Annotated in this window: 52 protein-coding genes and 1 pseudogene (2 of these 53 running past the window's edge); 23 read left to right on the top strand and 30 right to left on the bottom strand. The window is 63.9% G+C overall.

Translation table 11 applies throughout. The annotated features are described in order from the left end of the window. The 3 genes in view from AC0L2F_RS23945 to AC0L2F_RS23935 are tightly spaced (at most 46 nt apart) and all read right to left on the bottom strand, a layout consistent with a single transcriptional unit that may run on beyond the window. Positions 1-271: the 5' end (the start) of a Bug family tripartite tricarboxylate transporter substrate binding protein gene (locus tag AC0L2F_RS23945; RefSeq protein ID WP_473250074.1), read on the bottom strand. It extends 722 nt beyond the left edge of the window; 271 of the gene's 993 nt are visible here — the first part of the coding sequence; it begins with the start codon at positions 269-271; the stop codon falls past the left edge of the window. A 46-nt stretch (positions 272-317) separates the two neighbouring features. Beyond that, entirely contained in the window at positions 318-1,577 is a 1,260-nt protein-coding gene (locus tag AC0L2F_RS23940; RefSeq protein WP_473250073.1) for a CaiB/BaiF CoA transferase family protein, read from the bottom strand. A gap of 9 nt (positions 1,578-1,586) precedes the next feature. Then, entirely contained in the window at positions 1,587-2,381 is a 795-nt protein-coding gene (locus AC0L2F_RS23935; RefSeq protein WP_473250072.1) for an enoyl-CoA hydratase/isomerase family protein, read from the bottom strand. Between the two features lie 117 nt (positions 2,382-2,498). Here AC0L2F_RS23935 and AC0L2F_RS23930 point away from each other — a divergent pair, with 117 nt between their 5' ends. The 3 genes and pseudogenes from AC0L2F_RS23930 (at position 2,499) to AC0L2F_RS23920 (ending at position 5,319) form a co-directional block, all read left to right on the top strand. Further along, positions 2,499-3,164 carry a GntR family transcriptional regulator gene (locus AC0L2F_RS23930; protein WP_088931066.1) on the top strand — a complete coding sequence of 222 codons (666 nt, stop codon included), beginning with the start codon at positions 2,499-2,501 and terminating at the stop codon, positions 3,162-3,164. A 42-nt stretch (positions 3,165-3,206) separates the two neighbouring features. Next, a pseudogene (locus AC0L2F_RS23925) lies at positions 3,207-3,305 on the top strand (MBL fold metallo-hydrolase); the annotation flags it as partial. Positions 3,306-3,498: 193 nt separating this feature from the next. Continuing rightward, entirely contained in the window at positions 3,499-5,319 is a 1,821-nt protein-coding gene (locus AC0L2F_RS23920) for a peroxidase family protein (protein WP_473250071.1), read from the top strand. 60 nt (positions 5,320-5,379) lie between these two features. On the opposite strand, the gene AC0L2F_RS23915 is transcribed toward AC0L2F_RS23920, so the two are convergent. The 5 genes from AC0L2F_RS23915 to AC0L2F_RS23895 form a co-directional block, all read right to left on the bottom strand. Beyond that, positions 5,380-6,099, bottom strand: a complete 720-nt coding sequence (locus AC0L2F_RS23915) for a haloacid dehalogenase type II (RefSeq protein WP_007609886.1) — start codon at positions 6,097-6,099, stop codon at positions 5,380-5,382. 125 nt (positions 6,100-6,224) lie between these two features. Further along, positions 6,225-7,226, bottom strand: a complete 1,002-nt coding sequence (gene glpX, locus AC0L2F_RS23910) for a class II fructose-bisphosphatase (RefSeq protein ID WP_473250070.1) — start codon at positions 7,224-7,226, stop codon at positions 6,225-6,227. Between the two features lie 96 nt (positions 7,227-7,322). Next, the gene (locus tag AC0L2F_RS23905) at positions 7,323-8,639 is read right to left on the bottom strand and encodes a homoserine dehydrogenase (protein ID WP_473250069.1); all 1,317 of its coding nucleotides are present in this window, start codon (positions 8,637-8,639) and stop codon (positions 7,323-7,325) included. Positions 8,640-8,668: 29 nt separating this feature from the next. Beyond that, positions 8,669-9,889: an LL-diaminopimelate aminotransferase gene (locus tag AC0L2F_RS23900; RefSeq protein ID WP_007591524.1), complete on the bottom strand. Its 1,221-nt coding sequence runs from the start codon at positions 9,887-9,889 to the stop codon at positions 8,669-8,671. Positions 9,890-10,103: 214 nt separating this feature from the next. After that, the gene (locus tag AC0L2F_RS23895; protein ID WP_473250068.1) at positions 10,104-10,379 is read right to left on the bottom strand and encodes a hypothetical protein; all 276 of its coding nucleotides are present in this window, start codon (positions 10,377-10,379) and stop codon (positions 10,104-10,106) included. 255 nt (positions 10,380-10,634) lie between these two features. Between AC0L2F_RS23895 and AC0L2F_RS23890 the strand changes: the two genes are divergently transcribed. The 3 genes from AC0L2F_RS23890 (at position 10,635) to AC0L2F_RS23880 (ending at position 13,857) form a co-directional block, all read left to right on the top strand. After that, positions 10,635-12,443 (top strand): PHA/PHB synthase family protein, encoded by a 1,809-nt coding sequence (locus tag AC0L2F_RS23890; RefSeq protein WP_473250067.1) that lies wholly within the window; start codon positions 10,635-10,637, stop codon positions 12,441-12,443. Positions 12,444-12,508: 65 nt separating this feature from the next. Further along, positions 12,509-12,907 carry an MAPEG family protein gene (locus AC0L2F_RS23885; RefSeq protein WP_007609879.1) on the top strand — a complete coding sequence of 133 codons (399 nt, stop codon included), beginning with the start codon at positions 12,509-12,511 and terminating at the stop codon, positions 12,905-12,907. 182 nt (positions 12,908-13,089) lie between these two features. After that, the gene (locus AC0L2F_RS23880; RefSeq protein ID WP_473250066.1) at positions 13,090-13,857 is read left to right on the top strand and encodes an outer membrane protein; all 768 of its coding nucleotides are present in this window, start codon (positions 13,090-13,092) and stop codon (positions 13,855-13,857) included. Between the two features lie 184 nt (positions 13,858-14,041). On the opposite strand, the gene AC0L2F_RS23875 is transcribed toward AC0L2F_RS23880, so the two are convergent. The 5 genes from AC0L2F_RS23875 to AC0L2F_RS23855 all read right to left on the bottom strand — a co-directional run bounded on the left by AC0L2F_RS23875 (position 14,042) and on the right by AC0L2F_RS23855 (position 18,207). Continuing rightward, complete coding sequence (locus AC0L2F_RS23875; protein ID WP_473250065.1) at positions 14,042-14,629, bottom strand: class I SAM-dependent methyltransferase; 588 nt, start codon at positions 14,627-14,629, stop codon at positions 14,042-14,044. 14 nt (positions 14,630-14,643) lie between these two features. Continuing rightward, positions 14,644-15,690: an N-acetyl-gamma-glutamyl-phosphate reductase gene (argC, locus tag AC0L2F_RS23870; RefSeq protein WP_473250064.1), complete on the bottom strand. Its 1,047-nt coding sequence runs from the start codon at positions 15,688-15,690 to the stop codon at positions 14,644-14,646. Between the two features lie 99 nt (positions 15,691-15,789). After that, the gene (gene argC, locus AC0L2F_RS23865; protein ID WP_473250063.1) at positions 15,790-16,788 is read right to left on the bottom strand and encodes an N-acetyl-gamma-glutamyl-phosphate reductase; all 999 of its coding nucleotides are present in this window, start codon (positions 16,786-16,788) and stop codon (positions 15,790-15,792) included. Then, on the bottom strand, positions 16,785-17,453 hold the full coding sequence (locus AC0L2F_RS23860; RefSeq protein WP_473250062.1) for an FMN-binding negative transcriptional regulator: 669 nt from the start codon (positions 17,451-17,453) through the stop codon (positions 16,785-16,787). The genes argC (AC0L2F_RS23865) and AC0L2F_RS23860 overlap by 4 nt, the downstream gene beginning before the upstream one ends. 223 nt (positions 17,454-17,676) lie before the next feature. Then, on the bottom strand, positions 17,677-18,207 hold the full coding sequence (locus AC0L2F_RS23855) for a DedA family protein (RefSeq protein ID WP_007609868.1): 531 nt from the start codon (positions 18,205-18,207) through the stop codon (positions 17,677-17,679). Positions 18,208-18,481: 274 nt separating this feature from the next. On the opposite strand from AC0L2F_RS23855, the gene parE reads away from it, so the two are divergent. From parE to AC0L2F_RS23835, 4 genes are all read left to right on the top strand, one after another. Continuing rightward, the gene (parE, locus tag AC0L2F_RS23850; RefSeq protein ID WP_473250061.1) at positions 18,482-20,524 is read left to right on the top strand and encodes a DNA topoisomerase IV subunit B; all 2,043 of its coding nucleotides are present in this window, start codon (positions 18,482-18,484) and stop codon (positions 20,522-20,524) included. A 479-nt stretch (positions 20,525-21,003) separates the two neighbouring features. Further along, entirely contained in the window at positions 21,004-21,789 is a 786-nt protein-coding gene (locus AC0L2F_RS23845) for an outer membrane protein (protein ID WP_473250060.1), read from the top strand. 230 nt (positions 21,790-22,019) lie between these two features. Next, a complete protein-coding gene (locus tag AC0L2F_RS23840) occupies positions 22,020-22,205 on the top strand; it encodes a hypothetical protein (RefSeq protein WP_007609848.1) in 186 nt (61 codons plus the stop codon). Positions 22,206-22,226: 21 nt separating this feature from the next. Then, positions 22,227-22,997, top strand: coding sequence for an SDR family NAD(P)-dependent oxidoreductase (locus AC0L2F_RS23835; protein WP_473250059.1), 771 nt, complete (start codon positions 22,227-22,229; stop codon positions 22,995-22,997). 109 nt (positions 22,998-23,106) lie between these two features. Here AC0L2F_RS23835 and AC0L2F_RS23830 read toward each other — a convergent pair whose 3' ends face one another. Together AC0L2F_RS23830 and AC0L2F_RS23825 are read right to left on the bottom strand one after the other, a co-directional pair. Further along, complete coding sequence (locus AC0L2F_RS23830; protein ID WP_473250058.1) at positions 23,107-23,877, bottom strand: outer membrane protein; 771 nt, start codon at positions 23,875-23,877, stop codon at positions 23,107-23,109. Between the two features lie 179 nt (positions 23,878-24,056). Then, entirely contained in the window at positions 24,057-25,313 is a 1,257-nt protein-coding gene (locus AC0L2F_RS23825; protein ID WP_473250057.1) for an FAD-dependent oxidoreductase, read from the bottom strand. 118 nt (positions 25,314-25,431) lie between these two features. Between AC0L2F_RS23825 and AC0L2F_RS23820 the strand changes: the two genes are divergently transcribed. Beyond that, positions 25,432-25,566 carry a hypothetical protein gene (locus AC0L2F_RS23820; RefSeq protein WP_007591544.1) on the top strand — a complete coding sequence of 45 codons (135 nt, stop codon included), beginning with the start codon at positions 25,432-25,434 and terminating at the stop codon, positions 25,564-25,566. 142 nt (positions 25,567-25,708) lie between these two features. Here the strand turns inward: AC0L2F_RS23820 and AC0L2F_RS23815 are convergent, their stop codons facing one another. Next, positions 25,709-27,223, bottom strand: a complete 1,515-nt coding sequence (locus tag AC0L2F_RS23815) for a caspase family protein (protein ID WP_473250056.1) — start codon at positions 27,221-27,223, stop codon at positions 25,709-25,711. A gap of 209 nt (positions 27,224-27,432) precedes the next feature. On the opposite strand from AC0L2F_RS23815, the gene AC0L2F_RS23810 reads away from it, so the two are divergent. The 4 genes from AC0L2F_RS23810 (at position 27,433) to fabA (ending at position 32,130) form a co-directional block, all read left to right on the top strand. Continuing rightward, entirely contained in the window at positions 27,433-28,398 is a 966-nt protein-coding gene (locus tag AC0L2F_RS23810) for a helix-turn-helix transcriptional regulator (RefSeq protein WP_473250105.1), read from the top strand. 298 nt (positions 28,399-28,696) lie between these two features. After that, the gene (locus AC0L2F_RS23805) at positions 28,697-30,265 is read left to right on the top strand and encodes a DEAD/DEAH box helicase (protein ID WP_473250055.1); all 1,569 of its coding nucleotides are present in this window, start codon (positions 28,697-28,699) and stop codon (positions 30,263-30,265) included. A gap of 165 nt (positions 30,266-30,430) precedes the next feature. Next, a complete protein-coding gene (locus tag AC0L2F_RS23800; protein ID WP_473250054.1) occupies positions 30,431-31,498 on the top strand; it encodes a GGDEF domain-containing protein in 1,068 nt (355 codons plus the stop codon). A gap of 101 nt (positions 31,499-31,599) precedes the next feature. Then, positions 31,600-32,130, top strand: a complete 531-nt coding sequence (gene fabA, locus AC0L2F_RS23795) for a bifunctional 3-hydroxydecanoyl-ACP dehydratase/trans-2-decenoyl-ACP isomerase (RefSeq protein WP_473250053.1) — start codon at positions 31,600-31,602, stop codon at positions 32,128-32,130. A 3-nt stretch (positions 32,131-32,133) separates the two neighbouring features. On the opposite strand, the gene AC0L2F_RS23790 is transcribed toward fabA, so the two are convergent. The 10 genes from AC0L2F_RS23790 to AC0L2F_RS23745 form a co-directional block, all read right to left on the bottom strand. Further along, positions 32,134-32,577, bottom strand: coding sequence for a TfoX/Sxy family protein (locus AC0L2F_RS23790; RefSeq protein WP_473250052.1), 444 nt, complete (start codon positions 32,575-32,577; stop codon positions 32,134-32,136). A gap of 182 nt (positions 32,578-32,759) precedes the next feature. Then, positions 32,760-33,170, bottom strand: a complete 411-nt coding sequence (locus AC0L2F_RS23785) for a HesB/IscA family protein (protein ID WP_007609828.1) — start codon at positions 33,168-33,170, stop codon at positions 32,760-32,762. A gap of 61 nt (positions 33,171-33,231) precedes the next feature. Continuing rightward, the gene (locus tag AC0L2F_RS23780; RefSeq protein ID WP_007609827.1) at positions 33,232-33,603 is read right to left on the bottom strand and encodes an SUF system Fe-S cluster assembly protein; all 372 of its coding nucleotides are present in this window, start codon (positions 33,601-33,603) and stop codon (positions 33,232-33,234) included. Then, on the bottom strand, positions 33,600-34,847 hold the full coding sequence (locus AC0L2F_RS23775; protein ID WP_473250051.1) for a cysteine desulfurase: 1,248 nt from the start codon (positions 34,845-34,847) through the stop codon (positions 33,600-33,602). Before AC0L2F_RS23775 ends, AC0L2F_RS23780 begins: the two co-directional genes overlap by 4 nt. Beyond that, positions 34,844-36,148 (bottom strand): Fe-S cluster assembly protein SufD, encoded by a 1,305-nt coding sequence (gene sufD, locus AC0L2F_RS23770; RefSeq protein WP_473250050.1) that lies wholly within the window; start codon positions 36,146-36,148, stop codon positions 34,844-34,846. The genes AC0L2F_RS23775 and sufD overlap by 4 nt, the downstream gene beginning before the upstream one ends. Positions 36,149-36,160: 12 nt before the next feature. Then, positions 36,161-36,913 carry a Fe-S cluster assembly ATPase SufC gene (gene sufC, locus AC0L2F_RS23765; RefSeq protein WP_007609807.1) on the bottom strand — a complete coding sequence of 251 codons (753 nt, stop codon included), beginning with the start codon at positions 36,911-36,913 and terminating at the stop codon, positions 36,161-36,163. Positions 36,914-37,044: 131 nt separating this feature from the next. Continuing rightward, entirely contained in the window at positions 37,045-38,541 is a 1,497-nt protein-coding gene (gene sufB / locus AC0L2F_RS23760; protein WP_007609805.1) for a Fe-S cluster assembly protein SufB, read from the bottom strand. Between the two features lie 116 nt (positions 38,542-38,657). After that, a complete protein-coding gene (locus tag AC0L2F_RS23755) occupies positions 38,658-39,797 on the bottom strand; it encodes a cysteine desulfurase family protein (RefSeq protein ID WP_473250049.1) in 1,140 nt (379 codons plus the stop codon). 51 nt (positions 39,798-39,848) lie between these two features. Further along, a complete protein-coding gene (locus tag AC0L2F_RS23750; protein ID WP_473250048.1) occupies positions 39,849-41,039 on the bottom strand; it encodes an acyltransferase family protein in 1,191 nt (396 codons plus the stop codon). Between the two features lie 169 nt (positions 41,040-41,208). Continuing rightward, the gene (locus tag AC0L2F_RS23745; RefSeq protein WP_245313399.1) at positions 41,209-41,349 is read right to left on the bottom strand and encodes a hypothetical protein; all 141 of its coding nucleotides are present in this window, start codon (positions 41,347-41,349) and stop codon (positions 41,209-41,211) included. Between the two features lie 4 nt (positions 41,350-41,353). Here AC0L2F_RS23745 and AC0L2F_RS23740 point away from each other — a divergent pair, with 4 nt between their 5' ends. After that, complete coding sequence (locus tag AC0L2F_RS23740) at positions 41,354-42,073, top strand: LytTR family DNA-binding domain-containing protein (protein ID WP_473250047.1); 720 nt, start codon at positions 41,354-41,356, stop codon at positions 42,071-42,073. 339 nt (positions 42,074-42,412) lie between these two features. Next, positions 42,413-43,060 (top strand): alpha/beta hydrolase, encoded by a 648-nt coding sequence (locus AC0L2F_RS23735; protein ID WP_007591562.1) that lies wholly within the window; start codon positions 42,413-42,415, stop codon positions 43,058-43,060. A gap of 121 nt (positions 43,061-43,181) precedes the next feature. Here the strand turns inward: AC0L2F_RS23735 and AC0L2F_RS23730 are convergent, their stop codons facing one another. From AC0L2F_RS23730 to AC0L2F_RS23720, 3 genes are all read right to left on the bottom strand, one after another. After that, positions 43,182-43,505 (bottom strand): DMT family transporter, encoded by a 324-nt coding sequence (locus AC0L2F_RS23730; protein WP_473250046.1) that lies wholly within the window; start codon positions 43,503-43,505, stop codon positions 43,182-43,184. Between the two features lie 10 nt (positions 43,506-43,515). Continuing rightward, entirely contained in the window at positions 43,516-44,193 is a 678-nt protein-coding gene (locus AC0L2F_RS23725) for a glutathione S-transferase family protein (protein ID WP_473250045.1), read from the bottom strand. 108 nt (positions 44,194-44,301) lie between these two features. After that, a complete protein-coding gene (locus tag AC0L2F_RS23720) occupies positions 44,302-45,405 on the bottom strand; it encodes an anhydro-N-acetylmuramic acid kinase (protein WP_007609782.1) in 1,104 nt (367 codons plus the stop codon). Between the two features lie 164 nt (positions 45,406-45,569). Between AC0L2F_RS23720 and tyrS the strand changes: the two genes are divergently transcribed. From tyrS to AC0L2F_RS23700, 4 genes are all read left to right on the top strand, one after another. Further along, positions 45,570-46,823: a tyrosine--tRNA ligase gene (tyrS, locus tag AC0L2F_RS23715; RefSeq protein ID WP_007609781.1), complete on the top strand. Its 1,254-nt coding sequence runs from the start codon at positions 45,570-45,572 to the stop codon at positions 46,821-46,823. A gap of 57 nt (positions 46,824-46,880) precedes the next feature. Continuing rightward, on the top strand, positions 46,881-48,137 hold the full coding sequence (locus AC0L2F_RS23710) for an MFS transporter (protein WP_473250044.1): 1,257 nt from the start codon (positions 46,881-46,883) through the stop codon (positions 48,135-48,137). A 219-nt stretch (positions 48,138-48,356) separates the two neighbouring features. After that, positions 48,357-48,761 (top strand): DoxX family protein, encoded by a 405-nt coding sequence (locus AC0L2F_RS23705; RefSeq protein WP_007609771.1) that lies wholly within the window; start codon positions 48,357-48,359, stop codon positions 48,759-48,761. Positions 48,762-49,157: 396 nt separating this feature from the next. Next, the gene (locus AC0L2F_RS23700; RefSeq protein WP_473250043.1) at positions 49,158-50,852 is read left to right on the top strand and encodes a methyl-accepting chemotaxis protein; all 1,695 of its coding nucleotides are present in this window, start codon (positions 49,158-49,160) and stop codon (positions 50,850-50,852) included. 264 nt (positions 50,853-51,116) lie between these two features. Here AC0L2F_RS23700 and AC0L2F_RS23695 read toward each other — a convergent pair whose 3' ends face one another. Continuing rightward, a complete protein-coding gene (locus AC0L2F_RS23695; RefSeq protein ID WP_473250104.1) occupies positions 51,117-54,914 on the bottom strand; it encodes a YhdP family protein in 3,798 nt (1,265 codons plus the stop codon). Between the two features lie 204 nt (positions 54,915-55,118). Here AC0L2F_RS23695 and AC0L2F_RS23690 point away from each other — a divergent pair, with 204 nt between their 5' ends. After that, entirely contained in the window at positions 55,119-55,811 is a 693-nt protein-coding gene (locus AC0L2F_RS23690) for a peroxiredoxin (protein WP_473250102.1), read from the top strand. Between the two features lie 110 nt (positions 55,812-55,921). Then, on the top strand, positions 55,922-56,555 hold the beginning of the coding sequence (locus tag AC0L2F_RS23685; RefSeq protein ID WP_473250042.1) for a M23 family metallopeptidase. The gene runs 725 nt beyond the window's last position; the window shows 634 of its 1,359 coding nt (coding positions 1-634); it begins with the start codon at positions 55,922-55,924; its stop codon lies off the right edge, out of view.

Here is a 56,555-nt window from a genome sequence, read left to right as displayed (position 1 = left end):
TGTAGGGATCGCCGGCGGACGCCTTGCCGTAGACATAGCCTTCCGCGCCGCTGCCGCCGCCTTTGTTGACGACGACGATCGGCTGCTCCACCAGCTTGTGCTTGGTGATGATGTTCTGCACGGCGCGCGCGAGATTGTCGGTGCCGCCGCCGGGCCCGGCGGTCGCTACGAACTCGATCGGCTTTTGCGGCTGCCAGGCACTGCGCGCCGGCATCGTGCCGGCGAGCACGATTGCGGTTGCGGAGAGCAGAAGTGTTGACGTCCGACCCATGATTTCCTCCAGCTGATTTTTGTCTTTTGTTGTTTTCGACTTCCGGTCAGGCGACGCGTTCCTCGCGTCTTCCCGGTGCCAGGACGATTGCGCCTTCTTGTTCGAGCGCTTCGATCTGCTTCTGGTCGAACCCGTGCTCGACCAGCACCTCGCTTGTATGCTCACCGTAGACCGGCGCGCCTGTGCGCACTTTGCCTGGGGTCTCCGAAAACTTGACCGGCAAGCCGATCGTCTTCACGGGTCCAAGCGTGGAATGCTCGACCTCGACGACCATCTCGCGCGCCAGCGTCTGGGGATCGCTGAGCGCCTCCAGCATGTCGTGCACGGGTCCACACGGGACACCCTTCTCGTCCAGCGCCGCCAGCCAGTGCGCGCGGGTCCGGGTGCGGAAGCGCTCGCTCAGGGCAGCTTCGAGCTCCTTCAGATTGGCCATGCGGTCGGCGCCGTTGATGAAACGCGGATCGGAGGCGAGTTCGCTCGCACCGAGCGCGTCCAGCATCAACAGCCAGTGCTTCTTGTTGGCGCCGCCGACCACCAGCCAGCCGTCCGAGGCCTCGAAGGCCTGATAGGGCGCGTTGAGCGGATGCGCCGAACCCATCGCGCGCGGCGCGGTGCCCGCGGCCAGCGCGATGGTCGACTGCCAGTAGGTCTGCACCAGCGCGGCCTCATAGAGCGAGGTCTCGACCCACTGCCCTTCGCCGGTCTTGAGACGGTGCGTATAGGCCGCGAGGATGCCCATGCTCGCGAGCAGGCCGGCGGTGATGTCGGACAGCGGCGGACCGCATTTCACGGGCGGACCATCGGGACGTTCGCCGGTAAAGCTCATGATGCCGCTCATGGCCTGGGCGACCAGATCGAAGCCGCGGCGATGCTTGTAGGGTCCGGTGCGGCCGAAGCCCGACAGCGAGCAATAGATCAGCGTTGGATGCTGCTTGTGCAGGTCTTCGTAGCCGAAGCCGAGGCGCTCCATGGCGCCCGGCGCAAAATTCTCGACCAGCACATCGGCGCCCGCGATCAGCCGCCGCAACACCTGCTTGCCGCCCTCGGTCTTCAGATCCAGCACGATGCCGCGCTTGTTGCGGTTCATCATCAGGAAGGAGGCCGCCTCGTCGCCGATCTTCGGCGGCACCGAATGGCGGGTGTCGTCACCGTTCGGCGATTTCTCGATCTTGATCACGTCGGCGCCCATGTCGGCCAGCATCAAGGTGCAGGTCGGCCCAGCCATGACATGGGTGAGATCGATGACCTTGAGGCCGGCAAGCGGCCCCGAACGGCCGGGGGTTGATTGCGAGCGATCGCTTTGCATCGGAGCGTCCTATTGGCCGCGCCATTGCGGCGCGCGCTTGGTGAGGAAAGCATCGAGCCCTTCGCGAAAATCTTGGCTCGTGTAGCACATCAGGATGAGGTCCTCGCCCTCGTCCGGCGTCAGCCGCCTTTGCAGGCGCGCCACGGCCTGCTTGGTCGCATTCAGCGTCAGCGGCGCGTGGCTGGCGAGCAATCGGGCAACCTCGTCCGCGCGCCTGTCGAGCGCGGCGAGATCCTCGACGACCTCGCCGAGCAGACCGACACTGGCGGCCTCCGTCGCGTCGATGAGACGCGCGGTGAAGATCAGATCCTTGACGCGGGCGGCGCCAATCAGCGCGGTCAGACGACTGACATTGGACATCGACAGGCAATTGCCGAGCGTGCGGGCAATGGGAAAGCCGATTTTCGCGCTTTGAGTGCCGATGCGGAGGTCGCAGGCCGCGGCGATGCCCGCGCCGCCGCCGGTGCAGAACCCGTTGATCGCCGCGATCGTCGGCACGCGGCACTGCTCGAGCGTGGTCAGCACCCGATCGATGCGGTTCTCGTAGTCGATCGCGTCCTGCGGCGACTTGAAATCGCGAAACTGGTTGATGTCGGTGCCCGCGGCAAACGCTTTGTCGCCGGCCCCGCGCAGCACCAGCACCTTGATCGCGTGATTGTCGTTGATCTCCTCGCAGACCGCGGCAAGCCGCTCATACATCGCGAAGGTGAAGGCGTTGCGAGCCTGCGGGCGGTTGAAGGTGATCCGCCCGATACCGTCCTGACGCTCGAAAACGAGGTCTTCCGCGACCACCTGCTGGTCCATTTCCTCAATGTCCTTCTGTTTTTTACAGTTTTGAATGCAAAATTATCGATTTACAAGCTGGAACTTGCATTTATTCGTATATAGCTCCATTTTTGCATTCAAATGGACTTCAGACCCATGCTCCATGAGGAAGTCGTCGGCCGCATCCGGGCCATCCTGCTCGACGGCGAAATCCCGCCGGGCGCGCGGATTCCCGAGCGCGAGCTGTGCGAGCGGCTGCAGATATCGCGCACGCCGCTCCGCGAGGCACTCAAGGTGCTCGCCGCCGAAGGGCTCGTGCAGCTCCTGCCGCATCGCGGCTCGCGTGCGGCAAAACTGACCGACAAGGACATGCGCGACCTGTTCGAGGTCTGCCAGGGCCTCGAAGCGCTCGCCGGCGAACTCGCCTGCGAACGCATCACGGACGCCGAGATCGACGCGATCGCCGCCGCGCATGCGGAGATGGTGCATCATCATCGCGAGGGCGACCTGATCCAGTACTATCGCGGCAACCGCGCCATTCACGAAGCCATCGTCGCTGCGGCCGGAAACCCGGTGCTCGCGGGGCTTTATACATCTGTGACCGCGCGCATCCGGCGCGCGCGTTATGTCACGCCGATGACACCCGAGCGCTGGGCGGTCGCCGTGAAGGAGCACGACGCCATCCTGAATGCACTGCAGAGGCGCGACGGCGTCGGCCTTGCCCATATCCTGCGCGCGCATTTGCGCCACAAGCGCGAAGAGGTTTTGCAGGCGGGCTTTGCCGAGACGGAAGGCAGCGACCTGGTGCCGCGGATTGCGTGAGACGGCATTCGCGAAGTCAAAAGAATCTTGCGGCCACGCCGTATCGCGCGGCATCACTTCGCCTGGCCGGGCTATGGCCACGTCGCCAAGGCCGGCGAAGGATTCCATTATTATACCGAACCGATGCAGATGACGTTGTAATCGCCGGATCAGGTCCGGGTGGCGTACGCGCCGCCCGGACCGTCCGAACGATCACCGCTGTCCGGCTGACCGGCAAGCAACTGCAATCCGCAACGTCGCCGACGGCGTTGGCAAGCGGACATTTTGGTGTTATTGAATTACAGCTACTAATTGCAGATCGAGCTTATTGACGTGAATTTGTTTGGGAGCGTCAATGTCCCGCGAGAACGATGGTTTTGTCTTCCATCGTGACCTGCTCCAACGGGTCCCGGATGTTGTCTATCGGGCCATCAACTTCTTTGTCACATGGGACAAACTGCCGACCCTGCTCGGAGCTGCTAATCTCTCGGCGTTCCGCGATCGGCTGCGGGAGCACAATCTGCACCATACCGGCTACGGCACGACATCGCCTCGCTGGAGCACGGGCAATGACCGCTGGCGTTCCGCCGACGGCTCGTTCAACAGCCTCGACCATCCGCGCATGGGGATGGCTGGCGCCCGGTTCGGACGCAATTTCGCGCTGCCCCAATGTGTGCCGGACAGCCTGGACGACCTGCTCGAACCCAGTCCGCGCGTGATCTCGGAGGAATTGCTCGCGCGCCGCGAATTCATTCCCGCGACCAGCCTCAATCTGCTGGCCGCCGCCTGGATCCAGTTCGAAACCCATAATTGGTTCAGCCATGGGTCCCCGAAGGCGGGAAACGAATTCAAGATTCCGCTGAAGCCAAACGACGAATGGCCAGCGGATCAGCGGATCGACGGCTGCATGACGATCCGTCGGACCGTTTGCGACGAGACGCCACGTGAACCATGGCTCGGCGCGACCCCCACGTTCCGCAACCTCAACTCGCACTGGTGGGACGCCGGACAGATCTACGGCAGCGACCGCGCGAGGCAGATGCAGATCCGTTCCGGGGCAGATGGGAAGATCGCGGTCGGCGATGATGGGATGCTTTCAGCCGATCCGGTGCATCCGGGCGCCGATCTCACCGGCTTCAATGACAATTGGTGGGTGGGGCTCAGCCTGCTGCATAACCTTTTCGCACGCGAGCACAATGTCATCTGCGACGGCTTGAAGACGCGGTATCCGACCTGGAACGACGAGGCGCTATTCCAGCATGCGCGCCTGATCAACGCGGCCCTGATCGCCAAGATCCACACCGTCGAATGGACGCCAGGCATCCTCGGCCATCCCGCGCTGGACTTCAGCATGCACGCGAACTGGTCGGGGATCCCGTGCCGGGTGCTACGCGCGGTGCTCGGCAAGAACAGCGAAGCCGCCTTTGGTATCATCGGCTCTCCGACTGATCAGCACAGCGCGCCCTACGCGATGACGGAGGAATTCACCGCCGTGTACCGCCTGCACCCGCTGATCCCCGAAACGATGGATGTACGGCGGCTCGATAGCACAGAGATTACCCCTAGCGATTTGGTCAAAATGCAGGGGCGCGCCTCCCGCGAGTTCATGCAGACTCACGGCTTCGTCGACCTGCTATACTCGTTCGGCACCGCTCATCCCGGCGCCATTCGCCTCCACAATTATCCCAACTTTCTGCGCCAGTTCACGAAGGACGACCAGCCGCTGCTGGACGTGGCGGCGATCGACATCATGCGCGATCGCGAGCGCGGCGTGCCGCGCTACAATCGGTTCCGCGAACTGGTCGGCAAGAAGCGGGTCAAGACATTCGAGGAAATCACCAGCATCCCCGATGCCGCCAGGAAGATGCGCGCGATCTACAAGGGCGACGTCGATCGCGTTGATCTGATGGTCGGATTATTGGCCGAGGACCTGCCGGACGGTTTTGGCTTCAGCGATACCGCCTTCCGCATTTTCATCCTGATGGCATCGCGGCGTCTGAAGAGCGACCGGTTCTTCACCGATGACTACCGGGCGGAAGTCTACACCAATTTCGGTCTGGACTGGATCCACAACAACGGAATGAAATCGGTACTGCTGCGGCATGTACCGCAACTCGGACCGGCGCTCGAGGGCGTCAACAACGCCTTCGCCCCGTGGAACGTGCTGCGAGGCTGAGCCTTGGCCATTGTCTTCAGCATTCCGGGCCTCGTCCGCCTCGCATAGGTGTCAGCCGCCCTAGCACCCGAGCGTGTCGGCGATCCCGCCAAAATCCTTGGCGACGATGTCCCAATTGCCGGTGGCCTCGAAATCGACCTTCTGGAGCGGCCCGTATTCGGTCGGCCGCGCCACGAAGGCCGTTTTCAGCCCGTTCTTCTGCGCGGCGGCGAGATCGCCGTTGTGGGCGGCGACCATCATCACCTGCTCCGGCTTGAGGCCGAGCAGGCGCGCGGCGCCGAGATAGGTTTCGGGATCGGGCTTGTAGTGCTCGAACAGCTCGGCCGACATGATGAGGTCCCAGGGCAGCCCTGCGAACTTCGCCATGTTGGTGAGCAGTGCGACATTGCCGTTCGACAGCGGCGAGATCACGAATTTCGTCTTCAGCCGCGTCAGGCCCGCCACGCTGTCGGGCCACGGGTGCAGGCGGTGCCAGCCCTTGGTGAGGTGATCGAGATCGGCTTCGGTGAGGCCTGGAATCGAAAATTGCGCGACCAGTTTTTCCAGCGAACGGCGATGCAGATCATCGAGCATGACATAGCCGCGCTCGGGATGTTTGCGCACGTCATCCATCGAAGCCATGTACATGCCGCGCCAGCCGTCGACCAAGGCAGTCCAGTCGGCGCTGATGCCGCGGCCCCTCGCCCACCACATGAAGTCGGTGATCAGGCTGGTGCGCCAGTCGACGACGGTGCCGAACACGTCGAAGACCAGGGCTTTGACGGCGGACAGGTCGGACACTGGCGCTTCCCTTAATTGTTCTTGTTGTCATTCCGGGGCGCGACGAAGTCGCGAACCCGGAATCCAGAAGTTGTGGCGCGAGATTCCGGGTTCTCGCTTCGCGAGCCCCGGAATGACGGAGAACATCAATCCAAATGGAACTTGGCCAGCTCGCGGTGCTCGGCCTTGATGTAGCGTACGGTGCCGGTGACGGAGCGCATCACCACCGTCTCGGTCTCGATCACCCCGTCCTTGCGGAATTTGACGCCTGATAGCAGCGAGCCCGTGGTGACGCCGGTGGCGGCGAACAGGCAGTCGCCGCGCGCCATGTCCTCTATGCCGTAGATCATCTTGGGATCGTTGACGCCCATCTTGGCGGCGCGCTCGCGCTTCTCGTCGGAGTCGAGGATGAGACGGCACTGCATCTGGCCGCCGATGCAGCGCAGCGCCACGGCAGCGAGCACGCCTTCGGGCGCGCCGCCGGTGCCGAGATACATGTCGACGCCGGTATTGTCAGGGTCGGCGCAGTGGATCACGCCGGCGACGTCGCCGTCGGTGATGAGGCGCACGGCGGCGCCGGTCGAGCGCACGCTCTCGATGATGCTGGCATGGCGTGGCCGGTCGAGCACGAGAACAGTGATGCCTTCCGGCTTGACGCCCTTGGCCTTGGCAAGGCGGCGGACGTTTTCGGCCGGCGTCGCATCGAGCTCGACGACGCCCTTGTCATAGCCGGGACCGATCGCGAGCTTCTGCATGTAGACGTCGGGCGCGTGCAGCAGAGTACCGCCGTCGGCCATCGCCATGGTGGCGATCGAGCCCGGCATGTTCTTGGCGCACAGCGTGGTGCCTTCGAGCGGGTCGACCGCGATGTCGACCTGCGGGCCGGCGTTCATGCCGACCTTCTCGCCGATGAAGAGCATCGGCGCTTCGTCGCGCTCGCCCTCACCGATGACGATGGTGCCCTCGATCGGCAGCTTGTTGAGCTCGCGCCGCATCGCATCCACCGCGGCCTGGTCGGCCGCCTTCTCGTTGCCGTGCCCGCGCAGACGCGCCGAAGACACCGCCGCCCGCTCCGTCACACGCACGATCTCCAGCGTGAGAATGCGCTCGAGCAAAGCTTGCGGCGGGACTGAAATATGGGTCGACATCGGCTCACTCCTTCGAAACAGTTTTGGACGGACATCTCCGCCGCATCAACTCGTAACACCCACAGTTCGTTCGAACCGTGTCATTGCTAAGCATGCTCAGTTCTTCTCGATCCGTATCACCTGCGGCCGCCCGCTGATCACCTTGTCGCGCTGCACGGCCGCGAGCGCGCGGCGCACGGCGTCCTCGTGCGTGGCATAGGTGATGAGGATGACGGGCACCGGGACCGCCTTGCCGTTTGTCGACGCAGCGCCGCCATTGGGATGGCGCTGCACGATCGACTCGATCGAAATCTTCTGCTCCGCGAGCCGCGTCGCGATTGCAGCCGCGGTGCCCGGGAAATCGCGGGCCAGAAGGCGGATGTAGTAGCCGCCCTCGTGGCGCTCCATCGGCGCCTTCTTGGTGTCGCGCAGCTGCGAAACCGGCCGGCCGAACGGATTGGCGCGAATGCCGCGCGCAACGTCGGCGATGTCGGCGACGACGGCGGATGCGGTCGCGGCGCCACCGGCACCGGGGCCGACCAGCGTGATCGGCGGGATGCCCTCGCCATCGATCGTGACCGCGTTGGTGACACCCATCACCTGCGCGATGGAGGAGGATTTCGGAACCATGGTCGGATGCACGCGCTGCTCGATGCCCGTGGCGGTGCGAACCGCGACGCCCAGCAGCTTGAGTCGGTAACCGAGATCGTCAGCGGCACGGAGATCTTCCGGCGCGATGGAGGAGATACCTTCGACATACACCGCGCTTTGAGCAACTTTCGTGCCGAAAGCGAGGCTGGCGAGAATGGCGAGCTTTTGCGCGGTATCGTGGCCGTCGACGTCGAATGACGGATTGGCCTCGGCATAGCCGAGCCGTTGCGCGTCCTTCAGGCATTCGGCGAAGGACAGGCCCTCCTGCTCCATCCGGGTCAGGATGTAATTGCAGGTGCCGTTGAGGATGCCGTAGACACGGTTGATGCCGGTTCCGGCAAGACCTTCGCGTAACGTCTTGATGACAGGGATCGCAGCGCCGACGGCTGCCTCGAAATTCAGCGCGCCGCCGTGCTTTTCGGCCGCCTTTGCCAGCTTGAGGCCGTGCTTTGCCAGCAACGCCTTGTTGGCGGTGACCACGGACTTGCCGGCAGCGAGCGCGGCTTCGACCGCCGACAGCGCGGGGTCGCCGGAGCCGCCCATCAGTTCGACGAAGCAGTCGATGCCGGGATGCGTGGCGAGGGCAATCGGATCCTTGACCCATTCGACGCCGCGCAGATCGACGCCGCGCTTCTTCGCCTTCGAGCGCGCGGTGACGGCGACGACGCGGATGCCGCGGCCGCTGCGGCCGGCAAGCACGCGCGCCTGCGTTTCGATCAGACGGACAACTTCGGCGCCCACGGTGCCGAGCCCCGCTATGCCCACTTTCAGGGGTGCAACCATGATGCCTTGGAAAACCTGCGGAAGAGAACTTAACGCCGAGTGGCGAGCGGAACTACGTTGTGCAACGTTTCGATGCCGCTTTCAAGGAAGCGGCGCACGCCGCGCGCGGCCTGCCTGATCCGTTGCTCGTTTTCCACCATAGCGATGCGGACATATCCTTCGCCATGCTCGCCGAAGCCGACGCCGGGTGAGACCGCGACACCGGATTTCTCCACCATCAGGGTCGCGAACTGCATGCTGCCGACGCTGCGGAAGGCTTCCGGCAGCGGCACCCAGGCGAACATCGACGCTTCCGGCGGCGGGATCTCCCAGCCGGCGCGGCCAAACGATTCCACCAGCGTGTCGCGCCGCTTGCGGTAGGTGTCGCGCATCTCCTTGATGCAATCGTCCGGTCCGTTCAGCGCGGCGGTCGCCGCAACCTGGATCGGCGTGAACGCACCGTAGTCGAGATAGGATTTGACACGGCCGAGTGCCGCAATCACGCGCTCGTTGCCGACCGCAAAGCCCATGCGCCAGCCAGCCATCGAATAGGTCTTCGACATCGAGGTGAACTCGACGGCGACGTCCATCGCGCCCGGCACCTGGAGCACCGAGGGAGGCGGGTTGCTTTCGTCGAAATAAACCTCGGCATAAGCGAGATCGGACAGGATCAGGATCTCGTGCTTCTTCGCGAACGCGACCAGGTCCTTGTAGAAATCGAGGCTCGCGACATAGGCGGTCGGGTTCGAAGGATAGCAGACGACGAGCGCCAGCGGCTTCGGGATCGAATGCACGATCGCCCGCTCGACCGCCTCGAAGAATTGCGGCGTCGGCTCCGAGGGCACCGAGCGGATCACGCCGCCCGCCATCAAGAAGCCGAAGGCGTGAATCGGGTAGCTCGGATTGGGACAAAGGATGACGTCGCCGGGCGCGGTGATCGCCTGCGCCACGTTGGCAAACCCCTCCTTGGAGCCGAGCGTCGCCACCACCTGGGTGTCGGGATTGAGCTTCACGCCAAAGCGGCGGGCGTAGTAGCCGGCCTGGGCCCGGCGCAGTCCGGGGATGCCGCGGGAGGCCGAGTAGCGGTCGGTGCGCGGCTTGCCCAGCGTCTCCTTCAGCTTCTCCAGCACATGCGCCGGCGCCGGCAGGTCCGGATTGCCCATGCCGAGGTCGATGATGTCGGCGCCGGCATTCCGCGCGGCTGCCTTGGCCCGGTTGACCTGTTCGAACACGTAAGGCGGAAGACGGCGGATGCGGTAAAATTCTTCCATGGCTCTCTCGGCTCCGGGCAACCGGTCAGGACAGAATCGACAGGCCATAAAGACCAGGCGGCAGGCGCCCACATCCTTCGCGAAAATTACTCAAGATCAAATACTTAGAGCAATTATCGCCGACGTTGACTGAAGTCGTTCGCCCTGACTCTCGGCTGAACTAAGGTCTTTTAGCACGGCGAGGCGGAGGCGCCAGCGATTACCTTGCAGCGCCCTATTTCGCGTCCTTGGTGGCAACCGCCTGGCGGTCGCGCGCGGCAGCAAGTTCGGCCTCGATCTTGGCACGTTGGTCCGGCGGCATGACCGCCTGATCGCGATCCGGCGGCAGATCGTGCACCGGCAGATAGCTACCGGCCTCCCTGGGATGCGCTTGCGCATCGGAAGGCGTCATATCCGCAAGCTGGCTCGAGCAGCCGCCCAAGGCCAGCGCCGCCATCAGCAGCGCGCCACAGGTCCGCCGCGACTTTTGCAGGTCCCTCAACGCCAACACTAGGGAAATCCCCACTTCGTACCAAAGCACGGCCCCGGGGCAATCTTACCCAAATCCGCGCCCAAGCTCAAACCATTGCTGCCCAAACGGTGCGAGCGAGAAAACAACCCCGGGACTACCAAGCCGAGCGGTGCGGCTCGATTGTGACGGAACCAAGAAAATTTGTCGCACTGCAACACATCTTCGAGAGTGTTTAACGCCAAACATGCGAGCTTCGCGGTGACGAATACGGAATGAATCGTTACTGTTCTGCTCATGAGTATGGCCACCACCGATACGCCCAAGCCCGAGACGAAGTTCGATGCGGAAGCCTTCGCGATGAATGTCGCGCTGGCGATGGAAAGCGGCGGCAAGGCGCTCGCCGCGTACCTGAAGCCGCGCGAGAGCGGCGAGGTGCAGGATCGTCCGCCGGCGGAGCTTACCGAGGTTATCAAGTCCTTCACCGCCGTCGCCGAATACTGGCTGTCGGATACGTCGCGGGCCTCCGAGCTCCAGACCAAGCTCGCCAAGGACTATCTCGACCTCTGGGGCTCGGCGGCGCGCCGCATGGCCGGTCAGGACGCACCGCCCGCGATCGCGCCCTCGCCGCGCGACAAGCGCTTTGCCGATCCGGAATGGAAGTCGAACCAGTTCTTCGATTTCATGATGCAGCTTTACCTGCTCACGACCAAATTTGCGCAGGAGCTTGTGCGGGACGCCGAGGGGCTCGATCCGCAGACCCGCCGCAAGGCCGAGTTCTATGTCCAGCAGCTCACCAACGCGATGTCGCCCTCCAACTTCGTGCTGACCAACCCGGAAGTGCTGCGCGCGACGGTGGCCAGCAGCGGCGAAAATCTCGCGCGCGGGCTGAAGATGCTGGCCGAGGACATCGCCGCCGGCAAAGGCACGCTGAAGATCCGTCAATCCGATCCAGACAATCTCGTCGTCGGCGTCAACATGGCGACGACGCCGGGCAAGGTGATCTACCAGAACGAGATGATGCAGCTGATCCAGTATGCGCCGGCGACGGAGAACGTGCTGCGCACGCCGCTCCTGATCATCCCGCCCTGGATCAACAAGTTCTACATCCTCGACCTCAAGCCGGAGAAATCCTACATCAAGTGGTGTGTCGATCAGGGCATCACCGTGTTCGTGATCTCATGGGTCAATCCCGACAAGCGGCTAGGTGCCAAGAGCTGGGAAGACTACATGAAGGAAGGCCCGCTCACGGCGATGGACGTGATCGAGAAGGTCACCGGCGAGATGAAGGTGCACACAGCGGGCTATTGCGTCGGCGGCACCATGCTCGCGACCACGCTGGCCTGGCTCGCCGAGAAGCGCCGCCAGCGCGTTGCGTCCGCGACGTTCTTCGCGGCACAGGTCGACTTCACCCATGCCGGTGATTTGCTCGTGTTCGTCGACGAGGAGCAGATCGCATCGCTCGAGCAGGACATGAAGGCGGCGGGCGTGCTCGAAGGCTCGAAGATGGCGATGGCCTTCAACATGCTGCGCTCCAACGATTTGATCTGGTCCTATGTCGTCAGCAATTACCTCAAGGGCCAGCAGCCGAGCGCGTTCGACCTGCTGCACTGGAATTCCGACGCGACGCGCATGACCGCGTCGAACCATTCGTACTATCTGCGCAATTGCTATCTCGAGAACCGGCTCTCGACCGGCACGTTGGTGCTGGACAACACCTTGCTCGACCTCTCCAAGGTCATGGTGCCGATCTACAATCTCGCAACCCGCGAGGACCATATCGCGCCGGCGGAATCGGTGCTGTACGGCTCCCAGTTCTTTGGCGGCCCGGTGAAATACGTGCTGTCCGGCTCGGGCCACATCGCCGGCGTGGTCAATCCGCCTGCCTCGAACAAATACCAGTACTGGACCAACGACAACGTGAAGTCGGCCAATGTCGCCGAGTGGATGAAGGGCGCGGTCGAGCACAAGGGCTCGTGGTGGCCGGACTGGCGGCAATGGCTGGGCGCGCTCGATCCCGAGGAAGTCCCGGCCCGCACGGTCGGCAGCGATGCGTTTCCCCCGATCGAGGACGCGCCCGGCAGCTATGTCAGGGTTCGCGCATAGCAGAATCTTCCGCGCTTTCGTATAAGCTCCACGCCTGCGGCAGAAATTGATGAGGGGACCGGGTTATGACGCGTGAATTGTTCTGGCTGACACTGACGGTGGTCCTGACCGGAATCCTGTGGATTCCCTACACCATCAACCGCTGCCAGATTCGCGGTCTCGGTGGCGCGATGGCCAATCCCTCGCGCACCGACAAGCCGCAGTCGGAATGGGCGAACCGCCTCATGTTCGCGCATGACAACGCCGTCGAGAACCTCGTGCTGTTCGCGCCGCTGGTGCTGATCCTGAACGCGATCGACTACTCCTCGAAATGGACGGTGCTTGCCTGCGCCGTCTATTTCTGGTCGCGCGTCGCGCATCTGATCGTCTATGCGATGGGCATCCCCGTCTTCCGCACCCTGGCCTTCACCGTCGGCTTCATCGCGCAGGCCGTGCTGGCCGTCGCGATCTTCAAGGTGGTTTGATCGCAGCTCCGATGGCTTAGCGGCTGCAACAAAGGGGTAAAATCCTCGAAAGCCTGCCTCGGCTGCTGGTGTTGCCGAAGGATGACAGTGCGACAAAAACCGGGATGCCATCCTTGGGCTGCCACGAAGGATTGGCCATCCACAGGTATATTTGGTCATCGCATTGATGATTCGGGGCAGATATGAATTGGAAGATTGCATCCGCGCTCGCCGGACTCTCGCTCGCAGCCGTGACGACCCAGGCCAGTGCCGCCGATCTCGCCGCACGTCCCTACACCAAGGCGCCGCCGATGATCGCGGCGATCTATGATTGGAGCGGCTTCTACATTGGCGCCAACGGCGGCTATGGCTCGTCACGCAATTGCTGGGACCAGACGGTTGGTTTCGCACCCGGCGTTGCGGAAGGCTGCCATGACGCGACGGGTGCCGTCGCCGGCGGCCAGATCGGTTATCGCTGGCAGAGCAGCGCCTTCGTGTTCGGCCTTGAAGCGCAGGGCGACTGGGCGGATCTCTCCGGCCGGAACGCCAGCGCCGTGGCCGGCGTCGCGAACCGCACCCGTGTCGATGCTTTCGGCCTGTTCACCGGCCAGGTCGGCTACGCCTGGAATAACGCACTGCTTTACGTGAAGGGCGGCGCCGCCGTCACCCGCAACCGCTACCGCGGCATCGGAACGGGCGGTCTGGCCGGAGCCGAGTTCGACGGTGCCGACGACACCCGCTGGGGCGGCACGGTCGGTGTCGGCATCGAATACGGCTTCGCCCCGAACTGGTCGGTCGGCCTCGAATACGACCATCTGTTCATGGGCCGCCACGACGTCACGCTCACTTCCAACGGCGCGCTGACGCCCGTCGGCACGTTCTCACGCACCGACCGCATCGGCCAGGACGTCGATTTGATCACCGCCCGCATCAACTACAAATTCGGCGGCCCGATCATCGCGAAGTACTGAGAAGGCGCCCTCGCAGCCGTCATTCCCGGGCTGGTCGCGCCTGCGCGGCCGAAGCCGCTTCGGTGAGGCCAAGGCCACGGACATACACGGTCTCACTCGACCGCGGCGGTGGGCTTCGTCGCGCAGGCCGTGCTGGCCGTCGCGATCTTCAAGGTGGTTTGAGATCAGGCCTCGTCGTTTTAGATCAGGCCTTGCGAACGACGAGATGCAGCATGTTCGCCGGCGTCTCGTCAAAGCTCCGGATCACGTTCCTGTCCGACGACAGCGTGATCCATGGACCCGCGCTGGCGTAGGTCGCCTCGAGCCATTCTGGCGACGCATAATTGTAGTAACGCCCGAGGCTGTCCCGGCCGTCGCCCTCGCCCATCTTGTAGCTGGCATAGAACACGCCTGACGGCCTGAGCGCGCGATGAATCCGCGCCAGGATGCCGGCGAGTTCGTCGCGCGGTACGTGCAGGAGACAGGCGCTGGCCCAGACGCCGTCATAGGCCTCGTGCGCGTCAAGCTGGTCGAACCGCATCGCCTCGACGGCATGACCGAGCCGCTGCGACGCGATCTCGGCCATTTCAGGCGAGCCGTCGGTGGCGCGCACCGAAAAACCCTCGGCCAGCATCACCGCCGAATGATTGCCGGCGCCACAGCCGAGCTCGAGGATCGAGCCCCCGGACGGCAGCATAGCGAGAAAGCCTCGCAGCCGCGTCGAGGGCGCCTTCGCCCAGTCCGCATAGGACCGGGCGTTGCTCCGATAGAATTGCAGAGTCCCTTCGTCCACGGCGACCACTCCGATCAGGGAAACAGCGCGATCTGCTCCAATCCAGCGGTCTCGGGAAATCCGAACATCAGGTTCATGTTCTGGATCGCCTGACCGGCCGAGCCCTTCACCAGATTATCGAGCACCGAAATCACGATGGCGCGGTTCTTGATCCGGTCGGCGATGACACCGATCTGGACATAGTTCGAGCCGCGTACGTTCTGGGTCTGCGGCAGCACGCCCTTATTGACGACATGCACGAAGGGCTCGTTTGCGTAGGCTTGCTCGAGGGCGGCCCGCAAATCGTCCGGCGTCGCGCCGTTGAGCTTGACGTAGGACGTGCAGAGTTCGCCCCGCGACATCGGTATGAGATGCGGCGTGAAATTGACGGTCACGCTCGCGCCCGCCGCGACGCCGATCTCTTGTTCGATCTCCGGCGCATGCCGGTGCGTGCCGACCGAATACGGCGAAATCCCCTCGCCCGCCTCGCTGAACAGCGTGTTCTGCTTCAGGCCGCGTCCGGCGCCCGTGACGCCTGATTTGGCGTCGATCACGATGTCATCGACGTCGATCAGTTTTGCTTTCGCCAGCGGCACCAGCGCCAACAGCGCTGCCGTGGGATAGCAGCCGGGACAGGCAACCAGCCGCGCCGCGGTAATCTTCTCCCGGTAGAATTCGGTCAGGCCGTAGACGGCTTCGCCCTGCAACTCGAGCGCCTGATGTTCGTGGCCGTACCACTGGGCGTAGGTTTCCTTGTCGCGCAGCCGGAAATCGGCGGACATGTCGAGGACCTTGATCTTCGGGTTGGCCTTCAGCACGGCCGCGATGATCTGCTGCGTGGTGCCGTGCGGCAGCCCGCAGAACACCGCGTCGAGCTTGGTCCAGTCGACCTTTTCCCATTCCACGAGTTGGGGCAAATCCAGCATGAAGAAATGCGGAAACACCTCGCTCATGGCCTTGCCGGCGTGGGTGTTGGCGGTGAGTGCCGTGATTTCCGCATTCGGATGCCGCGCCAGCAGACGCACCGCATCCGCGCCGGTGTAGCCGGACGCGCCGAGAATGCCGATTTTCTTCGAACTCATCACACGTTCCTTTCAAGCGTCGCTGGATCGTCTTGCCGGAGTAGAAAGTTGCAGCGTCGCTTCGTCCACCGGACTGGTCTCGCGGGCAACGCTTATCGGCTACTCGTCGGCAAGGCCCAGCATCAGCCGCATGTTCTGCACGGCCGCGCCGGACGCGCCCTTGCCGAGATTGTCGAGCCGGGCGACCAGCACCGCTTGGTGGTATTTGTCGCTGGCGAAGACGTAGAGCTCGAGCATGTTGGTTTCGTTGAGCGCTTCCGGCTCGAGCTTGCCGCCCTTGGTCGCCTCGTTCTGCAACGGCATCGCCGAGACGTATTTCGAGCCGGCGTAACGCTTTGCCAGCGCCGCCTGGAGATCGGCGCCGCTGGGCTTGCCGGGCAGCGAGTCGAGCTGGAGCGGCACCGACACCAGCATGCCCTGCCGGTAGTTGCCGACCGACGGGATGAAGATCGGCCGCCGCGCCAGGTTCGAATAGAGCTGCATCTCCGGCAAATGCTTGTGCTCGAAGCCGAGGCCGTAGAGTTCGAACGACGGCGCGCTGCCGTCTTCGAAACTCGCGATCATGGACTTGCCGCCGCCGGAATAGCCGCTCACCGCATTGACGGTGACGGGATAGTCCGCCGGCAGAAGGCCGGCATCGACGATCGGTCGCAGCAGCGCGATCGCGCCGGTCGGATAGCAGCCGGGATTGGAGACCTTCTTCGCAGCCTTGATCTTGCCGGCCTGATCCGGCGTCAGTTCCGGAAAGCCATAGGCCCAGTCGGGCGCGACCCGGTACGCGGTCGAGGCATCCAGCACCTTCGGGCCCGACGGCCCCATGCTGTCGATGAGCGCAACCGTTTCCCTGGCAGCATCGTCCGGCAGGCAGAGGATGACGAGATCAACCTCCTCCATCAGCGCCTTCTTGGCTGCGGGATCCTTGCGCTTGTCGTCGGCAATCGTCTTCACGACCACGTCGCTCTGCAGCTTCAGCCGCTCGTTGATGCCGAGCCCGGTGGTGCCGGAGCCGCCGTCGACGAAGACCGTGGCGGGCTTTGTCGCAGCGCCCGTCTTCGGGGCATTTTTGGTGTCAACGAGGCTGGCTTCAGAAAAGGTCATGGCGCGTTCCTTTCGAGCATGTTGGTTTCGGATGCGAAGGCCTCCGGCCTTACGTCCTGCATCAGTTGCGCGATCTCCCTGGCGTCGGCATGGGCTTGCGCGCCAAGCGCATTGGCGATCGCCGTATAGTCGGCGTCGGACTTGTGCTGGTTGAGCTTGAAGCTGGCTTCGACCTCTTCAACCGTCATGACCAGACCCACTATTCCCTTCTTCAACGCCTCGAGCCGCCCGGCCGTCATCTTGCCTGAGGTCCACGGCTTCTTCGGCAACAGCCAGCTCTCGAACTTGTCGCTGAGCGTATCGATTTGCACGGCCAGTTCACCGTCCGACAACAACCGCACCGGCCCGGTCAGATGGACCGACTGGTACAGCCAGGTCGGCACCTGATCCGGCGAGACGTACCAGTCCGGCGACACGTAGGCATCGGGACCGTTGACCGCGAGCAGCCAGGAGGTCGTCCCGTCCGCAAGCTTTAGCAGCGGATTGTGACGGGCGACATGAAAGGCAGCCTGCGGCGTGCCGTCCGCGGCATAGGTCAAATAGAACGGCAGCGGCGAGGCGACCGGCTTGTGGCCGTCGAACGCGCACATGGTGCCGAAGCCGCGCGTGTCGGCGAATTTCAGGCTCGCGGCGCGGTCCTGCTTGAAAAAGGGTGGCGTGTACATCGTAGTCTCCTGCTGGCCTCCTTGGTGGCCGCCGGATCAGATCGCACTGACAGGAGAGAGAATGCCGCGGATCGGATCCAGCGGCAAAGACGATGATCTCAAACGCGATCGACCGCCCAAACCGCAAAGCTGCGGCGGCGGCGACGGGCGAACAAAATGGTCGCGGCGTTGATCATGGCGCGGGGCTATAGGGCCAGTTGCGGTTCGCGTCAAGGTTCGGACGTCACACCACCCGCCAGATCCATTCCATGATCTTCGCGATCACGTCTCCGAACAGCAGCAGCGCCGCCGACCAGATCAGCGCCGAGACGAAATTGGCGGCCTGGAAACTCCAATACGGCATCTCGAAAATGCCGGCTGCGAGCGGCACGGAGGCACGCAACGGGCCGAAGAAGCGGCCGATGAAGATGCTCGGCACGCCCCAGCTGCGCACGAAAGCCTCACCCCTGGGCAGGAGTTCCGGATAGCGCGAGAGCGGCCACATCTGGGCGACCTTCTCCTTGTAGCGATAGCCGAACCAATACGAGACCCAGTCGCCCAGCGCCGCGCCGATGCCGCCAGCGATCCAGACCGGATAGAAGCTGATGCCACTCGCGCCGATCAGCGCGCCGATCGCAACCAACGCGCCCCAAGCCGGGATCAGCAGCGAGATGAAGGCAAGCGACTCCCCGAAGGCGAGCATGAACACGATGGGAGCTGCCCATGTCTGGTGAGCGCGCACGAAATCAGCGAGCCCGTGCGCAAACTGCTCCATTCAAAAATAGCCTTTCCGTCCTGCCCGAAGGTGCTGCTCGATGAAAAGGACTGGTAAGCCAAGGACTTGTGTGACATCAAGTCACAAACTCCGGTCCAGGCTGGACCGGACCGTCAAATTGCCGGGATTTGATGGGGCTGCGGCGTAAAATCGCCGGGATTGGCTCCCAACCACACCGCCCGACCCGCCCTGCGATAACCTTTCCAGGCGAGAAGTGGCATAGTCGCGCCAACCGATTCGCCGCTCATGCGGCCCTCAAAACGCATAAAGATATATGTCCAAGCAGTTGAAGCCCAAAGCAAAAGACGATTTTTTCGGCGGCGATGAGCCCAAGCCCCGCGCCGCCAAGGTGACCCCGCGCGCGGGCGGCGCCGAGGCCGACTACACCGCAGCCGACATCGAGGTGCTCGAAGGTCTGGAACCGGTGCGCCGCCGGCCCGGCATGTATATCGGCGGCACCGACGAGAAGGCGCTGCATCACCTCTTCGCCGAGGTCATCGACAACTCGATGGACGAGGCGCTGGCGGGGCATGCGACCTTCATCGGAGTCGAGTTGAGCGCGGACGGCTTTTTGACCGTCACAGACAACGGCCGCGGCATCCCGATCGATCCTCATCCAAAATTCCCGAAGAAGTCGGCGCTCGAAGTCATCATGTGCACACTGCACTCGGGCGGCAAGTTCGATTCCAAGGTCTACGAGACCTCGGGCGGCCTGCACGGCGTCGGCATATCCGTGGTGAACGCCCTCTCCTCGCTGCTCGAGGTCGAGGTCGCGCGTAGCCAGAAACTCTACCGCATGACGTTCGAGCGCGGGCACCCGAAGGGCAAGCTCGAGGATCTCGGCAAGATCAACAACCGCCGCGGAACCCGCGTGCGCTTCAAGCCGGACACCGACATCTTCGGTGCCAAGGCCGCGTTCAAGCCGCAGCGCCTGTTCAAGATGACGCGTTCGAAGGCGTATCTGTTCGGCGGTGTCGAGATCCGCTGGAATTGCGCGCCCGAACTGCTCAAGGGCGTCGACGACGTGCCGGCGGAAGCCACGTTCCACTTCCCCGGCGGCCTCAAGGATTATCTGGCGGCCGCGATCCATGCCGACACGCTGGTGCATCCCGACATCTTCTCCGGCAAGTCGGGCCGCAACGGCGCGCATGGCGCCTGCGAATGGGCCGTTGCCTGGACCGCGGATGCCGACGGCTTCCTGTCTTCCTACACCAACACCGTGCCGACGCCCGACGGCGGCACGCACGAATCCGGCCTGCGCAGCGCGCTGTTGCGCGGTCTGAAGGATCACGCCGAGCGCGTCGGCCAAGGCAAGCGCGCGTCGTCCATTACGTCTGAAGACGTGATGGTGGGTGCTGCCGTGATGCTCTCGGTGTTCGTGCGCGAACCTGAATTCCAGGGCCAGACCAAGGACCGTCTCGCCACCGCCGAAGCGCAGCGCATCGTCGAACAGGCGATGAAGGACCCGTTCGACCATTGGCTGTCGGGCAATCCGAACCAGGCCAACAGGCTGCTCGACTTCGTGATCGACCGCGCCGAGGAGCGGCTGCGCCGCCGGCAAGAGAAGGAGACCGCGCGCAAGACGGCCGGCAAGAAGCTGCGCCTGCCCGGGAAGCTCGCCGATTGCAGCGATGCCGGCCTGGACGGCTCGGAACTCTTCATCGTCGAGGGAGACTCGGCCGGCGGCAGCGCCAAGCAGGCGCGTGACCGCAAGACCCAGGCCGTGCTGCCGCTGCGCGGCAAGATCCTCAACGTCGCGTCCGCCGGCAAGGACAAGTTGACGGCGAACACGCAGCTCGCCGACCTCGTGCAGGCGATCGGCTGCGGCATGCTCGCGCAGTATCGCGAGGAGGATCTGCGCTATCAGCGCATCATCATCATGACCGACGCCGATGTCGACGGTGCCCACATCGCTTCGCTGCTGATCACCTTCTTCTATCGGCAGATGCCGCGGCTGATCGACGAAGGCCACCTTTTCCTCGCCGTGCCGCCGCTCTACAAGCTGACCAACGGCACGAAGTCGGTCTACGCCCGCGATGACGCGCACAAGGCAGCGCTGATCAAGAGCGAGTTCAACGCCAACGCCAAGGTCGAGGTCAATCGCTTCAAAGGCCTCGGCGAAATGATGCCGGCGCAGCTCAAGGAAACCACCATGGATCCGGCAAAGCGGACCATGCTGAAAGTGGTTCTGCTCGCCGACGACCGCGACACCACGGCGGATTCGGTGGAGCGCCTGATGGGCACCAAGGCCGAAGCGCGCTTCGCGTTCATCTCGGACAAGGCCGAATTCGCCAATGACGATTTGCTGGACGTCTGATCCGCAGGCGCTGCCCGGTCGTATCCCATCCTGAGCCCCGGCATGAAGCCCGGGGCTCTTTTGTTTTTGGGACGACAACCGCTCTTTCCCCGCCGATCCTGCCCGCCGATCTTGCCCGACCACCCGGCCAACGGTCGGCCTCGACTTCGCTGATTCCGGCCTCGTCGCATCGCGACTCGGCCAACGACTCACCCAGCCAGGCTGATGCAGGATTGCCTCCATATCGGACAAAGCCGGATTTGCTAACGAGAAGTTACCAAAACACAGATCGCAAAATTCTGAATAACGCATTGATAATGCAGGCATATTGTATATTTCGACAACGACGCTCAGAATCCCCGCCGTGCGGCGTTTCCCGGCGACTGTGCCTGCTCTGCAACAGCATTTCGGAGAGAAGCAGGTATAGTCCGGAACATCAGATCACACGGACTTCAGTGCGCTCGCGCCTGCCAGACAGACCAAAGCTTGGGGATTTTAAGATGAAGAAGATTTTGCTCGCACTGACCGCGGTTGCCGCGATGACCGGTTCGGCCTCGGCCGCTGACCTTGGCGCCCGTCCCTACGTGAAGGCCCCGATGGCAGCTCCCGTCGCCAGCTGGACCGGCTTCTACCTCTTCGGCGGCGCCGGCGGCGGCATCTCGGCCTCTGACCAGACCATTCTTTCGACCCCGACGGGCCTGCCCCTGACGATCGCACAGCGCCAGGGCGCTTCGGGCTGGTTCGGCACCGTCGGTCTCGGCTACGACTGGCAGTTCAGCGGCACCTGGGTTGCCGGCGTGTTCGCCGATGGCCAGTTCGGCAGCATCAGCGGCACCGTTCAGGATCCGATCCTGAGCCTCACCGGCAAGCAGAAGCTGGAAGACTCCTGGGCCGCCGGTGTGCGCCTCGGCTGGCTGGTTGCCCCGAATGTTCTCTCCTATGTCAACGGCGGTTACTCGGGCGCCCATTTCGGCAGCACGAACTTCACGAACCTGGGCGGCGTTGCATCTGGCGTGCATCTCAACGGCTATAACCGCAACGGCTGGTTCATCGGCGGCGGTGTCGAGAACAACCTGAACATCTTCGGCATCCAGTCACCTGGCTGGTTCATGAAGACCGAGTATCGTTCGGCCTTCTACGGTGCGAAGACCCGGGACGAGATCTCCGACGCCACCAACCTGCCGACCGGCATCAACAGCATCCGCGCCAACAGCTGGAACCAGACGATCTCCACCTCGCTGGTCTACCGCTTCAACTGGACCGGTCCGGTCGTCGCGAAGTACTGATCCGAACGCAAGTTCAGACGTCAAAGCCCCGGCATCGTCCGGGGCTTTTTCGTTTGGGGTGATGAAGAGCCCAAGCCGGCCTTCGGCAATCCGAACGCTCGCCTCGGTCCTCGTCCCTAACCATTGTATCCCCATCGAAGCCCGCTACTGTGTAGGCCAAGCTTTCGGGAGCGCAGACGTCATTGACGGACCGCGTGTCACGACAGAAGCAGACCAATGGGGAGGAATGCATGCGCAGATTCCTGCTGATCGCAGGCCTATTTGCCCTCGCCGTCGGGCTGCTCTGGATCGGACAGGGCACGGGCACCGTCGCGTGGCCGCGATCGAGCTTCATGGTCAACCAGTTGCAATGGGCCGGCTATGGCGCAGCCATGGCCGGCTTCGGGCTGGTGCTGATCTGGCAGAGCAACCAATAGAAGAAACCAGGGAATAGCAGCATGACATCCAGTCGGTTCGATCTCCGCGGCAAGGTTGCGATCGTCACGGGAGGCAATGGTGGCATCGGGCTCGGCATGGCCCGTGGCCTCGCCGACGCCGGCGCCAACATCGCCGTGGTCGGACGCAACGAAACCAAATCCGCCGCCGCCGTTGCCGATCTCAGCCAACGCGGCGTGAAGGCGATCAGTGTTCCCACCGATGTTACCGACAAGGCGGCCATCGCCGCGATGGTCGATCGCGTCGTCGGGGATCTCGGCCGCATCGACATCCTCATCAACAATGCCGGCATGAGCATCCGCAAGCCGCCGCACGAGCTCGAGCTCGACGAGTGGAATACGGTGATCAACACCAACCTCACCAGCGCCTTCCTGTGCTCGAAGCTGGCCTATCCGGCGCTGAAGGCGTCCGGCAACGGCAAGGTGATCAACATCGGCTCGATGATGTCGATCTTCGGCGCGAGCTTCGCAACGGCCTATGCGGCGAGCAAGGGCGGCATCGTTCAGTATACGCGCGCCTGCGCCAATGCGTGGGCGCCCGACAACATCCAGGTCAATGCCATCCTGCCGGGCTGGATCGACACCGACCTGACCCGCGGTGCGCGGCAGCAGGTATCAGGATTGCACGAGCGGGTGCTGGCACGCACGCCTGCGGGGCGGTGGGGCGACATCGACGACTTCGCCGGCATCACGGTGTTCCTTGCCTCGTCCGCCTCCAACTTCGTCACCGGCACCGCGATCCCCGTCGACGGCGGGTTCTCGGTGATGGCATAGGCGTACACGAATAAATCTGCACACAAAAAAGAAGCCCCGGACAATGCCGGGGCTTTAAAATTTGGGCAGTGATCGTCTTTTATGGCTGCTTGGTCGTTCGTTGACCCACTCAGTAGCGGGCGATGACAGGCGCGTCGAACTTGTAGCTGGCGCGCACGACGGCCCACTGGAGGTCGCGCGGCTTGGCATCGAAGCTGTAATTGCCCGACGTGCCGCCAAGTTGATAAGTCTGGCTGGCGAAGGCCGCGTAATTGTACTCGAGGCCGACGATCCAGTTGCGGGTGATGCCGTATTCCCAGCCGGCACCGACGGTCCAGCCGTTGGCCCAATGGGTCTGGCCGCCAGAACCAGTGGCCACGCCGACGGTATCGGTGACCGACAGACGGTTGTTCACGCCGGCATAGCCGCCCTTGATGTAGAACAGGTTGTTCTGCAGGGCGAAGCCCGCACGACCGACGACGGTCGCAAGCACATTGGCGCGCCAGGAGAACACGTCGTCACCCGCGCCGAACGCGGTGTTCAAGAACGAGCCCTTGTTGTCGAGGCCCGAGATCGTGCCTTCCATACCGAACACGTAGTTGTTGGCCTGCCAATTGTAGCCGATCTGGGCGCCGCCCAGGATGCCGGAGTTGCGCTGACGGTAGCCCTGGCCCGGGGTCAGATCGCCGAACGGCGCACCGGTCCCGTTGTTGATGAACTGCTCGTTGGTCCATGCGCCGCCGATGTGGCCGCCGACATAGAAGCCGGTCCAGTTGAACATCGACTCCATATAGGCCGGCGCCTTTGTGTAGGGCCGTGCACCGAGATCGGCGGCGGAAGCGGCGCCGGTCGAAACCAGAGCGGTCGTGCAGGCGAAGGCGGCAATCAACTTGTTACGCATGGTACACCCCGTGTCCTTTGATGGGTGCACGCTCACACGCAGGTCTTACTCAAATTTGAATCAAGACAGTTAAGACGTCGGATTGGCAAGCAGCGTGCCTTGAATCCGTTTGCGCTGTTGCACGCAGGCAACGCGCCGAGCGCGATTTAACGCCGCGTTATCCCTACCGGGTCCTTGCGCTACCGTGCCGGCGCAGCCTTCGACTGCACGTGCTCAGGCCGGACGCCAAGGGCGAGCAGGCGCGCCGGAATGCCCTGGAGCCACGGCAGCGCGGTGATGAGGCGCAGGACCAGCGGCACTTTCAGCGGCCGGTCGCCGCCCTGCAAGGCGCCGCTGATGATGTTGTTCTGCACGACCATCTGCATTCGCTGCGTCATCTTCACCGGGAATTCGCGGCGACGGCGCACGGCATCGAGTTCGTTCTCCGACGGGCAGCCGCGCTGCAGCTTGTCCGCCAGCAGGTTTGCGGTCGCGACCGCATCCTGCACGGCGAGATTGACGCCGACGCCGCCGACCGGCGACATCGCATGTGCGGCGTCGCCGATGAGAAGCAGGCCCGGCCGCGTCCAGCGCGGCAGACGGTTGATCGCGACGGTGAGCAGCTTGACGTCGTCGAAACTCTTCACATCGGCAATGCCGCCCTTCAGGATCGGCGCCATGCGGACGACGTCGTCGAGCAGCGCCTGCAATCCCCTCGCCTTCACCGCGTTGTATTGTCCCTTGGCGATGACATAGGCGCACTGCCAGTAGTCGCCGCGGTCGAAGGTGATCATCATCTTGCCGGGCTCGACGCGCGCGAACAGGTTCTCGGTTTCGTTCGCCTTGCGTCCGACGCGGAACCACAGCACGTCCATTGGCGCGCCGATCTCCTCGACCTCGAGGCCGGAATGCTGGCGCACGGTCGAATGCCGGCCGTCACAGGCGATGGTGAGATCGGCTTCGATGTCCACGATGCCGTCAGGCGTCTTCGCCTGCACGCCGGCGATGGTCTCGCCGTGGCGGATCAGATCGACCGCCTCGGTGTTCATCATCACCTTCAGCGAGGCGAAGCGCTGGCCGGCCTCGCGCAGGAAATTCAGGAAATCCCATTGCGGCATGAAGGCGATGAAGGGGTACTTGGTGCGGAGGCGGCTGAGATCGGCGATGCGAACGGGGGTACCGCCGAACAGGCCGTCCATCTTCTGCAAGCGCTGATGCGGCAGCTTCAGGAATCCGTCGATCAGGCCGAGCTCGTCCATCACCTGGAGCGTCGAGGGATGCACGGTGTCGCCGCGGAAGTCGCGGAAGAAATCCGCATGCTTCTCCAGCACCACGACATCGATGCCGGCGCGCCCCAGGAGATAGCCGAGCATCATGCCCGCCGGTCCGCCGCCGACGATGCAACACCGCACTTTCAGCGAGGCGCCTTCGGGATTCTGCGACGTATCGGGTTTCACGGCCGGGTCCTCATCTAGGGTCAAGGTTTCTGTGCAGTGCAGCAAGCAAGAATCATTTGCCGCAGTTGTGAATGGCCGTTAGCCTTGTCGCCAATTCCGACTCATTGAGGAAATTGCAGTGCAGACAATCCTCATACTGCTCGGCGTCTGGATCCTGATCAACGTGCTTTTCGTCTTGATCATGATCGCACCGCGCAGGCCGCCGCTTGCGCCGGTGCGCATCGAGCAGAACGGCTACCCGTACGAGGAGTAGGAGAAGCTCCTGCTGCGCCGCGTCATCGCCTCGACCGCGATGGGCGCGTTCTTCTCGCTGACTCCGCCCTTGATCGAGGCCGTCAAGCGCTTCATCAGGAAGCGCCGCGAATGGCTGCGGCGGACGCGGCCTGCTCGACACCTCAGTTGTTGCTGCGGTTCGCGCTGCGGAAGCTCTTGATCTCCGACACGCTGCCGTCGCGATAGGTCAGCTCCACCGAGATGAACTGCGTTGCCGGCGCGAGCTTCATGTAGAGCGGCATGCCGGCGCTGATCGCGCTGGGATCGCGCATGTCGCAGCCCGGCATCTTCAACACCTGGTTCGGAACGGCGGTGTCGATGCCGATGCGCACCTCGCGGATGGCGCAGCGATAGGACACGAGGTGCGTGTAGTAGACCAGCAGCCCGTTGAACTCGCGGAATGACAGCCAGCTCGTCGCGGTCATGTCGAGGATCTTGCGCTGGTCGCGGATCAGCGCGGCTTCGGGATCGAACCTGATCGGGAACGGGCCCTGCATGTCACCGGACTGGTCGACATAGCGGACCTCGATGGTGCCGGCCTGCGCGTCCGGCGGCAATTCGATCGACGGGTTCGGCATCCTCTTGCGCGTACGCGGGTCGAGCGTATCGATGAAGCCGGTTTCGCGGAAATCGCCATTGCCGGCCATGCGCCAGGAAACGCCGAGCGTCGGATCGGCAAAGGAGAACACCACGCTCCAGCCGCCATTGTGGCGCGAGAAGCTCGCGATCGGCGCGTTGGTGGTCTCCTCCTTCGGCACGCGCGGCACCGAGACCGGTGGCAGCGCCGCGAGCTTCTGCGCCGGTGGGTCGGCCGGGCGCGCGGCGGCATCCTTGGCGATGCCGCTGAGAAAGACGTCGTCGACCATCTGATCGAAATAGACCGGCACCTGCCTGTGCTTGACGGTGTCGGCCATCTCGCTGACGAGACGGCGCGTACGCTGCGCCACTTGCACCAGGTTCTCGCCGGGCTGGAGCAGCTCCTTGGCGAAGGTGCGCGTGAACACTGAATTGGGATTGGCGTCGTCGTTCGAGAGGCGGTCGAGCGCGGTCTGGCGCGGGCCGGCCGAGAAGACCGAGAACACGCCTTCGGGCAGCTGCACCATCGGGGCAAGCCCGCCGCCACCGGCGACGGCGCGGGTACCCTTGCGCTCGAACGGGTTGTTGCGGCAGGCGTCGAACACCAGGATCGAGGTTCGCGCCTTCTTGTTCTGGAGGCGCTCGACGATGCGATCTGCCAGGATGGAGGCGTCACGCACCAGCTCTTCCTGCCCTTCCGTCGCCGCCGGCACGTCCGTCGGCAGCAGATAGTTCTGGCCAGCAATCTCGAAGCCGTGGCCGGCATAGAAGAAGAACGCGGTGTCGCCGGGCTCGATCATCCGATCGAACGCGAGCAGCGTCTCCGAAAATTGCTGCCGGCTCTGGTTTTCAGCGACCATCACCGCGAAGCCGAGCTGCTTCAGCGTATCGCCCATGGTGCGGGCGTCGTTGACCGCCTTGAGCAGCTTCGGAACGTTCCTGTAGTCATTGTTGCCGACGACGAGCGCAACGCGCTTCTCGGCACAGGCGGGAAGCGCGAAACCGCTGAGGCCCGCCGCGAGGCCAAGCGCTGCCAGTACTCTGAAAAGCCGACGCGTCATCGAAAATCCCTCAAGAACGGCCCCACGCCGGTTCCCTCGAACAGCGGTTCATGGGAACCGCGTCGTTGATGTGATAGTCGGCCCAGCCACATCGCTGGTTCAACAGCCCTGAGGACTCAGGTCTGTCGTCCAGCTATGGTAGATGCCACCGGAATTTGCTTTTTCTCGGTCAATTCTTGTGGGCAATTCCGCTGGAAGTGGGGGCCGCTGTGTATTGCTGGTGCACCGACGAGGTCGAGCCGCACGACCGCTTCGACTTTTGGCGCGAGGTGCGCGCCAAGGGCCTGTTCGGCGTCACCGTCGAACTCGAGCGCGAACGCCGCGCGGACTTCTTCGGCGAATTCTCGCTGCACCAGCTTGGCGGAGCCGGCCTCGTCGAACTGAAGGCCTCGCACTACACGGTCGAGCGCAGCACGACTGACATCGCTGACGCGCCGGGCGACAGCCTCTGCGTCTATCAGCAGCTCGGCAGCGGCGCCTGGTTCGGCGGCATGCGCGGCAGCGACTTCACGATCGCCAATGGCAGCTTCGCCACCAGCCATACCGACCAGCCCTATCGCGCGGCACCGCTGGGCGCGGGAGGCTTCCACCTGCGGATCCTGAAGATTCCCTTGAGCGGCCTCTCCACGCAGGACAAGCGCATGCGCGAGCTTGCGCCTCGGACGTTCGACGATCCCGGATTGAAGCCCCTGCTCGACGCCTGCTTCGCCGATCTCGGCGAGGTTGCCGCGGGTGATGACGGCGCCGCCGATGCCGCTTCCCTCGTCGAGGCTTTAGCCCATCTGGCGCTGATCGAGCGCGGCATCGTGCGGCCCGGCAGCCGCCTCGGGCAGGCCGCGCTGCGGACCGCCCGGCTCTCGCAGGCACGGCGCCTGATCGCGCGTCACCTGCAAGACCCAAATCTGGCGCCGACCATGGTGGCCGACCTACTCGGCGTCTCCGTGCGTCACCTGCATATGTTGTTCGAAGGCGCCGCCAGGAGTTTCTCGCAAACCGTGACCGACGAACGCCTGAACCAGAGCCGCCGCTTGATGCGCGAAGCCCCGGACCGGTTGATCGCCGACATCGCGACCTCCTGCGGCTTCGACAGCCTCGCGACCTATTACCGGGTCTTCAACGCCGCCTACGGGATGGCCCCCGGCGACTTCCGCGCGCAGGGGCCGGAGGGGCGTTAGCCGACGTTTGGGCAGCTCCGGCCGATCGCACGATTGGGCGGAAAACTGCAGCCGCGCCCGCTATTTGGGCGAAAACCTCAGGTTTTTTAGGGCCTTCCCGCGCCTGCTCCATTGACTTTGGCCGATTCCCGCCTATGTTCCGTGGCGACGCGGCTCAGATCGAAGAGCGATTCCTGAGCCTGGCGCTTTGTTCGCGTGAGTCAGCACCCCCAGCTTCTTTGAGAGCGCGCCGTTTCGGGGTGGAACGCGACAGCCTTATTACCCTCGATTCCGAACGGCGGTTTCGACCAGAGGCTCAATGTCTTTTACCCATCTCGGACTATCCGAAAAAGTCCTCGCCGCAGTGGCGGCCACCGGTTACACCACCCCCACCCCCATTCAGGAACAGGCGATCCCTCACGTCCTCGCTCGCAAGGACGTGCTCGGCATCGCCCAGACCGGCACCGGCAAGACCGCGGCCTTCGTGCTGCCGATGCTCACCATTCTCGAGAAGGGCCGCGCCCGGGCGCGCATGCCGCGCACCCTGATCCTAGAGCCGACCCGCGAACTCGCGGCGCAGGTGAAGGAAAACTTCGACCGCTACGGCGCGGGCCAGAAACTCAACGTCGCCCTCCTGATCGGCGGCGTTTCCTTCGGCGACCAGGATGCCAAGCTGACGCGCGGCGTGGACGTGCTGATCGCCACTCCAGGCCGCCTGCTCGACCACACGGAGCGCGGCGGCCTGCTGCTCACCGGCGTCGAGCTGCTCGTCATCGACGAAGCCGACCGCATGCTGGACATGGGCTTCATTCCGGACATCGAGCGCGTCTGCAAGCTCGTCCCGTTCACGCGGCAGACCCTGTTCTTCACCGCGACCATGCCGCCGGAGATCCGGCGCATCACCGAAACCTTCCTGCACAATCCGCAGAAGGTCGAGGTATCGAAGCCCGCCACCACCGCTGTGACCGTTACGCAGTGTCAGGTCCCGGCCGGGCGCGAGGCGCACGAGAAGCGCGAGCTGCTTCGCCGATTGCTGCGCGAGGCCAAGGATCTCCAGAACGCGATCATCTTCTGCAATCGCAAGCGCGAGGTCGCCGTCGTTCACAAATCGCTGCAAAAGCACGGCTTCAGCGTCGGCGCGCTCCACGGCGACATGGACCAGTCGGCCCGCACAGCGGCACTCGAGCAGTTTCGCAAGGGCGAGCTGCCCCTGCTGGTCGCATCCGACGTCGCCGCCCGCGGCCTCGACATCCCCGAGGTCAGCCACGTCTTCAATTTCGACGTTCCCCACCATCCCGACGACTATGTCCACCGCGTCGGCCGCACCGGTCGCGCAGGCCGGTCCGGCATGGCGATCTCGCTCGTCACGCCGCTCGACCAGAAGTCGATGGTGGCGATCGAGAAGCTGATCGGCCAGACCATTCCGCGCGCCGAAGGCGATTTCGAAATCCGCACCGACGCTTCCGATTCGAGCGAGCGTCCGCGCGAGCAGCGCGGCCGTGAACGTTCACGCGGCGGACGCGGCAAGCCGCAGCGCGGTCGCGATCGTGAGCGCAGCCACGAGCCGCGCGAAGCGCGTGGCGAGGCACAGCCTTCAGCCGAAGCACGGTCCGCTCCCGAGGCAAGGCCCGCTTCCGAAGCAAGGCCCGCGCGCGAGGCCAGGCCTTCGCGTGAAGCCAGACCTCCGCGTGACGCCAGGCCGCCGCGCGACGCCAAGCCATCATCCGAGCCGCGTGACGGTGCGCGCCAGCAGCCCAATCCGTCGCATGTGCCGTCGATCGGCCGTCCCGAGCCGCGCCGTCAACGCGAGGCCGACAGCGAGCCGGGCGACCACTCGCATCTGCCGGCCTTTCTGCTGCGTCCGGTTCGCTCCCCCGCCGGTGCCTGAAGCGCGGTGCGCGCCCGGCTTTGGTTGAATAAAGCCGGCGCGCACTTTTTCGGATGCATTCGTGGACGTATATTTACGGGGCGTTCACGATCGTCCGTTAGCCTACGAACATAATTTAAGTATTGCTGCGGTCGACGGCGCGCCGATCGTTGTGGGGTATGTTCCGTGGTCAAGGTGCTCGACGAACACGAACGCACGATGGCGTTCGCCGAGGTAGCGCTCGGTCAAATCCGATCGCTACGGCAGACGGCAATTCCCCGCAATTACGAGATCTGGTTCGTCTACGCCACCGGCTACAACGCCCCGCTCAACAAGATCATCAACGAGACGCTCGCGCGCAGCGGCAAGCTGACCGAAGCCGATCTCGATCAGATCTACGAGACCTATCTCTCCCACATCAAGACCACCGACCGCATCGACAAGGTCGGCGCGCGCGTCATCGGCGAGATCGACGACGTCATGAAGGTTCTCGGCGACGCGCTTGGGATGACCGGCTCCTACGATGCCAGCCTGTCCGGCGCGACCGAAAAGCTGTCATCGGCCAAGAGCCGCGAGCAGATCAAGTCGATCGTCGAGACGCTGCTGCGTTCCACCAGCGAGATGCGCGAGACCAACAAGGCGCTGGAAGACCGGCTGACGCTCTCGAAGAGCGAGATCAGCAACCTCCAGCAGAGCCTGGAGGCGATCCGCGCCGAGAGCCTGACCGATCCGCTGACGGGGCTCGGCAACCGCAAATATTTCGATCGCATGATCGACATGGCCGTGCAAGGCGCGCTCGCCTCCGGCGAGCCGCTGTCGCTGCTGCTGGTCGACATCGATCATTTCAAGTCGTTCAACGATTCCTACGGCCATCTCACCGGCGACCAGGTGCTGCGGCTGGTCGGTCTGTCCCTGAAGCAGACCATCAAGGGCCAGGATATTACCGCGCGCTATGGCGGTGAGGAATTCGCGGTCGTGCTGCCCAACACCGCGCTGCGCCAGGCTCTGACGGTGGCCGATCACATCCGCCGCGCGGTGATGGCCAAGGAATTGAAAAAGAAGTCCACCGGCGAAATCCTCGGCCGCGTCACCGTCTCCGTCGGCGTCTCCATGCTCAAGCAGGGCGACGACACCGATGCGCTGATCGAACGGGCGGATGCCTGTCTCTACGCCGCCAAACGCAACGGCCGCAACCGCGTGATCTGCGAGGCCGACCCGGAATTCGCGGTCGAGACGCACAACCGGGTGGCGTGACGCCGAACCGGCTCACCGCGCTTGACATTATGCCCTGACGAACGACATCTCCCTCGCCGTCTCGAGGCGCCCGACTGCGCGCATCCGGAGGACTTGTCGTCTTGCCCAACCCGCATGATTTTCACACGCCCCAACCGTCCTATACCAGGGACGAGCTACTGAGATCGAGCGAGGGCGGCTATTTCGGCCCGGGCAATGCGCAATTGCCGTCACCGCCGATGCTGATGATGGATCGCATCACGGAGATCAGCCTGGACGGCGGCGCGTTCGGCAAGGGCCACATCGTCGGCGTGCTCGACATCGCCCCGGGCCATTGGTTCTTCGATTGCCACTATCGCGGCGACGCGACGATGCCGGCCTCTCTGGGGCTGGATGCCATGTGGCAGATGGTCGGCTACTGGCTGGGATGGTCGGGCTCGCCGGGCAAGGGCCGCGCCATCGGCGTCGGCGAAGTCGCGTGCACAGGCGAGGTCACCCCGAACGCGCAACGCGTGCGCTACGAAGTCGCCATGCGGATGGTCCGGCGCGGCAAGCTGGTGCTCGGAATTGCCGACGGTCGCGTGCTTGCCGACGGCATCTGCGTCTTCACCGCCAAGGACATGCGGGTTGGGCTGACCAAGGCCGTGGAGTGAACCTCAAGCCCTTCGCGTGGCGCGCTTGCTGGCCGGGCCCTTCTTGCCGACTTTCTTCGCCGCTTTCGCAGGCTTGGCGACCTTCTTCGCTGGCTTCTTTACCGCCTTCTTCGCCTTGGGCCGCTTCTTCACCTTGCCGCGCTGGGCGGCCGCGAGCGCCGCCCTCGCCCATTGCGCAAGCTCCTCGGAATCGTCGAACAGGCGTGCGGGCAGCTCCCAGTAGGAGTTCACCAGCACCGTCTTGGCGCGGGTCGAGTACTGGAATGGCTTCGAGCCTTCCGCCTCATAGTCCGGGATGGTCATCTCGTCGGCGCGGAAAAACAGGCCGGCACGCAGGGACAGCGCGAAATTGATGCCGTCGGCGGAGATGCCGTAGCCGGAAAACATTTTCCGAATGGCGACGGGGCCGAAATCGGCGAACAGGTCGATCAGGAATTCGCGGTCCATGGCTGAACTGTTTCCCTGTCGTCGTCCTGGCGAAAGCCAAGACCCATTACCACAGGAGGGAGTTTAGCGAAGACTGCCGGTCGTGCCAGCGTCGGTATTGGCACCGACGATCACCGCGAGATCACCCGGTATGGGTCCTGGCCTTCGCCAGGACGACAGCGGAGTGATTTGCGAGAAACGGGCTACCCGTCGATCTGCGCCGGGCGCAGCTCGACCGACTCGCCGCAGCCGCAGGCGGAGATCTGGTTGGGGTTGTTGAAGACGAACTGGGCCTGCATCTTGTCGGCCTTGTAGTCCATCTCGGTTCCGAGCAGGAACAGCACGGCCTTCGGATCGACCAGGATCTTGACGCCCTTGTCCTCGACGACCTCGTCGGTCGGGCGGACATCGTGGGCGTATTCGACAGTGTAGGACTGTCCGGCACAGCCGCCGTTCTTGACGCCGACGCGCAGGCCCACGATCTCGGAATCGGCCCGCTGGGTCAGCTCGCTGATGCGCTGGGCAGCAGCGTCCGTCAGCCGCATCACCTGCGGGCGGGGCCGCCGCGGCTTTGGAGTGGATGCTGGTGTCGAGCCCGACGATATCTGTGTCATGTCAGTGATGTGGTCCGTTGCCGAGCAAATTCAATGCCAAGGATCGAAAGCAGGTTACGCGTCACCACATGTTGAGCACGAGGCGGGCCTCGTCGCTCATGCGTTCCGGCGTCCAGGCCGGCTCCCAGACCACCTTGACGTCGACTACGCCGACGCCGGGAACACTGGCGACCGCGTTCTCGACCATGGTCGGCAGCTCACCGGCGGCCGGACAATTCGGCGTCGTCAGCGTCATCTGCACGTCGACCGAGCGATCGTCCTTGATCTCGACCTTGTAGATCAGGCCGAGCTCGTAGATGTCGGCCGGGATCTCCGGATCAAACACGGTCTTGAGCCCGGCGATGATCTCGGTGGTCAAACGCTCGGTCTCTTCAGGCGGCAGCGCCGACCGGGTTTCCATCGGATTGGCTTTGATTTCGGCCGTGTCACTCATGCGAACAAATCCCGCGCCTTCAACAGCGCCTGTGCCAGATGATCGACTTCTTCCCGCGTATTATACATGCCGAAAGACGCCCGGCATGTGGCTGTGACGTTGAACCGCTCTAAAAGCGGCATCACGCAATGGGTGCCGGCGCGCACCGCGATGCCCTGGCGGTCGATCACGGTGGCGACGTCATGGGCGTGCGCTCCCTTGAGCTCGAAGGAGATCACCGGGCCCTTGCCCCGCGCCGTGCCGATCAGCCGCAGCGAGTTGATCTCGCGCAGCTTGTCCTGGGCGTAGGTGACGAGATCGTGCTCGTGCGCGGCGATGCGCTCCTTGCCGACCGAATTGACGTAGTCGATGGCGGCGCCAAGCCCGACCGCCTCGACGATCGCGGGCGTGCCGGCCTCGAATTTGTGCGGGGGATCGCCATAAGTGACGACGTCGCGCGAGACCTCGCGGATCATCTCGCCGCCGCCGTTAAACGGGCGCATCGCGACGAGGTGGTCGTACTTGGCCCAGAGCACGCCGATGCCGGTCGGACCATAGACCTTGTGGCCGGTGAAGACGTAGAAGTCGCAGCCGAGGTCCTGGACGTCGACGGGCAGATGCACCGCGCCCTGGCTGCCGTCGACCAGCACGGGAATGCCGCGGGCGTGGGCGATCTTCACGACGTCCTTGACCGGGACGATGGTGCCGAGCGCGTTCGACATCTGGGTGATCGCGACCAGCTTGGTCTTCGACGTCAGCAGCTTTTCGAATTCATCGATGAGGAAATTGCCCTCGTCGTCGACCGGCGCCCATTTGATCACGGCGCCATGGCGTTCCCTGAGGAAATGCCAGGGCACGATGTTGGAGTGGTGCTCCATGATCGAGATGACGATCTCGTCGCCTTCTTTGATGTTCGGCTCGCCCCAGGACGAGGCGACGAGATTGATCGCCTCGGTCGCGTTGCGGGTGAAGATCACTTCCTCGGTCCGGGCAGCGTTGATGAACTGCGCCACCTTGATGCGGCCGCCCTCATAGGCTTCGGTCGCGGCATTGGCGAGGTAATGCAGGCCGCGATGCACGTTGGCGTATTCGGAGGTATAGGCCTGCGTCATGCGATCGAGCACGGCGCTCGGCTTCTGTGCAGATGCAGCGTTGTCGAGATAGACCAGCGGCTTGCCGTAGATCTGCATGGCCAGCGCGGGGAAATCCTCGCGCACGCGCGCAACGTCGTAGGCGCCGTTCTTGACTGCCGGATGCGTGCTCATTGGCGCCGCTCCAGCCAGCGCTCGGCAATGCCGATCACGTGCTCGCGCAGATCATCGTCGGCGATCTGCTCGATCGCCTCTCCGACGAAAGCCTGGATCAGCAGCGCCTGGGCCTGCTTCTCCGGCAGGCCGCGCGCCTTCAGATAGAACAGCAGGCTGTCGTCGAGCGCACCGGCGGTGGCGCCGTGGCCGCAGGAGACGTCGTCAGCAAAGATCTCGAGCTCGGGCTTGTTGTCGGCCTCGGCTTCGTCCGAGAGCAGCAGCGCCCGGATCATCATCTTGCCGTCGGTCTTCTGCGCGTCGGGACGAACGATGATGCGGCCCTGGAACACCGAGTGCGCACGATCGTCGATCACGGCACGGAAGACCTCGCGGCTCACACAATTCGGCACGACGTGGTCGACGACCAGGGTGGTGTCACCATGTTCGGTCTTCTGCAACAGGTTCACGCCGTTGACGGAGAGCTCACTGCCCTCGCCTGCCAGCGTGATGAAGCCTTGCAGGCGGCTGACGGCCGCACCGGTGGTCATGTTGAAGAAATTGAGTTTTGTATTCGCGCCAACCGTGACGAATTGCGAGGTGATGTTCACCGCATCCGGTGAATCATCCATCAGGCGGATATGCGCGACGTCGGCGTTGTCGCCGACGGAGAGGATGACGGCATCGTTGACCTGGTAAGCCTTGGCGCCGGCCGCGACAAAGCTCTCGATGATGGTGGCGCGAGCGCCCTTCCCGACCACGACCTGCGAGCGGGTGAACGTCGATGCCGTAGCAGCGATCGCGATGTGGATGATCTGGATCGGCGCGGACAGCTGCACGCCGTCGGCGATATCAAGCACGACACCGTCGGTCGCCATCGCGGCGTTCAGCGCGATCACAGCATCGGTAGCTGCAGTCTTCAGCAGCCCGGAATCCTTCTCCAGCGTCTCCCGCAATGTCTTAAAGCTCGCCTCGGAGGCGAGCGCCTTGACGTCGGAGAGATCGGGAGCGAACACGCCGTCGACCAGCACCAGCTTGCGGGCACCCGCGATCGCATGCGCCTTCACCGCGTCCGCGGCGCGCTTCAACGCAGCCGCATCAGGTGCAGCCGCGAGCGGCAGCACCTCGCCGACCAGCGCGCGCAGATCGGTGTACTTCCATTCTTCGATCCGGCGGTGCGGCAGGCCGAGACGCTCATAGGTCTCGAACGCCTCGCGGCGCGCTGCGATCACGGAAGGCGAACCCGGCAGACGGCCTTCGGCGCTGGCGAAGAGATCGCTCACCGCGCGGCCGTTCCCGGTCTTTGCCACAGCAACGTTCATCTCAAACAATCCTTACGCGGCGTCCTCGAACTGGGCGTAGCCGGACGCTTCCAGCTCCAGCGCCAATTCCTTGCCGCCGCTCTTCACGACACGGCCCTTCGACATCACGTGCACGACGTCAGGCACGATGTAGTTGAGCAGCCGCTGATAATGGGTGATGACGACCATGGCGCGCTTGGGCGAATGCAGCGCGTTGACGCCGTCGGCCGCAATCCGCAGCGCGTCGATGTCGAGGCCGGAATCCATCTCGTCGAGGATACACAGGCTGGGCTCGAACAGCGCCATCTGCAGCACCTCGTTGCGCTTCTTCTCGCCGCCGGAAAAGCCGACATTGACGCCGCGCTTGAGCATGTCCTGCGGGATGTTCAGCGACTTCGAGACTTCGCGAACTTTCTTCAAAAAGTCGGGCGTCGAATATTCGCCCTCGCCGCGCGCCTTGCGCTGCGCGTTCAGCGCGGTGCGCAGGAAGTTCATGGTGGAGACGCCGGGGATCTCGACCGGATACTGGAACGCCAGGAACACGCCCTTGGCCGCGCGCTCGTTCGGGGCCATCGCGAGCAGATCTTCGCCCTTGAACAGGATCTCGCCGTCGGTGACCTCGTAACCGGGCTTGCCAGCGATGACGTGGGACAGGGTCGATTTGCCGGAGCCGTTCGGCCCCATGATCGCGTGGATCTCGCCCTCGTTCACGGTCAGCGTCAGCCCATGGAGGATCTCACGCTCCTCGACACGAACCTTCAAGTCCTTCACTTCAAGCAAAGCCATTATCTTGTTTCCATCTATCTCCTCATCCTGAGCAGCGCCGCAGGCGCGTCTCGAAGGATTGAGGCCACTATCTTTCCGTATCCATCCTTCGAGACGGCCGCTTACGCGGCCTCCTCAGGATGAGGTCAGCGTTAGCCGACGCTCCCCTCGAGCGAGATCGAGATCAGCTTCTGCGCTTCCACCGCGAATTCCATCGGCAGTTGCTGCAGCACGTCCTTGACGAAGCCGTTGACGACGAGGCCGACAGCTTCTTCCTGGGTGAGGCCGCGCTGGATGCAGTAGAACAGCACGTCCTCGGAGATCTTCGACGTGGTGGCCTCGTGCTCGAACGTCGCCGAGGAGTTCTTGGCTTCGATATAGGGCACGGTGTGCGCGCCGCATTTGTCGCCGATCAACAGCGAATCGCAGGCGGTGAAGTTGCGAGCGCCGGTCGCCTTGCGATGCGCGGTGACGAGGCCGCGATAGGTGTTCTGCGACCTGCCGGCCGCGATGCCCTTGGAGATGATGCGGCTCGACGTGTTCTTGCCGAGATGGATCATCTTGGTGCCCGAGTCGACCTGCTGATAGCCGTTCGAGATCGCGATCGAATAGAACTCACCACGGGAATTGTCGCCGCGGAGAATGCAGCTCGGATACTTCCAGGTGATCGCCGAACCGGTCTCGACCTGGGTCCAGGAGATCTTGGAGTTGTTGCCGCGGCAGTCGCCACGCTTGGTGACGAAATTGTAGATGCCGCCCTTGCCTTCGGAGTTGCCGGGATACCAGTTCTGCACCGTCGAATATTTGATCTCGGCGTCGTCGTGGGTGACGAGTTCGACCACGGCCGCATGCAGCTGGTTCTCGTCGCGCTGCGGCGCGGTGCAGCCCTCGAGATAGGAGACGTAGGAGCCCTTGTCGGCGATGATCAGCGTGCGCTCGAACTGGCCGGTATTGCGCTCGTTGATGCGGAAGTAGGTGGACAGCTCCATCGGGCAGCGCACGCCCGGCGGCACGTAGACGAACGAACCGTCCGAGAACACCGCCGAGTTCAGCGTCGCATAGAAATTGTCCGACGTCGGAACCACAGATCCCAGATATTTCTGCACCAGCTCGGGATGCTCGCGGATCGCCTCCGAGATCGGCATGAAGATCACGCCGGCCTTCTTCAGCTCCGCCTTGAAGGTGGTCGCAACCGAGACCGAATCGAAGACGGCGTCGACCGCGATCTTGCGCCGGTTAGGATCTTCCTCGCCGGGCTTGGGTTCGACGCCTTCGAGCATGGCGACTTCCCGCAGCGGAATGCCGAGCTTCTCGTAGGTCTTGAGAATCTCGGGATCGATCTCATCGAGCGAGGTGATCGTCTTCTTCGGCTTCGGCGCCGAATAGTAATAGAGATCCTGGAAGTCGATCTTGGGATAGTCGACGCGGGCCCAGGTCGGCTCGGTCATGGTCAGCCAGCGCCGATAGGCTTCGAGCCGCCACTGGAGCATCCAGGCGGGTTCGTTCTTCTTCTCGGAGATGAACTTGACGGTCTCTTCCGACAGCCCCTTGGGGGCCTTGTCGGACTCGATCAGGGTCTCAAACCCATAACGATACTGATCGACGTCGATGCGCTTCACGCGCTCGACCGTCTCTTGCACGGCTGGCATTCTATCCTCCGCTCGCGGTTTCAAGGACCGCGGTGGATCATCAAACTCGGACGACTATTACGATGTTTCTTGGCGGGACGCACGTGCTTAGAACCATTCGAGCCGTGTCTCATCGCTTATCCCTTAAGTAGGGTATTACCGAGCTTTCGCCAAGCCTCTAACGCCCTGTTGATGTCATCCAGCCCCGTGGACCAGCCCAGACTAAGACGCACCGCTCCTTGGGCGACGGTCGGATCATACCCCATTGCCGACAACACGTGGGACGGCTGCACCTTGCCCGAGGAACAGGCAGATCCCGAGGACACCGCGACACCTTCGAGGTCGAAACCGATCACCGCGGTCTCGGCTTTCAAGCCGGGAGCCGTGAAAAGAACGGTATTTGGCAACCGCCTGACGTCACTTGAGAAGACCGTTGCGCCGGCCATGGAGCGAATGCCATTTTCCAAGCGATCTCTTAGGCTTGCCATCCGCTCCGCATCCTCCGGCAAAGCCTCAAGGGCAACCCGCACCGCTGCCCCGAAGCCGGCTATGCCGGCGACATTCTCGGTTCCGGCGCGCCGGTTCAGCTCCTGCCCGCCGCCCCGCAGCACCGGCTCAAGTCCGGCCACACCCTCGGCCACGACCAACGCGCCGATACCCTTGGGGCCGCCGATCTTGTGCGCAGAAAAGGTCGCAAGGTCTGCGCCGATCACTTTGATATTAAAAAGGATTTTTCCAAGCGCCTGGATTGCATCGACGTGCAGCAGGCCGCCACCCCCGTGAACGATTGCCGCGGCCTCGGCGATAGGCTGCAGCGCGCCCGTCTCGTTGTTGGCCGCCATGATGGAAACCAGCGCCGGCGGGCCGTCGCCGAGCAGCGCCTTCAAATGGTCAAGGTCGATCACGCCGGAGCGCGTGACCCTGATCCGACCGATCTTATCCGCCGGGAACCGGCCGCCCGCCAGCACCGAAGCATGCTCGACAGCCGAGACCAGAAGCCGCTCGACAGGCCCGCCAGACGGCCCCCGCAGGCCCGGCGATAGCGCAAGCGCATTGGCCTCTGTTCCCGCCGAGGTGAACACGACATTCCGGGGCAGCGCCCCGACGGCCTCGGCAAGCGTGGACCGGGCTGCCTCGACGAGCCGACGTGCCTCCCGCCCCTCGGCATGAACCGAGGACGGATTGCCGATCAGCTCCCAGGCCGCGACCATCGCCGCTCGCGCCTGGGAGCGCAGCGGCGTGGTCGCATTCCAGTCGAGATAGACACGGGTCGGCATGTCGCCCTCATAGCACCTTTTGTCCTCGCGCCAATCGGAAGCCGATTCGCATCAGGCCGCCTGCTGCTGCGCGGTCGCGGCCGCGCGGCACCGCTCGATCCGCAAACCGAACAGCGGCCGCAACCAGGCGATCCGCCGTACCACCTCGTAAGTAACCACGCAGGTGACCGCGGTGCAGGCAATGACGATGAAGCCCTCGCTTCCGGCGGACAAATCGCTGCCCTTGAGTGCGTGCGCGATCATGATGATCGCGGTCTGGTGCACAATGTAATAGGGAAAGATGGCATCGGTCAGGTACCGGCGCGCGGCGCCATCGGCGGTGAAGTGGCGGCGCGCAAAGCCCAGCACAGCGGCCATCGCCAGCCATTGATAACAACCATATGCCAGGCCCGCGAACCACCTCAGCATCGATGTCTCGAACAGGCCGGCACGAAGCAGAATGAACACAACGAACAGGCCTGCGGCAAGGGCGAGCGCGATCCAGCGCTGACGTTCGATGTCGCGCCAGATGTTGCCCTCTTTCGCCAGCAGGAAGCCGATCAGGAACGCGGTCGCATGGTCCGCATGGTTGTACCAGTCGCCGAACAGCGCGTGCGTCGACGGAAAGGCCGGGAACAGGAACAAGCGCCAAGCCGCAAACAAAAGGCACGGCAGGACCAGCAGCCCGGGCCCGGCGAGCAGGACAGCCAGTCTCGCACCGACCCGATCGGCCAGCATGGGCCACAGCCAGAGCACGCCCGTCAGCGCGACAGTGTAGACCCACAGGTAGACCACGAACCAGAGATGGTTCCAGGTCGGCAGCACAATGCAGGGGTTCGGGCAGAATTGCGCTCCGAACGCCAGATAGTGCCGGACGTAAAAATCGGCGAAGCCGGCAGGGTAACCGAAGCTCTCAACGATCTGGAGGTAGGACTGCGGCGGCACGATCACGAACATGCCAAAGATCAGTGGGATCAGGAGCCGTGCCGAGCGCGTGCGGACGAAGGCACCGAAATTGTACTTGCCCAGCATGAAACGAGTGGCGACGCCGGACACCAGAAACAACAGCGACAGCCGCCATGGATTGATGACCAGCATCAGGGGCTCGAGCCAGCTCAGCCGGTGCGCGCTCTTGATGTGAAATCCCCAGGACACGTAGAGCATGCCGACGTGATAGAAGATCAGAAGCCCGAAGGCTAAAATCCGTACCCAATCCAGGTCGATGCGCCGTTCCGCGATTGGGAGTTGCAGTGGTGTTGACATGGTTTTCTGCTCCTTGAGGGGATGCCAAATACGGTTCATCGGCCATGGCTGACACGGAAAATGCCTCACAAACCGAGCGCGTCGAGCCGGTTTGGGATCAGGACAGGGAACGAAGGGATGAAGTGCCGTCCGCGGGGACGAGCGGCTGGGCTTCGGGGGCCAGCGGCAATCATTGGACGATGTTCATCGCGATCGCCGCGGTTTCGCTCGCGATCGGAATCGTGAATGCACTCTCCGGAGCGCAGGATGCCGCCTGGCGCGGCGACAGTTCCGACGTCGGCAAGCGGCTTTTCTGGGAGCTCTCGAGCATCGCCGTGATCCTGCTGCTGCTGCCGATGCTCGTGCTCGCGATGCGGCGGATGCGTCGCGCCGGGGCCCTCATGCGGGTCTGGATCGGCGTCGTCGCCCTGCTCGGCTTCTCGGCCCTTCACATCACCGGCATGGTCTGGATTCGGAAGCTCGCGCTATGGCTTGCCGGAGGCGCCTATGACTTCCATTTCTCGCTTGCGACGGTCCTGTACGAATTTCGCAAGGACAGCGTGGCCGTGTTCCTGATCGGCAGCACGCTCTGGCTGCTCGAAAGCCGGCGCGAGCTGAAAAGCGTTGCAACGTCGATCCCGCCCGCGCCGGCCGGCCCGCAACGATCCCCACCCCCCGATCTGATCTGGCTCAGAGACGGCACAAGCCGCATTCGCGTCGTGCCCCGCGATATCCTGTGGGTCGCCTCCGCCGGTAATTATATCGAATACAGCCTCGCTGACGGCACCCAGCACCTGATCCGTGGCACGCTCGCAATGGCGGAGAGCGAGTTGTCGCGCCTCGGCATCGTGCGCGTCCACCGCACAAAGCTGGCCAATCTCGACCGCGTGAGCAGCCTCGACCTCAGGCCATCTGGGGATTTCGAACTCACTTTCGACAACGGGCAGACGCTTGGGGGCAGCCGCCGCTACCGGCCGGCTGTCGTCTCGCTCGGGGCCGGGCGGCAATCACGGGAAACGCCCGCGGATCGCCGAACGAACGAAAAAACGTTGTAATTCCAGTTACTTGCCGGAGGCTCATGAGCTCCATTGCGGCCCACATCATCAGCTCCTGCCGCTAAACGACAGCGGCAGGAGCACATGCGCCGGGCGCTCACGACATCGTCACGACCAGCTAAGTTCTTGAGCTCGTTGAGAGATGCCGAAGATGCTTGCTTTTTGACCCTCGCCTCATGTTAGAACGCGCGCGTCAGTTCGCCGCGCGCCGCTCGCGCATCATCCGAGGGCGCCGCTCCACCCTTCCATTCGCGGCTTGATCGGCCCAGCAGCCGATGAAATCCGCACAATCGGTTGATTGTTGAAGAGCGTCTTCAAGGGATCAATCAAGAGATCATCATGCCTGAAGTTATTTTCACCGGCCCCGCCGGCCGTCTCGAAGGCCGCTACCATCCGGCCAAGCAGAAGAATGCGCCGATCGCGATGGTCCTGCATCCGCATCCGCAGTTTCACGGCACGATGAATCATCAGATCATCTACCAGTGCTACTATGCGTTCGCGCATCGCGGCTTCTCGGTGCTGCGGTTCAATTTCCGCGGCGTCGGCCGCAGTCAGGGTTCGTTCGACCACGGCACCGGCGAATTGTCGGACGCGGCCGCGGCGCTCGACTGGGCGCAGACCATCAATCCCGAAGCCCGCGCGTGCTGGGTTGCCGGCTTCTCCTTCGGCGCCTGGATCGGCATGCAGCTGCTGATGCGCCGTCCGGAGGTCGAGGGCTTCATCTCGATCGCGCCGCCCGCCAACCTCTACGACTTCTCGTTCCTCGCACCCTGCCCGTCCTCGGGGCTCATCGTGCATGGCGAGAAGGATGCGGTGGTGCCGCCCAAGGACGTCAACACGCTGGTCGAGAAGCTGAAGACGCAGAAGGGCATCGTGATCGACCAGCAGGTCATTCCCGGCGCCAATCATTTTTTCGACGCCAAGCTCGAGCCGCTGATGGAAACCATCACCGCCTATCTCGACATGCGCCTCGCCAACGTGCGCTGAGGCCTCGTCGCTGAGCCTTGTAACCCGGATGGAGCGAAGCGAAATCCGGCAAGCTCCATCCGCGAGACAAGGCCCCGGATTGCGCTGCGCTCCATCCGGGCTACGAAACTTAAGCTCGGCTTCAGGCGAGCTTGAGCGCGACGATTCCCATCAAGACGAGCGCGATGCCCGCAAGCTTCATCGCGCTCAAGGTCTCGCCGAACAGCACGACGCCCATGACGAAGGTGCCGGCGGCGCCGATGCCGGTCCAGACCGAATAGGCGACGCCGACCTCGAGCACCTTCAAGGCACGCCCGAGCAGGACAACGAAGGCGGCGAGCAGCACGAGCGAGACGATGCTCCAGCCTGCGCGCGTGTAGCCCTCCGCGTATTTCATCGAGATCGCCCAGCCGACGTCGAGGAGGCCTGCGATCACCAGCATCAGCCAGGCCATGGATTGCGACATCGGCGTCGGCTCAGGCCGCAAGCTTGAGCAGATGCGCGTCGTGGCGCACGAGGAAAGCGCGCAGCAATTGCGGATAGTCGGCGCCCACGGCAGTGCGGACGCTCGGACGCTTCGCCAGCTCGGCGCGCCACGCCCGCACCTTCGGCAGATCCTTGAAGATGCCGAGTTCGGTCACTTCATCGAACACGTCGAAATAACGGAAGACGGGGGCGAACACTGCATCGACGAGACTGAACGTATCGCCCGCAAAGAATGGGCCTGCGCTGAGCGCGGCCTCGACACGCGCGAACTTCGCCACGAGTGCCTGGCGCTTGCTCTCGAAGGTCGCCGGGTCCGTCGTGGTCTCCAGCCCCCAGAGGTCGCCGAGCACTGCTGAACCAAACTCCATCCACGCCCGGTGCTCGGCACGCTTCAAGGCAACCGCCGGATGCAGCTTCACACCGCCTTGCGTCTCCTCGATGTACTCGCAGATCACGTTGCTCTCGAACAGCGCGACCTCGCCCTTCTCGCTCGTCACGACCAGCACCGGCACCTTGCCGAGCGGCGACAGTTTGAGAAACCAGTCCGGCTTGTTGGCGAGATCGATGTCGACCCGCTCGAACGGAACGCCCTTCTCCTTGAGCGCGATCACCGCGCGCTGCACGTAGGGACAAAGCTTGTGGCTGATCAGTTTGAGTGAAGCGGTCATGGCGAGGATCCCGGCGGTTGGATGCAACTGCATCCAATATAGATGCATTTGCATGCACTCGTCAAGTTCAATGCATTTGCATCGACCGGCACCAATCTCGGAATTACCTCAGGGCCGCGCGATCACCCCGCCCGTCATCGGCATCGGCACCCCCGTGGTAGCGGGATACGACAGCGGCAGGCCCTTCAGGCCGCGCGCGGCGAGGAAGCCGAAGGCCTGCGCCTCGATGGCGTCGGAGGCCCAGCCGACTGTCTCGGCGGCCTCGACAGTGGCGGACCCAACGCGCTCCCGCAGCATCTGGAGCATGGTCCGGTTGCGGGCGCCGCCGCCGCAGACGATCCAGCTTCGCGGCCTGCGTGGCAGCAGCGGGATGATGCGGGCGATGGCCGCCGCAGTGAAGGCGGTCAGAGTCGCGGCGCCGTCGGCCGGCTGCACCTCGCCGAGCTTCAGTGCGGCAAAATCGTTGCGGTCGAGCGATTTCGGCGGCGGGCTTGCGAAGAACGGCAACTCCAGCGCCCGCGCGATCCAGGCGTCGTCCGCCTTGCCGAGGGCTGCGAACTTTCCGTCCGCGTCGAACGCCTGGTTCATGGTGCGGTACATGAAATCGTCGAGCAGCGCGTTGCCGGGCCCGGTATCGCAGGCAATCAGCGTGTCGTTGCCGTCGATATAGGTGATGTTGGAGACGCCGCCGATATTGACGACAACGATCGGTCCTTCGCGTTCCAGCGAATGGACAAGCGCGCGGTGATAAACCGGCACGAATGGCGCGCCCTGCCCGCCGGCCTCGACATCGGCGGCGCGGAAATCATGCATCACGGGGATATGGATCGCCCTGGCCAGCGCCGGCGCATCGCCGATCTGGACCGTCAGTCGCTTCTCGGGGCGGTGCAGCACGGTCTGGCCGTGGAAGCCGACGATGTCGATGTCTTCCGGCCTCATCCGGTTCTGGGCGACAAAGGCGGCGACCGCCTCGCCGTGCGCCAGCGTCACGGCGCGTTCGGCCTCGGCCAGAACTCCCGGTCGGGCATCGCGTTGCGACAGCTGCACAGCCTCGCTCAGCGCCTGCCGCAGCAGGTTGCGCTCCGCCGGGCTATACGGCCGGTAGCCGGATGGCCCGAACGCCTTCACCTGCTTTCCGTCGGTTTCGATCAGCGCGACATCCACCCCGTCCAGCGAGGTGCCGCTCATCAAACCGAGTGCCGTCAACATCATGGATCAGCGTCCTCAAGAGACCCTTCCGGCATGCCGATCTTGTGCCAGAGGGACACATCTTATAATGCCACAGGCCAAAGTGGCGGGCAGCAACCGAGTTCCCACGGAAGACCCTTAAATTGCTCCCAAAACAGTAAACCAAGAATTGTCAGGCGCGCCGACAAATGACTGCATTCAAATCGGATTTCCTCAACACGCTGCAGGAACGTGGATTCGTCCATCAGTGCTCCGATTTCGAGGGGCTGGACGCGCTCGCCGCCAAGGGCGAGGTGACGGCTTATGTCGGTTACGATTGCACGGCCCGCTCGCTGCACATCGGCAATTACCTGACCATGATGATGCTGCACTGGCTCCAGGAATCCGGCAACAAGCCGATCACCCTGATGGGCGGCGGCACAACCATGGTCGGCGATCCCTCCGGCAAGGACGAGACGCGCGCGATTCGCTCTGTCGCCGAGATCGAGGCCAACAAGGAATCGATCCGTGGTGTGTTCGCAAAAGTGCTGCGCTATGGCGACGGCAAGAGCGACGCCATCATGCTCGACAATGCCGAGTGGCTGACAAAGCTCAACTACATCGAGATGCTGCGCGACGTCGGCCGGCACTTCTCGGTCAACCGCATGCTGACCATGGACTCCGTGCGCCTGCGCCTCGAGCGCGAGCAGGAGATGAGCTTCATCGAGTTCAACTACATGATCTGCCAGGCCTATGACTTCGTCGAGCTCGCCAGGCGGACCGGCTGCAACTTGCAGATGGGCGGCTCCGACCAGTGGGGCAACATCATCATGGGCGTCGATCTCGGCCGCCGCATGGGCACCCATCAACTGTACGCGCTGACGACGCCGCTGCTGACCACGGCGTCGGGCGCCAAGATGGGCAAGACCGCGCAAGGCGCGGTCTGGCTCAACGCCGACCAGTTCTCGCCGTATGATTTCTGGCAGTACTGGCGCAACACCGAGGACGCCGACGTCGGCAAATTCCTCAAGCTGTTCACGACGCTGCCGATGAGCGAGATCAGGAAGCTCGAGGCGCTCGGAGGTTCCGAGATCAACGAGGCCAAGAAGGTGCTCGCCACGGAGGCGACCGCGCTCCTGCATGGTCGCGAGGCCGCGAACGAGGCGGCCGAGACCGCGCGCCGCACCTTCGAGGAAGGCGCGCTGGCCGAGAGCCTGCCGACCGTGGAAATTCCGCGCGGCGAGTTCGACGCCGGCCTCGGCGTGCTCAACGCCTTCGTCAAGGCGGGCCTCGTTGCCTCCAACGGCGAAGCACGGCGCCAGATCAAGGGCGGCGGCCTTCGCGTCAACGACGAGCCCGTCACCGACGAGAAGATGGCGCTGTCGGCGGCCGACCTGACGCCGGAAGGCGTGGTCAAGCTGTCGTTCGGCAAGAAGAAGCACATCCTCCTGAGGCCTGCATAGGCGTATGAGCTTTTCGCTGCTTGTCAGGGCGCGCTGAAGCGCGCTCCCTGATCGGCAATGAACCAGAACACGCGAGAGGAACAGTCCAAGCGCGTCACGGCGACGCCGCAGGGCGTCGTGCGCACCGCGCTCGTGGTGCTCGCGCTCTGCTTCACACTCGCCGTGCTCGGCCGCGGCCTCAGCGAAAGCTTCACCGTCTTCCTGAAGCCGATCTCGGAAAATTTCGGCTGGGATCGCGCCCAGGTGGTCTCGATCTATTCGCTGACCTGGCTCGTCAGCGGACTGATGGCGCCGCTGGTCGGGCGCCTGTTCGATCATTCCGGCCCACGCATCGTCTATGCACTCGGGCTGTTGCTGCTCGGCTCGGCCTTCCTGATCGCAAGCCACGCGCAGTCACTCTGGCAGTTCCAGCTCTCGATCGGACTCTGCGTCGGCATCGGCGTTGCCTTCATCGGCAATGTGCCGAACTCGATCCTGCTCGGCCGCTGGTTCGGCCCAAAGCTGCCGACCGCGATGGCGGTGGTCTACTCGGCCATGGGTGGAGGCGTGCTGGCGCTGCTGCCGGCCTCGCAGCTTTTGATCGATCATCTCGGCTGGCGCGAAACCTACCAGCTGTTCGGCTTCGCCGCGCTCGGCCTGCTGGTGCCGCTCATGCTGCTGCCATGGCGGCTGTTCGCCTCGGGCTCGCCGCATATCGCGAAGAAGACCGATCCGGATTTCGTCGATCACGGCTGGACCCTTCCGAGCGCGATGCGCCATCACGCCTTCTGGGCGCTGTTCTCGACATTCTTCTTCACTGCGGTCGGCATGTATGCGATCGCCGCCCAGATCGTGGCCTATCTGATCGATGCCGGCTTTCCGCCGCTGCAGGCCGCGACGGCCTGGGGCTTTTCCGGCGTCGTGCTGGTGTTCGGCATGCTTGGCGTGTCAGCGCTCGACGGCCTGATTGGACGCCGGCCGTCGGTGCTGCTCAGCTACGCGATCTCGATCCTCGGCATCTTCCTGCTGTGGCTGTTGCAGTACTCCGCGAATCTCCTCCTGCTCACCGGATTCGTGGTCTGCTTCGGGAGCATGATGGGCTCACGTGGACCGCTGATCACGGCGACCGCGATGAAGATCTTTGGGGGCAAGCGCGTCGGCACCATCTACGGCACCATCTCGATCGGCAGCGGGCTCGGCTCGGCTTTCGGCTCCTGGAGCGGCGGCCTGATCCATGACGCGACCCATGGCTACAACGCGCTGCTCGCCTTCGCGCTTGCAAGCGTGGTGCTCGGGATGATCCCGTTCCTGGTCGTGCCCGCTTTGCGGCGCTAGGTCTCCCGAAGGTAACCTGAGCGCATTCGCGTCACCGGGAAATTACGGATGGGCACGACGCGAATAGCTGCAAAAAATGTGCATCGCGCGCGGCTGAAAGTCCCGGCTGCGGTGTTTTGTCCGACATGACAAAAATGTCAGCGCAAATTGCCCTTGGGTGGCTTGCAGGGCAGAACTGAATGCGGCTAGTCGCAAGCATTGGATGGAGGGCACAAACCAATGAACTTTCCCTATCTCGTTCGCTTTCAACCGGTTCTCTTGAGCCTGTTTCGCTTCATCACTGGACTCCTGTTGCTCCAGTACGGCATCGCCAAGCTTTTCAAGTTTCCGGTGCTTCCCTACTTCGCAAACATCCCGCCGATCATCTACGCAGCCGGTACGCTTGAGCTGGTGCTTGGCGCGCTGCTGATGATCGGCCTGTTCACCCGCCTCGCGGCGTTCATCCTCTCGGGTGAGATGGCCTTCGCCTATTTCATGGGCCACATGTTCAAGGGCGAGACGCCGGTGTTCCTGCCGTTGCTCAATGGTGGCACCGCGGCGATCCTGTTCTGCTTCGCCTGCCTCTACCTCTCGGCAGCCGGCGGCGGCTCGGTCAGCGCCGATGCGGCGATGGGCAAGGACTAGCGGCACAACCGGCGGCGCGTTCGCGCGGCGCTGAGGCGTCAGCAATTGATTCGTGAATAAAGGGATGGCACCAGTACATTTACGGGTGCCATCTCAGCGCGAGCCCAGCACGTTCCAGACCAGGACGAGGACCGCGACCAGCAGCATCGACATGATGAGGCGGTGGACGAATCGGTTCATGTCCGCTCCCACCGGATTCGGTCGGGACTAAAGACCCACACAATCCTTCTCCCAGTTGACTTGCCATGCGCCGACACGGCGCATTTCCGCATGGATGTTTGCGCATGCAGCTCGCGGACGCCGCTCGCGCGGCAGCCGTCGCACGCGTCCATTCATGATTGGTAAGAATTTCATGCTACCGACGCGAGCAACAATAACCATTCCGTCGAGGCCGTGATGAAGCTGCTGAGCCACCTCAAGATCCGCACCAAGCTCGCCAGCATGGTCTGTCTTTCGGCACTCACGGTCACGGCCATCATCGGGGTGTCGTCCGTGCTCAGCAAGAGCCGCATGCTGGAGGACCGCGTCCAGCAGATGCGGACCGCGGTCGATATGCTCCACAACCTCGCCCAATCACTCGAAGAGGAGGTCGGCGCCGGCAAGCTGACGCAGGCCGAAGCGAAGGTCCAGTTCCACCAGCGCGGCCGCCGCATGAGCTTCAATGGCGGCCAAGGCTATCCGGTGGTCTATAACGCCGATACGTCCCTCATCGTCAACGGCGCCAACCAGCAGCTCGAAGGCAAGATCACGGGCGCAAAGGACTCCAATGGCGTCCTGATCGCCGACGCCATTATCAAGGCCGGCGCTGAGACCGCACAGGGCGGCGTGACCTCCTATCTCTATCCCCGCCCCGGCCAGACGGAGCCCGTCCGCAAGACCGTTTTCGCGCGCAAATTCGCGCCCTGGAACGCGACGATCAGCTACGGCCTCTATGTCGACGACATCGACGCCGACGTGCGAGCCCTGACTCTGGAGCTGGGGGCGATCGGCATCGGCCTGATGCTGCTGATGGCGACACTGTCATGGCTGATCGCCCGCGACGTGCTCGGCGCGCTCGACCGCCAGAAGAACCGCATGCAGGCCATTTCCGAAGGCGCCATCGACGCGCCGGTCGAGGAGACCGGTCGCGGCGACGAGATCGGCCGCATGGCCGAGACCCTCGAAGTGCTCAGGCAGACCGCGCTGACGGCGCGCAAGCTGGAGGCCGAGCAGGTCGCCACCAAGATCCGCAGCGAACAGGAGAAGCGCGACGCGCTGATCTCGCTTGCCGACCGGTTCGACGCCTCCGTCGGCCAGCTCGTCGGCCTGATGGCCTCGGGCTCGGGCGAGCTGGAGGTTACCGCCAAGTCGATGTCGTCGACCGCGGAAGGCACCAACCGCCGCGCCGCCGTCGTCGGCTCGGCCGCCACTGAAGCCAGCCAGCGCGTCCAGACGGTCGCGGCCGCCGCCGAGGAGCTCTCCTCCTCCATCACCGAGATCAGCCGTCAGGTCGCGCAGTCCGCCGTGGTCACCGGCCGCGCCGTGGACAGCGCGCGCCGCACCGACACCATCGTGCGTGCCCTCTCGGAGGGCGCCCAGCAGATCGAGCACGTCGCCGAGCTGATCTCCAGCATCGCGGCGCAGACCAATCTGCTCGCGCTCAACGCCACCATCGAGGCCGCACGCGCCGGCGAAGCCGGACGCGGCTTTGCCGTCGTCGCCTCCGAGGTGAAGTCGCTGGCGAGCCAGACCGCGGAAGCGACCCGTGAGATCGGCGAAAAGATCGCCCAGATCCAGGGCGCGACCAAGGAAGCGGTGGACGCCATCGGCGGCATCACCGCCACCATCGAGGAAGTCAGCCGGATCGCCACCTCGATCGGCGCCGCGATCGAGGAGCAAGGCGCCGCCACCGCCGAGATCGCCCGCAGCGTCTCGCAGACGGCCGAGGCGACCCAGGAGGTCACCACCAATATCGGGGGCGTCAGCACGGCAGCGAACGAGACCGGCAATGCCGCAGGCATGGTGCTCGCCGCGGCCTCGAACCTCTCCAAGCAGGCCGAGCAGCTCTCCGGCGAAGTCGGGACCTTCCTGGCCGGCGTGCGCGCGGCGTAACGCGGCCGGCTAGCTAGGCGCGCGTTCTACCGAGAATGTTGCGCGGGGTTAAGCACGCAGGAGCGCGCCGCGGGTTCTGAACCTCTCCCGCTTGCGAGAGAGGTCGGCGCGAAGCGCCGGGTGAGGGCTCTCTCCTCTCGGGGGCTCTCGATTGCGGAGACACCCTCTCCCCAACCCTCCCCCGCAAGCGGGGGAAGGAGCGCAGCTCCGTCCTGGCGGCGGCCCGACTTCATCGCAGTCAACGAAATCAGCCCAGCCTCGCCGCTATCGCCGCGCGAGGGTGCAGCCGCTCGAGAGCTGGCGCGTCGTTCCGGTCGAGCCATCGCTCGATTGCGACGGGAATTCCTCGAACGGCGAGTTCTGTTTGCCGGTGTTGAATTCGAAGATCTTGCGGAACAGACCGGGCGCCATCGCCGAAATCGGATTGACGCGCATCACGGGCGCGGCCGGCGTGCCGACGACCTCGTAGGTCACGCCGATCAATCCTTCATTGTTGCCGCCCCCGAGGAAGATGCCGAACAACGGGATCTGGCCGAAGATGTTGTTGACGCCGTACATCGGCACGAAGGTGCCGCTCATGCAGACCTGATTGCCGGGAAAGTCGATCGAGCCCTCGATGGTGGCGCCGATCATCGGCCCCTTGACCACCCCGTCGCGGATCGTGAGCGCGCCGTTCTGCCGCGTGAACTCCGCGCGCAACGCCGAGAAGGCGACGCCGCTCTGCGCACCGTTGGGAGCGCCCGCCGCGACGCGATCGAGTTGATCCATTCCCTTGACCGAGAAGTCGCGCACGTTGATCAAGCCTTCCCGTGTCGTGGGCTCCGATGTCGGCGGCTCCATGGCCACCACCATCTGGCCGCCGTAGACCTTGTTGGTGGTGTCTGTGAAGCGCAGGAAGTTTCCGGCATCGCTGGTCTGGAGATAGATCACCTCGCGGTTGCCCTGGGCGCGGCCGCCGCGCAAATCGGCGGCCACAGGCGTGTCTTTTCCGATCCTGCCGCTCAGCGTGAAGGCTTTGACCGCACCATTGCGCCGAGACATCTTGGCCTCGACGCTGCGCATCGCCTCGCCGTTGAAACCCATGACGGCGCCGAGCTTCACGTCGATGTCGAAATCGACGTTCTTCGTCTTGCTCTTGGCATCGTCCTTGGAACTGCCTGAGATCGCGGATTTCAGGAAGCCGCGGCCGTCGAAGACGTCGCCGCGCATCGTACCCTTCAGCACGCCCTCCTGGCTGCGCTCCACCTTCAGCGACGCCTTGTCGCCGTCGGACGGCGCGTAAGTCGGGAAGTTCGCGTTCATGAGGTCGCCGTTGGCATCGACCTCGAGCGACCCCTTGATCGCAGCGCCGCCGCCTTCGATGACGATGTCCTCCAGACGCGTCGATTGCGCCGTCGGCACCACCTTGAAGCTGGCCTTGCCCGCTCTGCCCGGCAATTTGACCCAGCCGGGCAGGATGTTGTCGAGCTTGACCGAGGTCAGGTCGGCCTCGATGCCGAGCTTCGTTGTCTGGTCGGGCCCGCCGGCGATCTTGCCGGACAGCTTGATCGGCACCGATCCGCTGACGGCGGGGCCCAGATCGAATCCGAGGCGCGCGCGGCTCGCATCGTCCAGCGTGGTCTGCAATTTGACGTCCGCATCGCCCTCGGCCGGCTTGCGATAGTCGAGCGAGGCCGCCTGCCCGTTGATCTTGACGTCGCCCTTGACCTGATAGCCCTGGTTGCTCGCGACGATCTTGAGGTTGTTGGCCTCCAGCTTCTGGTTCATCACCAGCTTGTCGGCACCAAAACCGTTGAGATCGGCGGTAACGCTGTAGGTGGTATCGGCTTTGGTCAGCTCGCCCTTGACCGGCAACCCAAGCTGGACGTTCGCCGAGAACGTCCCCTTGCTGGTATTGGGATCGATGACGGTCGACGACAGATCGCTCAGGCGATCATTGGAAAGCATTTCGGCCGCCGCAGGCACCGGGCCTTCGACACGGAACCTGGTCCGCGACGGCGACGGCTTGGGCGCCATATCGGGCACCTCGAAGACGAAGTCGGAAATCGTGATCTTGCGGCCCGCTGGCGTATCGGCGATGCCCTGCCCGATATTCACGGTCGCGGTGCGGCCGGTCACACGCGCCTTCAAATCGGCATCGTGCACCACCGGCAGGCCATCGACGGGGCGAACCGTGACACCGCTCGCCACGATATTGACCGACAGGCCGTCGTCGGGAATGGGTGGGCCCTTGCGCGGAAGATTCTTCGTCGGTGAATTAACGCCGATCTCGATGCGCTGGAGCGTTCCACGCTCGATCCGTTCGATCACCCATTCGCGCAACTCGGGGACGACAAGCGTCGGCCACATCCGCTTGAGCGCGGAGGCCGACATCGGCGTTCCCGCAAAACCCAATGTCAGCCGCGGCTCGCCCGAATAGTCGATGGCACCGGTGCCGGCAACGCCGATCTCTCCGTTGGAGATATCGGCCTGCGTCAACAGCAGCCTCTTGTGGTCGGTGTCGAAGCGGAAGCCGATCGCAATACGGTTGAAGACCAGCGGCGGCTCGTTGTCGATGCCGCCGAGCAGGATCGAACCGCCGCTGAAACCGAGCTGCCAGTCGTTGACGGTGCCGTTGGGCGGCTCGACGTGAGCCAGAAGCGTCAGACGGTTCGCGCCCGAGAGGACCTTGAACGGAGCGACCAGCACCCGCCGATTGGCGTCCCACTCGACATTGATCTCGGCCGAGTCGATCGCCATCGGATAGTCGGGCGTATCGGTATCGATGATGTTGCCGGCACCGACCGCGATCTTGCCGCGAAAAAAGGTCGGCACGCCGTCGCGGCCGAGCTCGCCCTTGAGCTCGCCGGTCAGCGGCAGGTCGGCGGTGTAGGTGAGGTCCTTCACCCGCAGCGCCAGCAGGATGTTGGCGGTCGAGACCTTGTCGGCGCGGATATCGACCGAGCGCACGCCGTTCTCGGTGGGGCCGATCGTGGCACGCAGCGACCACGGACGCGCGCCCTCCTCGCCGAGGCTGAGCGCGACGCCGCCACGGCTCGGACGGCGCAGGCTGAGCGTGATGTTCTCAAACGTCCATTTGCTACCGCGCTGCTGGTCGTCGACGATCAGATTGCCGTTCTTCAGGCCGATCTCGTTGAGGTTCTGGCCGTCGAGGCCGGTCATGCTCAGGCTGTCGAGCCAGTCGAGGCCCTGAAGAATGCCGGTCGGGGCCGTGGCCTGGGTCGCGGCTTGCGATGCATCGGGAGTCGCAGGCTCGGTGGCGAATGGCGGCGGTGGTACACCGTTGCGCGGGAAAGTGGGCGGCAGCCCCGCGTCCTTCTTGGAGGCGACACCGGTTGCAAGCGGCTTGGCGGTGTCACCAGCCGACACCGTGACCGTGCCGTCAGGCGCGATCCGGATCGCGAGCTCGGCATCGACGAGGTTGAGGCTCTCGGCGCGCAGATGCCCCATCAGCAGGCCTGCACCCGACAGCTTCACCTCGGCCTTCGGTGCGGTGGCGACAATGACGTGATCGTGGTCGCGCACGACGATATCGCGGATGCGCACGGCGATCCGGATCCGCCCGGCCCGCTCGATCTGCGTGCCGCCGACCTCCACGGTGTTGCCGTGACCGATATTGTCCTCGATCGCGGCCGCGAGCCACGGCGTCGCAATGTCGAGATTGATGGGCCCGGCGCCGAGCCGCCACCACAGCGAGCCGAAACAGCCGACGAAGATGACGATCAGGGCACCGATGACCACGGCCACGCGCTTCAGCCAGCGACCACCGCCCAACCAGCGGCGCAACGGACCAAACCCGTCAGCGAAGCGATGGAAGCCCGAATTGGAACGCGACAACAGCCGGCGCGCACGATAGCCCGCCGCCGCTTCCTGATCCGGATCCCAATCGGCGTCGTCCCATTGCTGTTGCTCTGGTTGGCTGCCGCGCCGATCCGAATCCCGATTGTAATCCTGGGGCGACGTATTCCTTGCCATTGCCTCTCGATACAGGCGCCCGTCGTGGGATTGAGCGCCGCCGGGGCCGCAGCCGTCGACGGGAAGCGAAGCTTCCCGCGCCGGCATTGCCGCCATACCTCGAATATTCCTTCTGTTCGTCATGTCGCCCCGGGAGCGCGTTCAACGAGCAGTGGGGTGGTGCGTGGAATTCCTTGTAACCAGACTCCGGCGTCGTCAGACTCGCCCTGCCGAGGGCACGATTCCGGCATAGCGGAAAAGGGCTGCAATACCGCTTTGGTTGACCCGCCGAAAGCGACGAAAGGAAGGCGTATGTCCAAGAAATCCCGAAAGAAATCGTCCAAAACGCCCTCCGGCAGTCCGACGGCTAAAAAGACGCCCGTGAAAACGCGGGCAGCGACTCAAACCAAGCCCGCGAAAACACAGCGGACACCGGCGAGCAAATCAACTGGGACCATAGCAAAGACAGCATCGCATAAGGCCGCATCGAAACGGTTAAATTCTTCCAAATCGGCATCCGCGCCCGAAACGGCGGCGAAGGCCGGCTTGGCCGAGGGGAAGAAGGCTCCCGCCTTCCGCCTGCCCCGCGACGGTGGCGGTGTCGTCGCGCTGTCGGATTATACCGGCCAGAAGCTGGTCCTGTTCTTCTACCCCCGCGCCGACACGCCGGGCTGCACCAGGGAGGCCATCGATTTCACCCGGCTCACCGGCGCCTTCGCCTCGGCCGGCACCGCCGTGCTCGGTATCTCCGCTGATCCGGTCAAGGCTCAGGATAAATTCCGGGACAAGCACGGTCTCGGCGTGCCCCTCATCTCGGACGAGACGCACGAGATGCTGGAGGCCTACGGCGCCTGGGGCGAAAAGTCCATGTATGGCAAGAGCTTCCTGGGAATTCTTCGTACCACGATGCTGCTTGGCGCCGACGGCAGGATCGCCCGGATCTGGCGCAATGTCCGGGTCGACGGCCACGCCGACGAGGTGCTGGAAGCCGCAAGGAGCCTTTAACCAATCATTTAAATTCAAGCGGTTCCGTTTCCGGAAAATTAACCATGACTGGGCCAGATTGCCGCGGCAATTAGGCCGTACGGACTCATCCGACCGGCGCGGGAGTGCCGATGTCGAAAAGTTCTGCCCAATTCTCGCAGTACCCCCAACATCACCCCCACGACCACGGTCGAGCCTTTCATCGCCGTGCTGCCGCGGTGGCAACCGCGCTCCCCCTTCCGGACACCGACGACGCCTACACCATCGTGCATCACGGCAAGCAGGTTCGCTTGGGGCCTGTGGTGTTCTGGATCGTGGTCGGCACGGTCGTGCTGCTGGGGCTCTGGTCGGCCGCAACCGCCACCTATTTCGCCTTCCGCGACGACGTCCTCACCCGGCTGATCGCCCGGCAGGCCGAGATGCAATACGCCTATGAGGACCGCATCGCCGAGCTGCGCGCCAAGGTCGACCGCACCACCAGTCGGCAGCTGCTCGACCAGGAGCAGTTCGACCAGAAGCTCGACCAGATCATGAAGCGCCAGACGGCGCTGGAGTCCCGGGCCACGGCGCTCGGGTCCATGCCGGACGTGACCGGATCGATTCCCCGTTCCAGCCCGCAGCGTGGCGATGCCAGCCAGACGACGCAGGGCACACCAAAGCCCTCGCCGATCAGCGACACCGTGATCTTCGTGGCGCCCCCGGATCGCGAAGCGCGGCTCGAATCGCGCGCGCCGACCCTCGCAGCTCCGCCCGTCAATCAATTCG

It is taken from the genome of Bradyrhizobium sp. Ken64 (assembly GCF_055807555.1).
This window is presented reverse-complemented; position numbering and strand designations above follow the sequence as displayed.

Bases quoted from the DNA above. Each gene is read 5' to 3' on its own strand.
- AC0L2F_RS23940 (WP_473250073.1), bottom strand. From the start codon at position 1,577: ATGCAAAGCGATCGCTCGCAATCAACCCCCGGCCGTTCGGGGCCGCTT.
- AC0L2F_RS23935 (WP_473250072.1), bottom strand. From the start codon at position 2,381: ATGGACCAGCAGGTGGTCGCGGAAGACCTCGTTTTCGAGCGTCAGGAC.
- AC0L2F_RS23930 (WP_088931066.1), top strand. From the start codon at position 2,499: ATGCTCCATGAGGAAGTCGTCGGCCGCATCCGGGCCATCCTGCTCGAC.
- AC0L2F_RS23920 (WP_473250071.1), top strand. From the start codon at position 3,499: ATGTCCCGCGAGAACGATGGTTTTGTCTTCCATCGTGACCTGCTCCAA.
- glpX (WP_473250070.1), bottom strand. From the start codon at position 7,226: ATGTCGACCCATATTTCAGTCCCGCCGCAAGCTTTGCTCGAGCGCATT.
- AC0L2F_RS23905 (WP_473250069.1), bottom strand. From the start codon at position 8,639: ATGGTTGCACCCCTGAAAGTGGGCATAGCGGGGCTCGGCACCGTGGGC.
- AC0L2F_RS23900 (WP_007591524.1), bottom strand. From the start codon at position 9,889: ATGGAAGAATTTTACCGCATCCGCCGTCTTCCGCCTTACGTGTTCGAA.
- AC0L2F_RS23890 (WP_473250067.1), top strand. From the start codon at position 10,635: ATGAGTATGGCCACCACCGATACGCCCAAGCCCGAGACGAAGTTCGAT.
- AC0L2F_RS23885 (WP_007609879.1), top strand. From the start codon at position 12,509: ATGACGCGTGAATTGTTCTGGCTGACACTGACGGTGGTCCTGACCGGA.
- AC0L2F_RS23880 (WP_473250066.1), top strand. From the start codon at position 13,090: ATGAATTGGAAGATTGCATCCGCGCTCGCCGGACTCTCGCTCGCAGCC.
- argC (WP_473250064.1), bottom strand. From the start codon at position 15,690: ATGAGTTCGAAGAAAATCGGCATTCTCGGCGCGTCCGGCTACACCGGC.
- argC (WP_473250063.1), bottom strand. From the start codon at position 16,788: ATGACCTTTTCTGAAGCCAGCCTCGTTGACACCAAAAATGCCCCGAAG.
- AC0L2F_RS23860 (WP_473250062.1), bottom strand. From the start codon at position 17,453: ATGTACACGCCACCCTTTTTCAAGCAGGACCGCGCCGCGAGCCTGAAA.
- AC0L2F_RS23855 (WP_007609868.1), bottom strand. From the start codon at position 18,207: ATGGAGCAGTTTGCGCACGGGCTCGCTGATTTCGTGCGCGCTCACCAG.
- parE (WP_473250061.1), top strand. From the start codon at position 18,482: ATGTCCAAGCAGTTGAAGCCCAAAGCAAAAGACGATTTTTTCGGCGGC.
- AC0L2F_RS23845 (WP_473250060.1), top strand. From the start codon at position 21,004: ATGAAGAAGATTTTGCTCGCACTGACCGCGGTTGCCGCGATGACCGGT.
- AC0L2F_RS23840 (WP_007609848.1), top strand. From the start codon at position 22,020: ATGCGCAGATTCCTGCTGATCGCAGGCCTATTTGCCCTCGCCGTCGGG.
- AC0L2F_RS23835 (WP_473250059.1), top strand. From the start codon at position 22,227: ATGACATCCAGTCGGTTCGATCTCCGCGGCAAGGTTGCGATCGTCACG.
- AC0L2F_RS23830 (WP_473250058.1), bottom strand. From the start codon at position 23,877: ATGCGTAACAAGTTGATTGCCGCCTTCGCCTGCACGACCGCTCTGGTT.
- AC0L2F_RS23815 (WP_473250056.1), bottom strand. From the start codon at position 27,223: ATGACGCGTCGGCTTTTCAGAGTACTGGCAGCGCTTGGCCTCGCGGCG.
- AC0L2F_RS23805 (WP_473250055.1), top strand. From the start codon at position 28,697: ATGTCTTTTACCCATCTCGGACTATCCGAAAAAGTCCTCGCCGCAGTG.
- AC0L2F_RS23790 (WP_473250052.1), bottom strand. From the start codon at position 32,577: ATGGACCGCGAATTCCTGATCGACCTGTTCGCCGATTTCGGCCCCGTC.
- AC0L2F_RS23785 (WP_007609828.1), bottom strand. From the start codon at position 33,170: ATGACACAGATATCGTCGGGCTCGACACCAGCATCCACTCCAAAGCCG.
- AC0L2F_RS23780 (WP_007609827.1), bottom strand. From the start codon at position 33,603: ATGAGTGACACGGCCGAAATCAAAGCCAATCCGATGGAAACCCGGTCG.
- AC0L2F_RS23775 (WP_473250051.1), bottom strand. From the start codon at position 34,847: ATGAGCACGCATCCGGCAGTCAAGAACGGCGCCTACGACGTTGCGCGC.
- sufD (WP_473250050.1), bottom strand. From the start codon at position 36,148: ATGAACGTTGCTGTGGCAAAGACCGGGAACGGCCGCGCGGTGAGCGAT.
- sufC (WP_007609807.1), bottom strand. From the start codon at position 36,913: ATGGCTTTGCTTGAAGTGAAGGACTTGAAGGTTCGTGTCGAGGAGCGT.
- sufB (WP_007609805.1), bottom strand. From the start codon at position 38,541: ATGCCAGCCGTGCAAGAGACGGTCGAGCGCGTGAAGCGCATCGACGTC.
- AC0L2F_RS23755 (WP_473250049.1), bottom strand. From the start codon at position 39,797: ATGCCGACCCGTGTCTATCTCGACTGGAATGCGACCACGCCGCTGCGC.
- AC0L2F_RS23750 (WP_473250048.1), bottom strand. From the start codon at position 41,039: ATGTCAACACCACTGCAACTCCCAATCGCGGAACGGCGCATCGACCTG.
- AC0L2F_RS23745 (WP_245313399.1), bottom strand. From the start codon at position 41,349: ATGCTCGAGAGCTCCCAGAAAAGCCGCTTGCCGACGTCGGAACTGTCG.
- AC0L2F_RS23735 (WP_007591562.1), top strand. From the start codon at position 42,413: ATGCCTGAAGTTATTTTCACCGGCCCCGCCGGCCGTCTCGAAGGCCGC.
- AC0L2F_RS23730 (WP_473250046.1), bottom strand. From the start codon at position 43,505: ATGTCGCAATCCATGGCCTGGCTGATGCTGGTGATCGCAGGCCTCCTC.
- AC0L2F_RS23725 (WP_473250045.1), bottom strand. From the start codon at position 44,193: ATGACCGCTTCACTCAAACTGATCAGCCACAAGCTTTGTCCCTACGTG.
- AC0L2F_RS23720 (WP_007609782.1), bottom strand. From the start codon at position 45,405: ATGATGTTGACGGCACTCGGTTTGATGAGCGGCACCTCGCTGGACGGG.
- tyrS (WP_007609781.1), top strand. From the start codon at position 45,570: ATGACTGCATTCAAATCGGATTTCCTCAACACGCTGCAGGAACGTGGA.
- AC0L2F_RS23710 (WP_473250044.1), top strand. From the start codon at position 46,881: ATGAACCAGAACACGCGAGAGGAACAGTCCAAGCGCGTCACGGCGACG.
- AC0L2F_RS23705 (WP_007609771.1), top strand. From the start codon at position 48,357: ATGAACTTTCCCTATCTCGTTCGCTTTCAACCGGTTCTCTTGAGCCTG.
- AC0L2F_RS23700 (WP_473250043.1), top strand. From the start codon at position 49,158: ATGAAGCTGCTGAGCCACCTCAAGATCCGCACCAAGCTCGCCAGCATG.
- AC0L2F_RS23695 (WP_473250104.1), bottom strand. From the start codon at position 54,914: ATGCCGGCGCGGGAAGCTTCGCTTCCCGTCGACGGCTGCGGCCCCGGC.
- AC0L2F_RS23690 (WP_473250102.1), top strand. From the start codon at position 55,119: ATGTCCAAGAAATCCCGAAAGAAATCGTCCAAAACGCCCTCCGGCAGT.